This is a genomic window from Mycobacterium sp. (assembly GCF_039583785.1).
In the GTDB taxonomy this organism is placed as follows: domain Bacteria; phylum Actinomycetota; class Actinomycetes; order Mycobacteriales; family Mycobacteriaceae; genus Mycobacterium.
Genome location: NZ_JAVKSG010000023.1, coordinates 1 through 48,894 on the forward strand (window position 1 = coordinate 1; position 48,894 = coordinate 48,894).

At 65.5% G+C, this 48,894-nt stretch carries 48 protein-coding genes, 1 other RNA gene and 4 pseudogenes; 33 read left to right on the forward strand and 20 right to left on the reverse strand.

Annotated features, from left to right (window positions below):
* Positions 1-1,322: IS21 family transposase (locus ABDV69_RS09715; RefSeq protein ID WP_343573617.1), on the reverse strand; the 1,322-nt coding region annotated here is incomplete at its 3' end.
* A gap of 89 nt (positions 1,323-1,411) precedes the next feature.
* On the opposite strand from ABDV69_RS09715, the gene ABDV69_RS09720 reads away from it, so the two are divergent.
* Positions 1,412-1,825: a HigA family addiction module antitoxin gene (locus ABDV69_RS09720; protein WP_343573619.1), complete on the forward strand. Its 414-nt coding sequence runs from the start codon at positions 1,412-1,414 to the stop codon at positions 1,823-1,825.
* Between the two features lie 256 nt (positions 1,826-2,081).
* Here ABDV69_RS09720 and ABDV69_RS09725 read toward each other — a convergent pair whose 3' ends face one another.
* The 14 genes and pseudogenes from ABDV69_RS09725 to prfB all read right to left on the reverse strand — a co-directional run bounded on the left by ABDV69_RS09725 (position 2,082) and on the right by prfB (position 12,890).
* Positions 2,082-3,206, reverse strand: coding sequence for a hypothetical protein (locus tag ABDV69_RS09725; RefSeq protein WP_343573622.1), 1,125 nt, complete (start codon positions 3,204-3,206; stop codon positions 2,082-2,084).
* Between the two features lie 164 nt (positions 3,207-3,370).
* Positions 3,371-3,862: a hypothetical protein gene (locus tag ABDV69_RS09730; protein ID WP_343573624.1), complete on the reverse strand. Its 492-nt coding sequence runs from the start codon at positions 3,860-3,862 to the stop codon at positions 3,371-3,373.
* Positions 3,863-4,391: 529 nt separating this feature from the next.
* A complete protein-coding gene (locus ABDV69_RS09735; protein ID WP_343573627.1) occupies positions 4,392-4,781 on the reverse strand; it encodes a hypothetical protein in 390 nt (129 codons plus the stop codon).
* Between the two features lie 5 nt (positions 4,782-4,786).
* Positions 4,787-5,155, reverse strand: a transfer-messenger RNA (tmRNA) gene (gene ssrA, locus ABDV69_RS09740).
* A gap of 88 nt (positions 5,156-5,243) precedes the next feature.
* A pseudogene (locus ABDV69_RS09745) lies at positions 5,244-5,479 on the reverse strand (hypothetical protein); the annotation flags it as partial.
* A 187-nt stretch (positions 5,480-5,666) separates the two neighbouring features.
* Positions 5,667-7,106, reverse strand: coding sequence for a hypothetical protein (locus ABDV69_RS09750; protein WP_343573629.1), 1,440 nt, complete (start codon positions 7,104-7,106; stop codon positions 5,667-5,669).
* 45 nt (positions 7,107-7,151) lie between these two features.
* Positions 7,152-7,656 (reverse strand): annotated as a pseudogene (locus tag ABDV69_RS09755) (recombinase family protein).
* Between the two features lie 62 nt (positions 7,657-7,718).
* Positions 7,719-7,949 (reverse strand): annotated as a pseudogene (locus ABDV69_RS09760) (hypothetical protein); the annotation flags it as partial.
* 204 nt (positions 7,950-8,153) lie between these two features.
* The gene (gene smpB, locus ABDV69_RS09765; protein WP_343573632.1) at positions 8,154-8,648 is read right to left on the reverse strand and encodes an SsrA-binding protein SmpB; all 495 of its coding nucleotides are present in this window, start codon (positions 8,646-8,648) and stop codon (positions 8,154-8,156) included.
* A gap of 2 nt (positions 8,649-8,650) precedes the next feature.
* On the reverse strand, positions 8,651-9,544 hold the full coding sequence (gene ftsX / locus ABDV69_RS09770) for a permease-like cell division protein FtsX (RefSeq protein ID WP_343573635.1): 894 nt from the start codon (positions 9,542-9,544) through the stop codon (positions 8,651-8,653).
* Positions 9,545-10,234: a cell division ATP-binding protein FtsE gene (gene ftsE / locus ABDV69_RS09775; RefSeq protein ID WP_343573726.1), complete on the reverse strand. Its 690-nt coding sequence runs from the start codon at positions 10,232-10,234 to the stop codon at positions 9,545-9,547.
* A 70-nt stretch (positions 10,235-10,304) separates the two neighbouring features.
* Complete coding sequence (locus ABDV69_RS09780) at positions 10,305-10,811, reverse strand: hypothetical protein (RefSeq protein WP_343573637.1); 507 nt, start codon at positions 10,809-10,811, stop codon at positions 10,305-10,307.
* On the reverse strand, positions 10,808-11,788 hold the full coding sequence (locus tag ABDV69_RS09785) for a mechanosensitive ion channel family protein (protein ID WP_343573640.1): 981 nt from the start codon (positions 11,786-11,788) through the stop codon (positions 10,808-10,810). Before ABDV69_RS09785 ends, ABDV69_RS09780 begins: the two co-directional genes overlap by 4 nt.
* Complete coding sequence (prfB, locus tag ABDV69_RS09790) at positions 11,778-12,890, reverse strand: peptide chain release factor 2 (RefSeq protein ID WP_343573643.1); 1,113 nt, start codon at positions 12,888-12,890, stop codon at positions 11,778-11,780. Before prfB ends, ABDV69_RS09785 begins: the two co-directional genes overlap by 11 nt.
* An 85-nt stretch (positions 12,891-12,975) precedes the next feature.
* Here prfB and ABDV69_RS09795 point away from each other — a divergent pair, with 85 nt between their 5' ends.
* Complete coding sequence (locus ABDV69_RS09795) at positions 12,976-14,337, forward strand: FAD-dependent oxidoreductase (protein WP_343573645.1); 1,362 nt, start codon at positions 12,976-12,978, stop codon at positions 14,335-14,337.
* Positions 14,338-14,343: 6 nt separating this feature from the next.
* Here the strand turns inward: ABDV69_RS09795 and ABDV69_RS09800 are convergent, their stop codons facing one another.
* Together ABDV69_RS09800 and ABDV69_RS09805 are read right to left on the reverse strand one after the other, a co-directional pair.
* Positions 14,344-14,655, reverse strand: coding sequence for a hypothetical protein (locus ABDV69_RS09800; protein WP_343573729.1), 312 nt, complete (start codon positions 14,653-14,655; stop codon positions 14,344-14,346).
* Positions 14,656-14,716: 61 nt separating this feature from the next.
* A complete protein-coding gene (locus ABDV69_RS09805) occupies positions 14,717-16,372 on the reverse strand; it encodes an NAD-dependent malic enzyme (protein ID WP_343573646.1) in 1,656 nt (551 codons plus the stop codon).
* A gap of 191 nt (positions 16,373-16,563) precedes the next feature.
* Here ABDV69_RS09805 and hisN point away from each other — a divergent pair, with 191 nt between their 5' ends.
* The 3 genes from hisN (at position 16,564) to ABDV69_RS09820 (ending at position 20,104) form a co-directional block, all read left to right on the forward strand.
* Positions 16,564-17,346 carry a histidinol-phosphatase gene (gene hisN / locus ABDV69_RS09810; protein WP_343573648.1) on the forward strand — a complete coding sequence of 261 codons (783 nt, stop codon included), beginning with the start codon at positions 16,564-16,566 and terminating at the stop codon, positions 17,344-17,346.
* A 90-nt stretch (positions 17,347-17,436) separates the two neighbouring features.
* Positions 17,437-18,855, forward strand: coding sequence for an acyl-CoA dehydrogenase family protein (locus ABDV69_RS09815; RefSeq protein ID WP_343573650.1), 1,419 nt, complete (start codon positions 17,437-17,439; stop codon positions 18,853-18,855).
* A 40-nt stretch (positions 18,856-18,895) separates the two neighbouring features.
* A complete protein-coding gene (locus ABDV69_RS09820; RefSeq protein WP_343573652.1) occupies positions 18,896-20,104 on the forward strand; it encodes an acyl-CoA dehydrogenase family protein in 1,209 nt (402 codons plus the stop codon).
* Between the two features lie 209 nt (positions 20,105-20,313).
* Here the strand turns inward: ABDV69_RS09820 and ABDV69_RS09825 are convergent.
* Positions 20,314-20,577: pseudogene (locus ABDV69_RS09825) on the reverse strand (cytochrome P450); the annotation flags it as partial.
* 447 nt (positions 20,578-21,024) lie between these two features.
* Between ABDV69_RS09825 and ABDV69_RS09830 the strand changes: the two are divergent.
* Positions 21,025-21,996, forward strand: coding sequence for an NADPH:quinone oxidoreductase family protein (locus ABDV69_RS09830; protein ID WP_343573654.1), 972 nt, complete (start codon positions 21,025-21,027; stop codon positions 21,994-21,996).
* A 210-nt stretch (positions 21,997-22,206) separates the two neighbouring features.
* Here the strand turns inward: ABDV69_RS09830 and ABDV69_RS09835 are convergent, their stop codons facing one another.
* Entirely contained in the window at positions 22,207-22,392 is a 186-nt protein-coding gene (locus tag ABDV69_RS09835) for a hypothetical protein (protein WP_343573656.1), read from the reverse strand.
* 1 nt (position 22,393) lies between these two features.
* On the opposite strand from ABDV69_RS09835, the gene ABDV69_RS09840 reads away from it, so the two are divergent.
* The 27 genes from ABDV69_RS09840 (at position 22,394) to ABDV69_RS09970 (ending at position 48,529) form a co-directional block, all read left to right on the forward strand.
* Complete coding sequence (locus ABDV69_RS09840) at positions 22,394-23,485, forward strand: homogentisate 1,2-dioxygenase (protein ID WP_343573658.1); 1,092 nt, start codon at positions 22,394-22,396, stop codon at positions 23,483-23,485.
* Positions 23,485-24,681, forward strand: a complete 1,197-nt coding sequence (locus tag ABDV69_RS09845; protein WP_343573660.1) for an alpha/beta hydrolase — start codon at positions 23,485-23,487, stop codon at positions 24,679-24,681. Before ABDV69_RS09840 ends, ABDV69_RS09845 begins: the two co-directional genes overlap by 1 nt.
* Positions 24,678-25,883, forward strand: coding sequence for a CoA transferase (locus ABDV69_RS09850; protein ID WP_343573662.1), 1,206 nt, complete (start codon positions 24,678-24,680; stop codon positions 25,881-25,883). The genes ABDV69_RS09845 and ABDV69_RS09850 overlap by 4 nt, the downstream gene beginning before the upstream one ends.
* Positions 25,883-26,779: a hydroxymethylglutaryl-CoA lyase gene (locus ABDV69_RS09855; protein ID WP_343573664.1), complete on the forward strand. Its 897-nt coding sequence runs from the start codon at positions 25,883-25,885 to the stop codon at positions 26,777-26,779. The genes ABDV69_RS09850 and ABDV69_RS09855 overlap by 1 nt, the downstream gene beginning before the upstream one ends.
* A complete protein-coding gene (locus tag ABDV69_RS09860) occupies positions 26,769-27,389 on the forward strand; it encodes a TetR/AcrR family transcriptional regulator (protein ID WP_343573667.1) in 621 nt (206 codons plus the stop codon). Before ABDV69_RS09855 ends, ABDV69_RS09860 begins: the two co-directional genes overlap by 11 nt.
* A 13-nt stretch (positions 27,390-27,402) precedes the next feature.
* On the forward strand, positions 27,403-28,650 hold the full coding sequence (locus tag ABDV69_RS09865; protein WP_343573670.1) for an acyl-CoA dehydrogenase family protein: 1,248 nt from the start codon (positions 27,403-27,405) through the stop codon (positions 28,648-28,650).
* Positions 28,647-29,630, forward strand: a complete 984-nt coding sequence (locus ABDV69_RS09870; protein ID WP_343573672.1) for a phosphotransferase family protein — start codon at positions 28,647-28,649, stop codon at positions 29,628-29,630. The genes ABDV69_RS09865 and ABDV69_RS09870 overlap by 4 nt, the downstream gene beginning before the upstream one ends.
* Positions 29,631-29,645: 15 nt before the next feature.
* A complete protein-coding gene (locus ABDV69_RS09875; RefSeq protein WP_343573675.1) occupies positions 29,646-30,578 on the forward strand; it encodes a catalase family peroxidase in 933 nt (310 codons plus the stop codon).
* Positions 30,578-30,916 (forward strand): DUF6285 domain-containing protein, encoded by a 339-nt coding sequence (locus ABDV69_RS09880; protein ID WP_343573676.1) that lies wholly within the window; start codon positions 30,578-30,580, stop codon positions 30,914-30,916. Before ABDV69_RS09875 ends, ABDV69_RS09880 begins: the two co-directional genes overlap by 1 nt.
* Before the next feature lie 11 nt (positions 30,917-30,927).
* On the forward strand, positions 30,928-31,311 hold the full coding sequence (locus tag ABDV69_RS09885; RefSeq protein ID WP_343573679.1) for a DUF4440 domain-containing protein: 384 nt from the start codon (positions 30,928-30,930) through the stop codon (positions 31,309-31,311).
* A gap of 13 nt (positions 31,312-31,324) precedes the next feature.
* Complete coding sequence (locus ABDV69_RS09890; RefSeq protein WP_343573681.1) at positions 31,325-31,858, forward strand: YceI family protein; 534 nt, start codon at positions 31,325-31,327, stop codon at positions 31,856-31,858.
* A gap of 27 nt (positions 31,859-31,885) precedes the next feature.
* A complete protein-coding gene (locus tag ABDV69_RS09895) occupies positions 31,886-32,284 on the forward strand; it encodes a hypothetical protein (RefSeq protein WP_343573685.1) in 399 nt (132 codons plus the stop codon).
* 284 nt (positions 32,285-32,568) lie between these two features.
* A complete protein-coding gene (locus ABDV69_RS09900) occupies positions 32,569-32,946 on the forward strand; it encodes an NADH-quinone oxidoreductase subunit A (RefSeq protein ID WP_343573688.1) in 378 nt (125 codons plus the stop codon).
* 26 nt (positions 32,947-32,972) lie between these two features.
* Positions 32,973-33,527: an NADH-quinone oxidoreductase subunit B family protein gene (locus ABDV69_RS09905; protein WP_343573690.1), complete on the forward strand. Its 555-nt coding sequence runs from the start codon at positions 32,973-32,975 to the stop codon at positions 33,525-33,527.
* Positions 33,524-34,264, forward strand: a complete 741-nt coding sequence (locus ABDV69_RS09910) for an NADH-quinone oxidoreductase subunit C (protein WP_343573693.1) — start codon at positions 33,524-33,526, stop codon at positions 34,262-34,264. Before ABDV69_RS09905 ends, ABDV69_RS09910 begins: the two co-directional genes overlap by 4 nt.
* Entirely contained in the window at positions 34,264-35,577 is a 1,314-nt protein-coding gene (gene nuoD, locus ABDV69_RS09915) for an NADH dehydrogenase (quinone) subunit D (RefSeq protein WP_343573695.1), read from the forward strand. The genes ABDV69_RS09910 and nuoD overlap by 1 nt, the downstream gene beginning before the upstream one ends.
* Entirely contained in the window at positions 35,574-36,467 is an 894-nt protein-coding gene (gene nuoE / locus ABDV69_RS09920) for an NADH-quinone oxidoreductase subunit NuoE (RefSeq protein WP_343573697.1), read from the forward strand. The genes nuoD and nuoE overlap by 4 nt, the downstream gene beginning before the upstream one ends.
* Positions 36,467-37,792: an NADH-quinone oxidoreductase subunit NuoF gene (gene nuoF, locus ABDV69_RS09925; RefSeq protein WP_343573700.1), complete on the forward strand. Its 1,326-nt coding sequence runs from the start codon at positions 36,467-36,469 to the stop codon at positions 37,790-37,792. Before nuoE ends, nuoF begins: the two co-directional genes overlap by 1 nt.
* Positions 37,789-40,197: an NADH-quinone oxidoreductase subunit G gene (locus ABDV69_RS09930; RefSeq protein WP_343573702.1), complete on the forward strand. Its 2,409-nt coding sequence runs from the start codon at positions 37,789-37,791 to the stop codon at positions 40,195-40,197. The genes nuoF and ABDV69_RS09930 overlap by 4 nt, the downstream gene beginning before the upstream one ends.
* Complete coding sequence (gene nuoH / locus ABDV69_RS09935) at positions 40,194-41,441, forward strand: NADH-quinone oxidoreductase subunit NuoH (RefSeq protein WP_343573705.1); 1,248 nt, start codon at positions 40,194-40,196, stop codon at positions 41,439-41,441. Before ABDV69_RS09930 ends, nuoH begins: the two co-directional genes overlap by 4 nt.
* Positions 41,434-42,036, forward strand: coding sequence for an NADH-quinone oxidoreductase subunit NuoI (nuoI, locus tag ABDV69_RS09940; RefSeq protein WP_343573708.1), 603 nt, complete (start codon positions 41,434-41,436; stop codon positions 42,034-42,036). The genes nuoH and nuoI overlap by 8 nt, the downstream gene beginning before the upstream one ends.
* Positions 42,033-42,842: an NADH-quinone oxidoreductase subunit J gene (locus ABDV69_RS09945; RefSeq protein ID WP_343573711.1), complete on the forward strand. Its 810-nt coding sequence runs from the start codon at positions 42,033-42,035 to the stop codon at positions 42,840-42,842. The genes nuoI and ABDV69_RS09945 overlap by 4 nt, the downstream gene beginning before the upstream one ends.
* Positions 42,839-43,138, forward strand: a complete 300-nt coding sequence (gene nuoK, locus ABDV69_RS09950) for an NADH-quinone oxidoreductase subunit NuoK (RefSeq protein ID WP_343573714.1) — start codon at positions 42,839-42,841, stop codon at positions 43,136-43,138. The genes ABDV69_RS09945 and nuoK overlap by 4 nt, the downstream gene beginning before the upstream one ends.
* Before the next feature lie 4 nt (positions 43,139-43,142).
* Positions 43,143-45,026, forward strand: a complete 1,884-nt coding sequence (gene nuoL, locus ABDV69_RS09955) for an NADH-quinone oxidoreductase subunit L (protein WP_343573715.1) — start codon at positions 43,143-43,145, stop codon at positions 45,024-45,026.
* 61 nt (positions 45,027-45,087) lie between these two features.
* Positions 45,088-46,719, forward strand: a complete 1,632-nt coding sequence (locus ABDV69_RS09960; RefSeq protein ID WP_343573716.1) for an NADH-quinone oxidoreductase subunit M — start codon at positions 45,088-45,090, stop codon at positions 46,717-46,719.
* Entirely contained in the window at positions 46,716-48,329 is a 1,614-nt protein-coding gene (gene nuoN / locus ABDV69_RS09965; protein WP_343573719.1) for an NADH-quinone oxidoreductase subunit NuoN, read from the forward strand. Before ABDV69_RS09960 ends, nuoN begins: the two co-directional genes overlap by 4 nt.
* Positions 48,326-48,529, forward strand: a complete 204-nt coding sequence (locus ABDV69_RS09970; protein ID WP_343573722.1) for an enoyl-CoA hydratase-related protein — start codon at positions 48,326-48,328, stop codon at positions 48,527-48,529. Before nuoN ends, ABDV69_RS09970 begins: the two co-directional genes overlap by 4 nt.
* Here ABDV69_RS09970 and ABDV69_RS09975 read toward each other — a convergent pair.
* Positions 48,526-48,777: a hypothetical protein gene (locus ABDV69_RS09975; RefSeq protein ID WP_343573724.1), complete on the reverse strand. Its 252-nt coding sequence runs from the start codon at positions 48,775-48,777 to the stop codon at positions 48,526-48,528. The genes ABDV69_RS09970 and ABDV69_RS09975 overlap by 4 nt on opposite strands.
* Between the last annotated feature and the right edge of the window lie 117 nt (positions 48,778-48,894).

Here is a 48,894-nt window from a genome sequence, read left to right on the forward strand (position 1 = left end):
GACAGGTCGATGACAGTGGATTGAGTTGCAGTGGTTGATGTTTGCGAGCTGGGTGAAGTCCCGCCATGAAGCTGGAATAGTTGTGCGGCAGCGGCTTTGGCTGCTTGTCCGGGTGGGATGCGTTCTTTGCGGCGATGCGGCCTGCCCGTGCTGGCGGCGGCCATCGCAGCGGTGTCCAACGCGATGACGTGTCCGCTGTCGCGGACGGTGACACCGAGCCCATCAGCGGCCAACCGCTGCCGAGCCACCACGATCCCACCGGTGGTGGCGATGTCGAGGAACGCATCACCGAGCGGGTGTGAGACGACCACCGAGGCGGCGGCCAACTCCGGTGGCACCGAGTAGCGGTTGCCGCGGTAGGAGACCAGGGCTTGACGAGAGGCGGTTCGCGCTTCGGTGACGATGACCGGGTACGGCGCAGCGGGCAGCGTCGCCAACGGCTCGCTGTTGGCGACGGTGGCCACTGAGGACCGCCCGTCGGCGGTGGCGCGGAGCCTCGTATCTCCCCGTACCCGGGCGAAACGATCCACGTCGGCTTGGGCCTGCTCGACGGTCATCTCATCGGCCAAAGTCCGCCACCAGCGTTGCGCGGCAGTGTGATTGATCTTTTCCACCACACCCTTGCGGTTACCGCGACGCGGCGGGCAGATCGCCACCGAGACGCCGTAGTGTTTGGCCACCCCGGCGAAGGATGCGGTGACCCGACCCGAACCTGGATCGCAGACCGTGGCCATCCGGTCGAACCGCCACACCCGGCTCACCCCACCCAGGCCGCGGGTCACCCGGTCCAGGGCGGCGACCAGATGCGGCTGATCCTCCGACGGTGACAGCGCGGCCCGCCACTTCCCAGAACAGGCCAGCGATCCGACCAGCAGGTGCGCGGTCTTGCCCCACCCCCAAGATTGCGGCGGATTCGGCAATTCCAGCCAGTCCCATTGGGTTTCATCACCCGGAAGGTGCTCGATGATCGCGTTGGGCCGCTCGGTGACCAACCGACACGCCTGGCACGCCGGCCGCAAATCCCGGTCGCGGATGTGGCGCGTCAGGCTCTGATACGACAGCCCGAACCCCAGGCCCTCCAACTCATCGAACAGGGTGCGGGCCCACAGATGCGGGTCCTCGAGCAGCCGTGCCGAGACGTAGTCGACGAACGGGTCGAACGGGTCCGGCGACGGCCGCGCCCGCACCCCCGGCTTCTGATCGCCGGCCAAATACTTGCGAACCGTCTTACGGTCATGGCCGGTGTGGCGGGCGATCGCTGAGATCGACCAACCGCGTTTGCGCAAAGCATGTACTTCCATGTCGTTCTCCCATGTGAGCATGAGAAAGCGGGCCTCCTTCGACTGGATCTGTTGGCGTCAGACACCAGCAGCATCGAGGGAGGCCCGCCCTTCTCGGCGGAGCCACACGGGTGGGGAATTTCGATGAGCGTCAGTGGGGAATTTCAACGAGCGCGAGCATCGTGGGTTTTAGTTCTGGAAATTCAAAGGGACGCGGGTCTAGCCAGTCATTAGAGAGCGCCTGCTTCGTGTCACCTGCATCGAGTAGCTTCGGCACGTACCCGGGCGAGATCCTCCTCACCGAGTTTCTTGAGCCGATGAATATCTCTCAGTACCGGATCGCCAAGGCGATTAATGTGCCGGCGCGACGCATCAACGAGATTGTCCACGGCAAGAGAGGAATCAGTGCTGACACGGCACTGCGGCTATCGCGCGCGCTGGGGCTGAGCGACATGTTCTGTATCAACATGCAGGCTCACGACGACGCCGAAATCGCTTTGGACCAGATTGGAACAGAACTCGCCGCCATCGGGCGCATCACATAAAGCGAGAAGCCTTTGCTCGGGGGTATTAGGCGAGATCACCACGGAATCCGACGGGCGGCTGTGCGGCTTGGCCACGGGGTTCTCGCATCAGACCGTTGGTACAGTCGCGGCTTGCTAGACCAACACGATAGCGGTTGCTGACATTCGTCCTCGGCAATGAATACTTACAAGTGCGCGGCCTGCCCATAGTTTTGTCGCCGTGACGATACTGCGAGCGCCTATGACGGCAAACCGTGGGAGGCTGACCTGCTTCGGGTCAAGGGACGAGGCTGGCCAGCACGGTCGGGATGACCGTCGCCGCGTCCGCGGCCAGGTTACCCGGCAGCAGATCCGGCATGCTCGTCGACATATCTGCGCTCAGGTTAGTCAACAGCGTATTCAGGTCGTTGCCGATGCTCGGACCTAGATTCGTGGACAGGTCGTTAATCAGTGCGGCTGGGTCGCCAGCGATGCTCGACGACGCCGCCGACTGGTCGCTCACGAAGCCGTTTGCGAGCGGGCTGGTGTCGAACGCGTTTCCCAGGTCTGGACCCAAACTGAACAGCGGAGTGCTCAACTCAAACTGCGGCGACCCACCGATGGGAATGTCGGCTGTAAAGCTGAAAAGGTCTGTGTTACCACTGTTACCTGGGGCGAGAAGCGAAAACGTGTTGCAAATCAGGCACGTGGTGCCGGTTGGGTCAAATGTGTTGGCGTACGACTCGGTGTTTGTGAAACCGCCCAGAGGCGTTTCTACGCCAACGAGGCTGGCGGCACCGGGCCAGGCCCCAGAGGTTGTGCCCACACTCTCGGCGACGAATGAAAAGAGCGGGTTGTCAGGGGCCCACGCCTCAACACCGAGGCCCCCCGCGTTCCCGGTCGTCAGCCCGAAGGCGTAGTCCCACGGCAAAACGCCCGTCGTGTTGGCGAAGGCGTCGAACCCACCCGGAATGTTGAGGCCGAGGATAACCGGCGGCAGTGAGGGCAGGTCAGAAAAGAATGACGAGTAAGACGACGCCACATCGCTCGCCGCGTTGCTGATCGTGTCATTGTAGGCGGTGAGCTGTACAGGTATCTCTTCAGTTGGCGAGGCAGTGTCGCCGATCTGGCCGTATGCGAAAGCCGAATTGATCATCGCCGTCAGTGTCAATAGACCCACGCCGGCACTGGCAATGAGCCCGAATCGCAGCGAACGAAGCTTACGACCTGGCATTTGAGACCCCCCAACTTTGCGCAGAGCCTGATCCGGTTGTGTGGATTGCGGGAGCAATTCGGCTTTCGACGCACGTGAAAAATACACCAGTCCACGCCCGGTGCCAGGAAAATCAGAAATTTTCATCAAAACTTCACAGCGGGTTGTCCCGCGCGGGGGCTTCACGTCGATCAGTCGGACGCTGCCCACGCCGCGACACTGCACCCCGTGAACCGCATTGGCTGGAGCGGCCAGGACCAATCCCGTTAGGCGTCAGGCATTAACTGCATAACCCCTCGGTTGTTCGGTCATCGCGGGCTATCGAGCCCTCCACGGGGACGTAGTCGTCCGGGTCGTCACAGTCTGCAAATTCATCAGGCGATATGCCCGGCCGCGACAGGTCCGTCGATCTTCCGCAGGATCTCCGGCCACATTTCCTCCGGCACCGTGGAGCGGATCGCAGTGATAATCCGGTTCATCTGCACCATCAAATCGGCGATGCGGGTGCCGCTAGCACGCGATTCAATCAGCGCTTGTAGCCGACCCGCCGCAATCATGCCAGTGTTCACGTCGACCTTCGTGCCGGAATCGACAAGGCTCTCGTAACCTTTGACCATGACGGTCTCGAAGAAGGCCATTGGCGTGATCGCTGTGGCAACGCCATTGGCGAAGTCGACACCATTCTCCTTGGCTCGCCGCTCAAGAATCTCGCGGTAGACCGCCCTAGCGACGTTCTGCACGGGGAAATGCCGATTGGTGTGGTTGCGGATCGAATCGATCGTGACGCGCTCTCGCTTGTCGAGTTTAGCGTTGTCGTCTTCTATAACCCGAAGGATCATGGCGTAACCGAGGCCAGCGGCCAGCATGTCGTTGACTCTGTTGCGCAGGCAATCATTTCGGCACACGCGTCAGAGTGGCTCAAGGTGTAGCTGACGGAGGGTCAGAGGCAACTCGATCACCGACTCCCCCGCACCATTGACAATGAGGGGTGCAGCTTGGGGCAGGGTCACGACTCCAACTCCTCCAGCCTCATCGCCATGAACACTTTCCCATAACGATCGTCGACGCGGTACTTAACATGCATAGCCTTCTGGGTACTTCGCGGTACGTCCACGGCCTGTAGCCGCGCCCAAGCGAGCGGAGCGCCGCTGGGTTTTCGCAGCTTCTCTGCCGCCATAGTCATTGGTGATTGATCATCCTGATTTCTTTTTGGGTGGCGTGCCCGGGGCACAGCACAGATGGTGTGTCGGGGGGCATGAGGATTGTGAAGATTTGAAGATCTGCAAAGAAGAAGAAATACTGTTCACGCATGTAGAAGGGTGTTTTCGCAGCTCAAACCCTCAAACCCTCAAATCCTCATCTCTACGAATTATTCGCCTCGAAGGATCAGTCTCCTCACTTGATGTCCTTTCTTCGCTTGGACAGCGGCCCGTACAGACCGTGCTTGGGGTGATCGATGAGTCCCCGCCGGTGCAGCCTCCGCAAGATCTGGGACGCCAGCTTGGTGCTTTTCGCCAGCCGCGCCGTGACGACGGCTTGTGCGTCAGTCTCGTTTCGGTTGTCGACGAAGTCCACCACGCGGCGCATCGCATCTGACTCCCCTCCGGTGCCAAGGATCTCCTGCACCGATATGTCCGACTCCCCACGCAAGACAAACCGCGGCATCTCCCCGCACCGCCCGCTGTCGGTGGTGACGGACGTGCCGTGAATCTCATAGGCCAGTGACAGGTCCTCTGGTTCACACGAAAAAAGAAACTGGCCAAGGCTTGCGGCCCTGACCAGCATCTTTTCGGTGGAGCTGCCGGGAATCGAACCCGGGTCCTACGGCATTCCCTCAAGACTTCTCCGTGCGCAGTTCGCTATGCCTCTACTCGGATCTCCCGGTCACGCGAACAAGCCGAGATGACGATCCCAGTCGCTGTTTGATGTCCCCACGGGTCCCGCGACCGAACCCGTAGGTTTGTCCCTCTAGCTGATGCCAGGGTCCGGGCCGAGGGCGCTCCCGGTCTGACAGACACGCAGTCGCTTAGGCAGCGAGTGCGTAGTCGCGCTGTGTTGAAACGGCGCTTATATGGTTGCAACGACGCTTACGGTGGTCTCTTGCCTGCACCGGCACGCTTCCCTTGATTCGATGCGCGAAGTCGAAACCGTTCAGCCCCTCGCACCCCTGCCGAATTTCGGCAGAGCACCGATTGTACGCGCTTTTCAACGGCAGGTCAGCGACCATTCATCCCGACAGGCCGCTGCTCAGATCATGAAATTGAGTCGCTTGACGACGCGCGTACCGACAGCTGCGTCGCCGTCGAGTTCGACGCCGGCCGTGTCGTCTGTGCGCCCCCAGCCAAGCGGGCCAGCAACAGACCGTCGAGGCGAATCGTCGAGGTCGGATCGAGCCCACCGAAATCGTCTACCACCTGCGCACGACCGTCGACGGCCACGCGGATGGTCCGTGCCAGCGGCCCGGTCAGTTCAATGGCGACGCGCAACCGTTCCTAAACACTGAGCGAAACTGAGTTTTGCTCGGTGGGCGGCCCCGAACGGTGTTGGGTCGCCTGACTTCCCGCGTTCTTCGCCCCGGGCGGACAAGCAGATCGTGTCTGCGGTCCTGGCCTGGGGTGGCGGGTTGTCTCACGCTCCCGGACGCCTGATTGGGCCTGCGTGGTCCGATGCTCAGCCACATCGCTCTGGTGTGGTTGGGGCGGTGCCACGCGTCGCCGGATCCGGTGTCCGAGGGCGCGCCTTCCGATGGCCACGCTCGCGGCGTGGTGTCGGGTGGTCTGGCGATGGTGGGAGGCCAGTGGTTTGTGCCAGTGCTGCGCGCCCCCACTTGGAGGTGTTGGCGGGGTCGACGGCGATCACACTGATCCCGTGCTCGGTCGCCATGCTGATGAGTCGTGCGCGGAGTTTGCTCGTGGGCATGCCGGCGATGAGTTGCCGGAACCTGCGGCGGCGGCCGTGCTTTTCGCGGGTCTTGCTGTCGGTGAAGTCGAGGTCCTCGACCGCGATTGCCTTGACCCCGTTGTTGGTGGCCCAGTGCAGCAGACACGTCAGGGCGTGGCGGATTTGGGCGTCGCGGCGATCGGCGCCACCGGACAGGTCGTAGCCGAACGTGCGCGGGGCGCCGATCGGGTTGCCGTGCGGGTCAAGTCGCCAGGCGGCCAGGTGATCGGCGTTCATGTCCACCCCGATGAGTTGCCCGGCGCGCAGCGCTTCCAACGGCACCGCCGGAACCGGGGTGCGCTGCCAGGCGGCGTCGAGATACCAGCGCTGCGTGTCGGGCGAGAAGTGGATGCGGTAGGCGACCGCGCGGTTCGCGTTCACCCGGTCGGCCCATTCGGCGCCCCGATACGCGAACTCCACCGGGCCGGCCAGGATGTAGCGGCCGTGGCCGGCGTTGGCCAGGTGTACCAGTGGCCCGGGCAGGCGCAGCGACAGTTCACCGTCGCCGGTGACGCGGATGGTTTCGTTGCCCCAGCGTTTACCCGACTCGCCGTCCGCGGACAGGAACCAGCGGGCCGCCTCCCACTGATCCCGCCACTGCTGCTCGGTGAGCCCGGCCTGCATCAGGTGGTGGCGTTTGTGCAGCAGCTGTTTGCCGCCCCGCACCACGCCCACGTGACCGGCGGCCCGGTCAGCCTCCACCGCGGCGAGCCGTGCCTCGAGCACCACCAGACGCCTCTTCTTGTGGAACCACTCCTGTCGGGTCCGGTACCCGCCCGGCATACCGCCGGTGCCCTTTGAGCCCAATTCCTGGCTGAGCCGGTGCTCAATCATGGCGATACCATCGCGCAGGGATTGGGCGTGTGCGTACTGCGCGCGTCGGGCCAGCCCCCACTGGTCGTGTGTGGCCTTGGTGATACTGCCCGCCCACCGCGCCGTCGACTCAACCGTCAGACCGCGTTTCCGTGCGGCCCAGCCATCCTTGTCGTGGCCCAAACCAGCCCGCACCCGCGCCGCCAGATCCGCGCCGGCCAACCCGCCCAGATGAGCAGCCACCTGACACAGCACCGCCTCGTCGGTATCGGTGAGCCCTTTCAGCCGGGTGCGGATGCACACACCCGTCACCGGGTCGGCGACGAACGGGGCAGCGATCTCACGCAGGATGGTCATGACGGCGGCCTTTGTCGAGACCTTGACCGCAACGCCCGCCGCAGCTCATTCATGACCGGCATCATCCACCCGACCTCTGACAACAGCCTTGGGGCCGATGTCGCGCTGCGCGCAGCCCACCGCCTTCAACGCCCTGTTCCGAGCACTGCGGCGACCATAGAGCCGAGCACAGAACGAGGTCAGCACCTCCACCATGTCGCGCACCAGATCGTCGTCGACCTCGCCGCCATCGAGTACCACCAACCGGCGGCCGTGCGCGGAGAGCGCGGACTCGACCAGTTCGGTGTTCATCCGCCCCAACCGGTCACGATGCTCGACGACAACCGTCGTCACGCGCGGATCCGCCAACAGCCGCCGCACCTTCGCCCGGGACCCGTTCATCGAAGGACCCGAACGCGGCGGGCACCGACTCGGCCACTGCGTCCAGGGACACCAACCCCGTCCGCTCGTTCACCCGCACCACAGGAACCGGCAACCTCCCCTCCCGAAACCACCGGTACGCCGTCTGCGGATGAACACCCTGAGCACGCGCCCACTCAGTCAGATTCACACCACCAGCACACCCACTAGAACGTTCGTACGCTCACTATCACTCAGTATTCCGCCAACTGCTCGGCACCCCTCGGGCGCTTTTCCGAGTTTGCCGACCACGAATCCCATCGTCGCGGCGATCTCATCGAGCGACATAGCCGTCAACACGACCCGTCGCTCCGAGGTGATCGAGCGAAACCGTTGCAGCAGAACAGCTCCGGGCTGAATGCTCAGGTGACGCACCCAGGCTTCGTTGGCCGCGCCCACGTCGTTGCGCACATGATCCAGCGTCGACAGGTCGATATCCGCGTCCACCCTCGATCAGAAACGGACTCAATACCGCCAGGCCCAATCCCGTTGGTATCGACCACGCGGGCGCGCCAGCGGATCGGCGTTGCCGGCGTCCTGGTTCGATGCCGCAGCGCAATGCCCGAGCGCTGCCACGTAGCGCCGCTACGCCGCGAGTAGCCCCGCTAGATGCAGGCGCAAGCAAAACGCTGGCGTAGGCCGCCCCGATCAGCTCATGCCCTTGGATCGCCTGCCCAATTCGCGAATCACCTCGCGCTGGGCGTCACGCTTGGCGATGTCCTGCCGCTTGTCGTGTGCCTGCTTACCACGCGCTAACGCCAGCTCCACCTTGACTTTTCCTTCGAAAAAATACAGCGACAACGGAACGAGCGCGAGGTTGCCATCCTTGATTTTGCCGATGAGCATATCGATTTGGCGCCTGTGGAGAAGCAGCTTCCGGTTGCGTCGCGGCGCGTGGTTGGTCCAGCTGCCATGGTGATATTCCGGAATGTGCAGGTTACGCAACCACACTTCGCCGTCATCGACGGTGGCGAAGGCGTCGGCCAATGAGGCCTTGCCGTCGCGCAAACTTTTGACTTCGGTGCCGAGTAAAACTACCCCGGCCTCGAAGACGTCCAGGATCGAGTAGTTGTGTCGCGCCTTGCGGTTGGTCGCCACGATCTGCCGGGCCGGCGCAGATTTGTTCGGCGACTTCTTGGCCACCGCTACCGCCGCACGTACAGGCGTAACGTCACATACGACGTGACTCCGGCGATCGCGACGCCGACCAACACCAGCAGCGGCGAGATGTAGAGGATGTCGGCATAGTCGACCTTCGCGATCAGATGCGCTTGGTAGAACTGGCTCAACGCGCTGTCGAGGAACAGTGCACGCACCACGATCAGCCCGACGATCGCGATGATGACACCGACGGTCGCGGCGACCATGGCTTCGACCAGGAACGGCAACTGGGTGTACCAGCGGGTGGCGCCGACCAGCCGCATGATGCTCACCTCGGTGCTGCGCGTACGCGCGGCGACCTGAACCATGTTGGCAATCAGCAGGATTGCCCCGATTGCCTGAACCAAGGCGATGGCGAAGGCCGCGTTGGACAAGCCGTCCAGCACGGCGAAGAGCCGGTCGATCAGCTCCTTCTGGTTGAGCAGGTGATCCACCCCCGGCTGGCCTTGCATCGCAGCGTCGAATTCGGCGTGCTGCGCTGGGTTCTCGAGCTTGACGATGAACGACGCCGGGAATGCGTCCTTGCTCGCCAGACCCTTGAATTGCGGGATCTTGCGAATGGCGTCGTTGTAAGCGTCCTGGCGGTTGAGAAACCGCACCGACTTGACGTCGTTGCGCTTTTCGATCTTCTCGCGCAGCGCCTTGCACGGCGGGCTCTCGCAGTTGGCGTCGTCGGCCGAAATCTCTCTGGTGAGAAAGACTTGGGTCTCGACCCGGTCGAGGTAAATGCTGCGGGAGTGGTCGGCCAATCGGACCACCAGCAGGCCGCCACCGAACAAGCCGACCGAGATTGCGGTGGTCAGAATCATGGCGACCGTCATGGTGACATTGCGACGAAAGCCGTTCAGGACCTCGTTGAAAAGAAAGCTGAAGCGCACTTACCGGTCCATCCCGTAGACGCCGCGCTGTTCGTCGCGCACCAGCCTGCCGAGCGAAAGTTCCACGACGCGCTGTCGCATCGAGTCGACGACGTGGTGGTCGTGGGTGGCCATCAGCACGGTGGTGCCGGTGCGATTGATCCGCTCAAGCAAATCCATGATGTCGTTGCTGGTCTCTGGGTCGAGGTTGCCGGTGGGCTCGTCGGCAATCAGGATGAGCGGCCGGTTGACGAACGCGCGGGCAATGGCCACCCGCTGTTGTTCCCCGCCGGACAGTTCGTGCGGCAGCCGGCTGGCCTTGCCGGACAACCCCACCATCTCCAGCACGTCGGGTGTCACCCGGTTGATCGCATCGGGTCGCTTGCCGATCACTTCCAGCGCGAAGGCCACGTTCTCGAACACCGTCTTCTGTTGCAGGAGCCGGAAATCCTGGAAGACGCAACCGATGACCTGTCGCAGCTTCGGGATTTGCCGTCCGGGCAGCGTGTTGACGTGAAATTTCGACACCCGGACATCGCCTTTGGTGGGCGCCTCGGCACCCAGCAGCAGCCGCATGAACGTCGACTTGCCCGATCCGGACGGGCCGATGAGGAAAACGAATTCACCCTTGTCGATCTTGACGCTGACGTTGTCCAGAGCAGGGCGCGCCGACGACTTGTACTGCTTGGTGACACGGTCGAGGGTGATCATCACGGGTCGTCAGTCTAACCGCGAGTGTCATCTGTACCGACGACGCGGCGCGCTGGCGAACCGGGCCGCGTCATCCGGGCAGCCCCGGCAGCCCGGGGAAACCGGGCGCAGGTGCCGGTGCCGGTACCGGAGTAGGAGTAGGACCGGGCGGTGCGGGACTTGGCGTCGAGGTACCAGGACCGAATGGGGGCGGCAGCACCGGCAGCTGGAACAGCGGCGGCGGGAACAGCGGCGGCGGAGTTGTCGTCGTGGGGGGCGTGGTCGGCGGCGTCGTCGGGACCGTGGTGGTCGGCGTGTACTTCGGCGTGTAAGTCGGCGTGTCGTAGGTGGGCTCCTGGACGCGAGTGCGCGGCACCCAGGTGTAGTTAGGGTCGGGAACGTAGCCCGGCGGCACGACCTGCGGCGCCACCGGCGGCGGTGGGTGCGGCCGATAGGTGTTGTAAGTCCACCACGTGGCGAAAAGCGCGACGATCAAGACCAGGGTCGACGTGCGGACACGGCCGCCGAACATGTAGTTCGGCCAGTGCTTGTCCGCGTCGCGGCTGCGGCTTTCGAAGACGTGGAGTGTCAGCTTCATCGCGTAACCGGGTCTTGGGATTTTTCGGACTCCTGCTGTTCGGCCGTACCCGCTTCGACGCCCAAGCCGTCGACAACGCCGACTTTCGCCTCGGCCGCGATCACGATGCCCGCGCGGGCCAGCGCCCGCAGGACCAGGACACGCAACTGACCGCCGGCTTCGAACTGCTTGCCGGGCAGTGTGCGGGCCACCATTCTCAGCGTCACGGTGTCGACTTCGATGCTTTCCACACCCATCAAGGTCGGCGCGTCGAGCAACAAGTCGCCAAGGAGGGGGTTTTCCCGGGCGCGCTCACACTCCTGGCGCAGCACCTCGCTGACCCGGTTGAGGTCGACGGTCGTCGCGACGGGAATGTCCACCACTGCGCGCGCCCAGTCCTTGGACTGGTTTATCGTTTTGACGATCTGGCCGTTCGGAATGGTCAACACCTCGCCATTCGGGGAACGGAGCCGGGTCACCCGCAGCGTCACGTTCTCGACCGTGCCGCTGGCGTCTGTCGCCGACACAACGGTCAGCGTGACCAGATCGCCGAAGCCGTACTGCCTCTCGACGATGATGAAGAACCCCGCGAGGATGTCCCTGACCACCTGCTGAGCGCCGAAGCCAAGTGCGGCGCCGAGCACGGCGGCCGGTGCAATCAGGCCTTTGGCGGAAAAGCTGAGCGCGTCGGCGATCTGGAAGAGGACCCAGATCGCGATCAGATCAATCGCCACCCATTGAATGACAGATGCCACTGCCTGCCGATGCTTGGTCGCCTCCGACCGCACCAGCGCGTCGCTTTCGACGAAACGCTCGTCGAGTTGCCGGCTTATCCGATCGGCGACCCAGGTGACAAAGCGGACCGCCAAGATGGCAACGATCACCAGCATGACGATCCGCAGACCGCGAGTAATGATCCACAAGCTGATCGCGCTGTACCCGAAGTCGTGCCAGCGCTGCGCCGCGGTCATCGTCAAAAGCGTGGTATTAGTTGTCATCTTTTCTGTTACGCCACCTGATTCCCGCTTCCAGGAACCCATCGATGTCGCCGTCCAGAACGGCCGCCGGGTTACCCACCTCGAACTCGGTACGCAGGTCTTTGACCATCTGATACGGGTGCAGCACGTAGGACCGCATCTGGTTGCCCCAGGAGCTGCCGCCGTCACCCTTCAATGCGTCGAGCTCGGCACGTTCTTCTAAACGCTTGCGCTCCAACAACTTTGCCTGAAGCACGCGCATCGCTGCCACCTTGTTCTGCAGCTGCGACTTCTCGTTCTGACAAGTCACGACGATACCCGTCGGGATGTGCGTCAGCCGAACCGCGGAGTCGGTGGTGTTCACCGACTGACCTCCCGGGCCGCTGGAGCGGTACACGTCGACCCGCAGGTCGCCCTCGGGGATTTCGATGTGATCGGTCGTCTCCACCACCGGCAGCACCTCGACCTCGGCGAAGGACGTCTGCCGTCTGTTCTGGTTGTCGAACGGGCTGATCCGCACCAGCCGGTGGGTGCCCTGCTCGACCGACAGCGTGCCGTAGCCGTAGGGAGCGTGCACGGCGAAGGTCGCGCTCTTGATTCCCGCCTCTTCGGCGTAGGACGTGTCGAACACTTCGACGGGGTACTTGTGTTGCTCGGCCCACCGGATGTACATCCGCATCAGCATCTCGGCCCAGTCGGCGGCGTCCACCCCGCCCGCACCGGAGCGGATGCTGACCAGTGCCTCCCGCTCGTCGTATTCGCCGGAGAGCAGCGTGCGCACTTCCATCGCCTCGATGTCGGCCTGCAGTGCCTTCAGTTCGGCGTCGGCCTCGGCTCGAGTCTCGGCGCCTGTGGCGCCGGCTTCGGCGGCCAGTTCGTAGAGCACCGGCAGGTCGTCGAGGCGTTGACGCAACCCCTCGACCCGCCGCAACTCGCCCTGGGTGTGGGAGAGCTCGCTGGTGACACGCTGCGCGCGGGTCTGGTCGTCCCACAGGTTGGGGTCGGCGGCCTCGTGTTCAAGCCTCTCGATGCGGCTGCGCAGACCGTCGACGTCGAGCACCCGCTCCACTGTGGTCAGCGTGGAGTCGAGATCCGCGATATCGGCCTGACGGTCGGGGTGCACGCCTGATCACGTTACCGGCCGGGCACCAGCACGACCGGCGCGACTGGCCACCGGCGACCAGGGCCGGCGTTTAGCATCGTGGCCTATGCGCCCTTACCACGTTGCGATCGTCGGGTCGGGTCCCTCGGGATTCTTCGCCGCGGCATCGCTGCTCAAAGCCGCCGACTCCGACGACAACCTCGACGTCGCCGTCGACATGCTGGAGATGCTCCCGACGCCGTGGGGTTTGGTTCGCTCCGGGGTCGCACCCGATCACCCGAAGATCAAGTCGATCAGTAAGCAGTTCGAGAAGACCGCCGAAGACGAGCGGTTCCGCTTCTTCGGCAATATCGGGGTCGGCGAACACATCACGGCGGCCGAGCTGGCCGAGCAGTACGACGCGGTGGTCTACGCGATCGGCGCCCAGGCCGACCGGCCGTTGAACATCCCCGGCGAACAGCTGCCCGGCAGCGTCGCCGCGGTCGACTTCGTGGGCTGGTACAACGCCCACCCGCACTTCGAGGCAGCGAGTCCTGACCTATCGGGTCGTCGCGCAGTTGTCATTGGCAACGGCAATGTCGCCCTCGACGTCGCCCGAATCCTGGTGACCGAGCCGGACGAGCTCGCCAAAACCGACATCGCCGACCACGCACTCGAGTCGTTGCGGCCGCGCGGCGTGGAAGAAGTGATCGTCATCGGTCGGCGCGGCCCACTGCAGACCGCGTTCACCACGCTGGAGCTCCGTGAGCTGGCCGACCTGGAGAACGTCGACGTGATCGTCGACCCGGCGGACTTCGAGAACATCACCGAGGACGACGCCGCGGCCGTCGGCAAGGTCTGCAGGCAGAACATCAAGGTGCTCAAGGGCTACGTCGGTAAAGAGCCGCGGCCCGGACACCGCCGGATCGTGTTCCGGTTCCAGACGTCACCGATCGAGATTCACGGCGAGCAGCGAGTCGAGAAGATCGTGCTGGGGCGCAACGAACTGGTCACCGACGACAGCGGACGGGTGACCGCCAAGGACACCGGCGAGCGTGAAGAGCTGCCCGTCCAGTTGGTGGTCCGCTCGGTGGGCTACCGCGGCGTTCCCACCAAGGGTCTGCCGTTCGACGAGAAATCCGGAACCATTCCGAACAGCGCCGGCCGAATCGAAGGCCGGCGTAACGAGTATGTCGTCGGCTGGATCAAGCGCGGGCCGTCCGGGGTGATCGGGACCAACAAAAAGGACTCCCAAGACACTGTCGAGACGTTGATCGCCGATCTCACCGCCGCAGCCGACCTGGCCGAATTCGGCACCGACCACGCTGACGAGATCGCCGAGTGGCTGATCGAACGGCAGCCCAAGCTGGTCACCGACGCCCACTGGAAGCTGATCGACGAACACGAACGCTCAGCCGGTGAGCCACACGGACGGCCGCGGGTCAAGCTGCCGAACCTGACCAAGTTGCTGCACATCAGCCACGGCTGACCCGCGTCACTCGGCCGGCGGCTCGGTGGGCTCGGGCGGCTCCGGCGGCGCGAACGACCACTTTTCGGGATTGCGTTGCGAATACACCACCGGCTTCAACTCCCCCACCCTCGGCCACCGGTCGACATCGGCCGCCATCCGCTGGTAGACGGTGTAGTCACTGACGGTCGGACCGGCGATCACGCCGGTAATCGTGACGTACTGCTCGCCCACCGCGTCCGGCCGTGGGCTGACGCCGGTGATCAGCAGCGTGCCACTCAACGCGTCATTGCCGGGGCGCTGACGGAACAACCGTGGGGCCAGCAGACCTCCGCCGATAGCGAGGAGGAGCAGAACCGAGAGGATTTCCCACACGACGCCATGGTAGGTGCCTCGACAATCAGGCTGACGCCGTCCGATAGTCGGGGTGCCACTGCACCTGCGTGATGCGTTCGGCCAGTTCGTCGCTGTCTCGTTGCGGTGCGACGCCCTCGGCTACCGCCTGCACCGCGACAGCCTGCGCAATCCGGATGGCCACGTCGGGTACATCCGACCACGACGGCAGCAGCGGCTGGTTCGGATCCTTCAGGGCCGGCGATGCTTCGCCGAGGGTCGCCGCAGCGACCCGCATCATCTCATCGGTGACCCGCGTTGCCTGCGCTGCAGTCACAGCAAGCCCCATCGCTGGGAAGATATAGACGTTATTACATTGCGCCACAACATGTTCCATGCCATTGCGGAGTATCGGCTTGAAGGGGGAACCGGTGGCGATCAAGGCCTTCCCGTCGGTCCAATGATCCAACTCCGCCGGGTGCGCCTCCGCGCGACTGGTCGGGTTGGAGAGCGGGAAGATGATCGGCCGCTCGGTTTTGGCAGCCATCTCACGCACGATCGACTCGGTGAAAGCGCCGTTGGCAGTGGACAGTCCGAGTAGGACGCCGACATCGACGTGGTGAACCACGTCGGCGAGTTGCGCCGGACCCGAAAGGCCCCACCCAGCTGTCCGCTCGGCGGGTTGCGCGACATCCCGCTGCGCATCCGACAGGTCGGTACGGTCGTCGGTGAGCAGTCCCACCACGTCGATCACCCAAATCCGTTCGTGCGCTGCTTGTTCGGATAGTCCTTCGTTGACCATCTCGCGGCGGATCATGTCGAGAACCCCGATGCCGGCCGACCCGGCACCCAGCATGACGACTTGCTGCTGCGACAACGGACGGCCGGCAACTTTCGCGGCGCCGTGCAGTGCGCCGACGGTCACCGCGGCGGTGCCTTGGATGTCGTCGTTGAAGGTGAGCAGCGTGTCGCGGTAGCGGCCCAGGATCGGTAACGCGTGTGCGGTGGCGAAGTCTTCCCACTGCAGCAGGACATCTGGCAGCGCCTTGCGCACCGCGGTGACGAAGCGGTCGACGAACGCGTCGTACTCGTCGTCGTCGATGCGGCGGTGGCGCCAGCCGAGGTAGCGCGGGTCTTGCAGGAGGTCGACGTTGTCGGTGCCCACGTCGAGGACAATCGGCAGCGTGCGGGCCGGATCGATACCGCCGATCAGCGTGTACAGCGAGAGCTTGCCGATCGGAATGCCCATGCCGCCGATGCCTTGGTCGCCGAGGCCGAGGATGCGCTGGCCGTCGGTCACCACGATCACGTCGACCTCGCGCTGCGGCCGGTTGTGTAGCACCTCGTCCAACTGGTCGCGGTCAGGGTAGGAAACGAACAAACCTCTTGGCCGCCGGTAAATTTCGCTGAAACGCTGGCAGGCATCTCCGACGGTGGGCGTGTAGACAATCGGCAGCGACTCGGGGATGTGGTCGCGCAGCACCCGGTAGAACAACGTCTCGTTGCGATCCTGTAGGGCGCGCAGATAGATGTGCTTGTCGAGATCGTCGCGGCGCGTCGAGAATTCGTGCCAGCAGTGCGCCGCTTGCTCGTCCTGTGTCTTCACCGCGGTCGGCAATAGGCCCAGCAGGCCCAGCTCACGCCGCTCGGTTTCGGAGAAGGCCGTGCCCTTGGTCGTCAACGCGTCGAAAAGGGCGGCTTGCCCTCGCTTTTCACCAGGCATAGTCGACGTCCCTTCAGGTGCAATCGGCCGCTTTGACCGCGACGTACCGGAGAACAATGCCCATCTTTGCAGCGGCCGCGATTAAGTTCTGCGTCCCCCGGTTGACCGGATTCGAAACCAGGCCCGCGTGCGCAAGAATGCTTCAGTCGGCGACTACGCAGATGTCGCTCTTTGACGCGAAAGGCGGGTAGATGAGCGACGACGACCTGGCGGTGGCTTTGGCCCTTGCGGAGCAGGCCGACGAGGTGACGCTGGCCCGCTTCGGGGCGGTTGACCTACGGGTCGACACCAAACCCGACCTGACGCCGGTGAGCGACGCGGACCATACCGTTGAGACGAATCTGCGCGCGACGCTGGCCCGAGTCCGCCCGGCGGACAGCGTCCTCGGCGAGGAGTTCGGCGGCACCACCACGTTGGCCGGTCGACAGTGGATCATCGACCCGATCGACGGCACCAAGAACTTCGTGCGCGGCGTGCCGGTCTGGGCGAGCCTGATCGCACTGCTCGACGACGGCGTGCCGCAGGTAGGGGTGGTCAGTGCCCCTGCACTACAGCGGCGTTGGTGGGCGTCTGCCGGCGCGGGCGCATTCGTCGCTGTCGGCGACGCACCGGCTCGGCAAATCTCGGTTTCCTCGGTCGCGCAACTAGATTCGGCCAGTCTGTCGTTTTCCAGTCTGTCCGGATGGGCCCAACTCGGCGCGCGGGAGCGCTTCCTCGATCTCACCGACGAGGTATGGCGGGTGCGCGCGTTCGGCGATTTCCTGTCCTACTGCTTGGTAGCCGAGGGTGCGGTCGACATCGCGGCCGAACCGGAAGTGTCGGTATGGGATCTGGCCCCGCTGGACATCTTGGTCCGCGAGGCGGGCGGGCGATTCACCAGCCTTGACGGGGCCGCCGGCCCGCATGGCGGCAACGCGGTGGCGACGAACGGTCTTTTGCACGATCACGTGCTGGCCAGGCTCTCCGCGCGGTAGGCATTACGTGTGAACTAGGTAACACGCACTTTATCTTACTTGGGAGTAAGATAAAGTGCTAGCACTGCCCCAACGACCGAGGCTGCATTCATGACAAACACTGTCACCTCCACCAACGGCTCGCGGAACGGCTCCACGCAGCGCCCCAAGCGCAGCGGCAGCAAGTCCGCCATCGGCGAGCAAACCCACAAGCGCACTGGCATCGACGTGGCGATCGGGCTGCTCATGCCGCTGGTCGGCCAGGAATTCCTGGACAAGTACGGCCTGCGCGACCCGCTGAACCGGACGCTGCGCTACGGCACCAAGCAGATCTTCTCTGCCGCCGGAGCAGCCAACCGCCAGTTCAAGAAGGTCGAAAACCTGCGCGGCGGACCGACCCGACTGAGCGCCAACGGTGCAAAGGGCAGCAACTACTACGACCTGACGCCCGACGACGACCAGAAGATGATCGTCGAGACCGTCGAGGAGTTCGCCGCGGAGATGCTGCGTCCGGCAGCGCACGACGCCGACGCCGCCACCAGCTATCCCCCGGACCTGGTCAAGAAAGCCGCGGAATTGGGGATCACCGCGATCAACATCCCGGAGGACTTCGACGGCATCGCCGCGGAGCGCTCCAGCGTCACCAACGTGTTGGTGGCCGAGGCGCTGGGCTACGGCGACATGGGCCTGGCCCTGCCGATCCTGGCGCCGGCCGGCGTCGCCGCCGCACTCACCCACTGGGGCAGCGCCGGTCAGCAGGCGACCTACCTCAAGGAGTTCGCCGGCGAGAACGTCCCGCAGGCCTGCGTGGCGATCGCCGAGCCGCATCCGCTGTTCGACCCGACTGCGCTGAAGACCACCGCGGTCCGCACTCCGGGCGGCTACCGACTCAATGGCGTCAAGTCACTGGTCCCCGCGGCCGCCGATGCCGAATTGTTCATCGTCGCGGCCCAACTCAACGGCAAGCCGGCGCTGTTCATCGTCGAGTCGTCCAGCGAGGGCCTGACCGTCAAGGCCGACCCGAGCATGGGCATCCGCGCGGCCGCGCTCGGCCGCGTCGCGCTCGACAACGTCGCGGTGCCGCTGAGCGCGCGCCTCGGCGAGGAGGATGCTACTGCGGCCGACTATTCCGAGGCCATTGCGCTGTCGCGGCTGGGCTGGGCAGCGCTGGCGGTCGGCACGTCGCATGCTGTGCTCGAATACGTCATCCCCTACGTCAAAGAACGCGAGGCCTTCGGCGAGCCGATCGCCCACCGGCAATCGGTGGCCTTCATGTGCGCCAACATCGCCATCGAGCTCGACGGCCTGCGACTGATCACCTGGCGCGGAGCGGCCCGGGCCGAGCAGGGCCTGCCGTTTATCCGCGAAGCCGCGCTGGCCAAGAAGATCGGCACCGACAAGGGCATGCAGATCGGCCTGGACGGTGTGCAGTTACTCGGTGGCCACGGTTTCACCAAGGAGCACCCCGTCGAGCGTTGGTACCGCGACCTTCGAGCCATCGGCGTCGCCGAGGGCGTCGTAGTTATTTAGTCGTCATCTAAGACTCGCACCGGCAAACGAAAGACCAATCATGGCAATCAATTTGGAACTGCCCGGCAAGATGCGCGCGGTGATCGAGAAGGCCCATCAGGGTGCCGCGGAGATGATGCGGCCGATCGCCCGCAAGTACGACCTCAAGGAGCACGCCTACCCGGTCGAGCTCGACACCCTGGCGGAGCTGTACGCCGGCGCATCTGAGGCCGGCACGCTGGACATGTCCGGCGTCAACGGTCTTCGGGCCAGCGAGAGCGACGGCGAAAACCGCAACGCCGCCAACATGGCCGCCGCTCTGCAAGCCCTGGAGGCCAGCTGGGGCGACGCTGCCATGTTGCTGTCGATTCCGTTCCAGGGTCTGGGCAACGCGGCCGTGTCCGCCGTTGCCACCGACGAGCAGCTGAAGCGGCTGGGCCGGGTCTGGGCCGCCATGGCCATCACCGAACCGGGATTCGGCTCTGATTCCGCAGCGGTGACCACCACCGCCAAGCTGGACGGCGACGAGTACGTGATCAACGGCGAGAAGATCTACGTCACCGCGGGCTCGCGGGCCACCCACATCGTGGTGTGGGCGACGCTGGACAAGTCCAAGGGCCGCGCGGCGATCAAGTCGTTCATCGTGCCGCGCGAGCACCCCGGCGTCACCGTCGAGCGGCTGGAGAACAAGCTCGGGATCAAAGGCTCCGACACCGCTGCGATCCGCTTCGAGAACGCCCGTATCCCCATGGACAACCTGCTGGGCAACCCCGAAATCGAGCCGGGCAAAGGCTTTTCCGGGGTGATGGAGACCTTCGACAACACCCGGCCGGTGGTCGCCGCCATGGCTGTCGGGATTGCCCGCGCCACGCTAGAAGAGCTGCGCAAGATCCTGACCGGCGCGGGTGTGGAGATTTCCTACGACAAGCCGGCTCAGGTGCAAAGCGCCGCCGCGGCCGAGTTCCTCCGGATGGAGGCCGAGTGGGAGTCCAGCTACCAGCTGACCCTGCGTGCCGCGTGGCAGGCCGATAACAACATCCCGAACTCCAAAGAGGCCTCGATGTCCAAGGCCAAGGCCGGCCGGGTGGGCAGCGACATCACCCTCAAGGCCGTCGAATTAGCCGGCACCATCGGCTATTCCGAAGAAACGCTGTTGGAGAAGTGGGCGCGAGACTCGAAGATCATGGACATCTTCGAGGGCACCCAGCAGATCCAGCAGTTGGTGGTCGCACGCCGGCTGCTGGGCTTGTCGTCGTCCGAGCTGAAATAACCGCTCAGCCGGCTACCAGCTTGAGCGGTAACCGTGCGTGTCGCCGAATGATGTTGTTGATCGCCCACGTTGGCGGCGAGGTCAGCTCGATCCGGTCCACGCGCTCGACCAGCGCGCGCAGCATCACCGCGGTTTCCAGACGGGCTACCCCTGTCACGGTTGGCGTAGCGGCGTACATCGAACACCTCGGGTTGGTCCCATTCCCACTCGTCGCGATTTACCGAGGCGTAGATCACCAGGACGCGTGCGCCGGCCGGGATCCTCACGCCGCTGATTGTGCAGTCCTGAAACGCTTTTCGCGAGAATGCCCGCAGGGGTGTTTCGTAGCGGATGATCCCGTTGACGGCGTTGGGAATCAGGGCGTGATCGCCCTTCATGATCTCCCATTGCCCCGGAAACATCGCGAACAGGTGCAGGGCGCGGTAAATCGCGCTGATCGTGGTGTCCAGTGACAGAGCCACGTAGTCGACCATCAGCGGCGGGCACTCGCGATGCGGGAGCTTTCCGTTGTCGGCCGCAATCAGCACATCGTCGCCCAAGCTGCCTTCGATTACGCTACGACGACGCCTTGGCGCTGTTCCCGCGGCTCGGCACTGCGCCGCAACCCATCCCGCAGTCACCGATTCAGCGGGTCCGCCACGTCGCCAGCCGATCCGTCATCCGCGGCATCGCCCGGCTGACCAGCACGTCGTAGCGCAGAGCATCATGTGCCACACCAGCCTCTTCAGTCGCCGAGTGGGTGGGCCTGCTCTTTTCGGATTTGCACCGCGGGCGATATCGCCCCACGGTGATAGCGCATGCGACCACGATGTCGAACACGAGTGGCCGCCCTCTCGCGTTACCTGTGTGCCTGGCCTGGTTGAGGGTTCTTCACGCCACCGGGCTAACGTCAAGCGCTAGCGACTCACAATGGAGGTGGCATGCGCGCAGCACAATTGACCCGGCTCGACGGTCCCGAGGCAGTCGAGATCGGCGACATCGACGAACCGACCGGCGACGGTGTCATCGTCGACGTGCACGCGGCCGGCGCGGCCTTCCCCGACGCGTTGCTGACCCGCGGCCTCTACCAGTACCGCCCGGACCCGCCATTCGTGCTAGGCGCCGAAATCGCCGGTGTAGTGCGGTCGGCCCCGTCCGATGCGCACGTGCAGGCGGGCGACCGCGTCGTCGGCCTGACCATGCTGACCGGAGGAATGGCCGAAGTCGCGGTGCTGCAGCCCGACCGGGTGTTCAAGCTGCCGGACAACGTGAGCTTCACCGCGGGCGCGGGCCTGTTGTTCAACGACCTGACCATGTACTTCGCGCTGACCGTCCGGGGTCGGTTGCACGAAGGCGAGTCGGTGCTGGTGCACGGCGCCGCCGGCGGAATCGGCACCTCGACACTCCGGTTGGCGAAGGTGCTCGGCGCGTCGCGTGTCATCGCGGTGGTCAGCACCGACGAGAAGGCCGACATCGCGCGGGCGGCCGGTGCCACCGACGTCGTGCTGGCCGACGGTTTCAAGGACACCACCAAGGAATTGATCGGCGGTCGCGGAGTCGACATGGTGGTCGACCCGGTCGGTGGCGACCGGTTCACCGACTCGCTGCGCTCGCTCGCGCCAGGAGGCCGGTTACTGGTCATCGGCTTCACCGGCGGCGACATCCCGACCGTCAAGGTAAACCGGTTGCTGCTGAACAACATTGACGTCGTCGGAGTCGGCTGGGGCGCCTGGGCGGGAACACATCCTGGCGCGCTGGCCGAGCAGTGGGCCGACCTCGAAAAGCTGCTGGCCGCCGGCACGTTGCCGCCTCCCGATCCGGTGGTCTATCCGCTGGAAGAAGCGTCGGCCGCGATCGCCTCGCTGGAGAATCGCACCGCTAAAGGCAAAGTCGTTCTGCGCATTCGGGATTAGCGCAGATGGCCGCCGCGGCTCAGCGACACGTAAACGTCGGCGACGACACGCCGGGCATTGCGGTCGCGGAGGTTTGAGTCTCGACGGAGATATGCCTCGACGTCGCCAGGGCGAACAGCTGCTGCAGAGACCTCTCCAGGTGCATGGGCTCGCACGGCGGGAACTGAGTGTGCTGACGCAGCGCGGCCGGTACGACCGACCAGTCGTAGGTCAGCCGTCGATGGCGGCGTGCGTCGTCGGGTCCGCAACCACGCCGAAAACCGTGTCGGCCGACGCGGGTTGGTGGCGTTGATTGCCGGCAAATAAATCTCGGATGCCCTTGTGAGCACCAAGAACAAAAAGTAAAGTCACTTTCAGTTTCAGCTGTTCTCGCCGTCGCCGCCACCCTGGAGTCACTGTGGAATCCTTCATTCACCTGCGCAAAGGCAAGACGCCGCGTCGTCTGCACGCCGACCTCGACGGGCTGAAGGACGACGAACTGGGCCGTGGCGGCTTCACCGGCCGCACCGCGAACCTCTACCGCCGCCACGACCCCACCGCCTATCGGTCCGAGGGGCCGCTGCGCCCCATCGACGTGCTGTCCAGCGAACTCAAGCCCAGCGATGCGACCGATGCCGACGGTGGGCCGCTGTCGATGTTCACCAACGCTGACTGCCGGATCTCACTGTCGCGCCGCGACCAGCCGATGCCATTCTTCGCCCGGCACGTCGACGGTGACCTGCTGTGCTTCGTGCATCAAGGGGAAGGTCTGCTGCAGACCGAGTTCGGGCCGCTGCGCTACCGCGCCGGCGACTGGGTGTATCTGCCCAAGGCGTGCACCTGGCGTCAGGTGCCCGATGCCGCGACGACGTTACTGATGATCGAGGCGACCGATGAGTTCCGCGTTCCCCCACCGGGTTCGCTGGGCCGTCACTTCCCGTTCGACCCCTCACAAGCCGTCATCCCCGAGCCGGAGCCGATCGATGACGACGGCCGCGACGAGTACCGTGTCCGGCTGGTCCACGACGGTGGCCCGACAACGCTTGTCTACCGGCATAATCCGCTCGACGTCGAAGGGTGGCGCGGCGACAACTTCGCCTTCACCTTCAACATCGCCGACTACAACGTGGTGACCTCCGACAGTGTCCACCTCCCCCCGACCGTGCACCTGTTCATGCAGGCCACCGGGGTCTACGTGATGAACTTCCTACCCAAGCCCGCCGAAGGTGTGCCGGGCACCGAGCGCACACCGTGGTACCACCGCAATGTCGACTACGACGAGATCGCATTCTTCCACGGCGGCTCGCTGTACGGCATCCCGATGCCACCCGGCCTGATTTCCCATGCGCCGCAAGGCGTTCACCACGGCGCGCCGGAGAAGGCGCGCGAACGGGCCCGCCGCACATTCGACGAGCACTCCCGCGTCGACTGGCAGGTCATCGCGGTCGACACCCGTCGGCGACTCACTCCGTCAGCCGAAGTGCTGGCCAACGATCTAGGACAGCATTGATGACGACGGCAGTGCAGCACGACTACCAACGGATCCCCTATCTGGTTGCGTTCCGGAACGATTCCGGGGTCCGCGACGTCTACGGCGGCCTCTCCGAAATCGTGGTGCTGGAAAGCTATCTGCTCAAGCCCAAGGACAAGCCGTCAGACACCGTGCTGATGTTCATGCACCCAATTGGCGGCGGCGCCTACCTGCCGATGACGGGCGCGCTGGCCCGCGCCGGCCACCACGTCATCTACTGCAACAGCCGATTCCGCGGTACCGACTCGGGGCTGCTGATGGAGAAGGTGGTCGAAGATCTCGGCGCCGCCATCAAGGACGCCAAGGAGCGTCTCGGCTATGGCAAGGTGGTGCTCGCCGGCTGGAGCGGTGGCGGTTCGCTGTCGGTGTTCTACCAACAGCAGGCCCAGCATGCGACCGTCACAGCCAGCCCGTCCGGCGACGGGCCCGACCTCACCAAACTCGACCTACCGGCCGCCGACGGCATCATGCTGTTGGCCGCGCACATCAGCCGGCACGGCACGCTCACCGAATGGCTGGACGGGTCGATCCTCGACGAATCGGATCCGACCAAGCGCGACCCGGAACTGGATCTGTACGATCCGAACAACCCCAACCAGCCGCCGTACAGCGAAGAGTTCCTGGCCCGCTACCGGCAGGCCCAGATCGACCGCAACCGCCGAATCACCGCCTGGGTCAAAGACAAACTCGCCGAGTTGAAATCAAGCGGGCGCCCCGACAGCGACGTAGCCGAGTTCGGTTTCGTCGTGCATGGCACGATGGCCGACCCGCGCTGGCTCGATCCCGCCGTCGACCCCAACGAACGAGTTCCGGGAACGTGTTATCTGGGCGATCCTCGAGTGGTGAACATGAGCCCGGTCGGTCTGGCACGCTTTTCCACGCTGCGCAGCTGGTTGTCGCAGTGGAGTTACGACGACGCGCACGCAGACGGGATCGCCTGCGGGCGTGACATCGCGGTGCCGGCGCTGGTGATCGGCAACCTGGCCGACGATGCCTGCACTCCCGAGCACACCCGACGCCTGTTCGAGGCGATCGGTTATCCGGACAAGGAGATGCACGAGATCCACGGCGCCACCCACTATTACGCCGGCCCCGATCAGCGCGCCCAGCTGCGTGAGGCCGTCACCGTTGTCACCGATTGGCTTGAGCGCCATGGCTTCACGGGGGCGCAGTGACGCCGACGGGTGCGTTGGACGGCATCCGGGTGCTGGAGTTGGGCACCCTGATCGCCGGCCCCTTCGCCGGACGGCTGCTCGGCGACATGGGCGCCGACGTCATCAAGGTCGAACCGCCCGGCGCACCGGACCCGTTGCGCACCTGGGGCCAAGCCGAAGTCGACGGACATCACGTGTTCTGGACAGTGCACGCCCGCAACAAGCGAGCCATCACACTCGACCTGCGCCAACCGCGCGGTCGCGAGCTGTTCCTCGATCTCGTCGGCAAATCCGACATCATTGTGGAGAACTTCCGGCCGGGCACCCTGGAGAAGTGGGATCTTGGCTACGACGTTCTCAGCCAACGGAATTCGGGGATAATCCTGGTTCGGGTGTCGGGTTACGGGCAGACCGGGCCCGACGCGCACAAAGCCGGATACGCCTCTGTCGCCGAGGCGTCCAGCGGGTTGCGGCACCTCAACGGGTTCCCGGGCGGACCGCCGCCGCGGCTGGCGCTCTCCCTCGGCGACAGCCTGGCCGGGATGTTCGGCGCCCAGGGGGCGCTGGCCGCGCTGTATCGCCGTGGCGTCACCGGGCTCGGTCAGGTCGTCGATGTAGCTCTCAACGAATCATGCTTGGCAGTACAGGAATCCACGATTCCGGATTACGACGTCGGCGGGGTGGTGCGCGGCCCGTCCGGCACCCGCCTGGACGGGATTGCACCGTCGAACATCTACCAAAGCGCCGACGGGTCGTGGGTGGTGATCGCCGCCAATCAGGACACCGTGTTCGCCCGGCTATGCAGCGCAATGGGGCGGGCCGAGTTGGCTACCGACGAGCGGTTCGCCAATCACATTGCCCGCGGCCGCAATCAGGACGAGCTCGACGACATCATCGGCGCCTGGGCCGCCGAGCGTGAACCCGGCGACATCATCGAAACCCTCAGCGCCGCAGGCGTCATCTCGGGCCCGATCAACACCGTCGCCGACGTGGTGAACGACCCACAGCTGCGAGCGCGCGGCATGCTTGTCGAGCACCACGACGAGCGGCTCGGCCGGCCGGTGCTGGGGCCGGGGATCACGCCGCTGTTGTCGGAATCACCGGGCAGCGTGCGCAATGCCGGCTCGCCGCGGCCGGGCCGGCACAACGACGATGTCTACGGTGGGCTGCTCGGCAAAAGCGCCGGCGAGATCGAGCAACTGCGTACCGAGGGGGTGATCTGATGGTGCACGTCGACATCCGGGAGGTGTCGCTGCGCGACGGTCTGCAGATCGAGAATCCGATCCCGTTGTCCGCCAAGCTCGAACTGCTGGCCGCCGTGGCCGCCACCGGGGTCCGCGAAGTCGAGGCCACCGCGTTCGTGTCCCCATCTAAGGTGCCGTCGATGGCCGATGCCGCCGAGCTGGCCGCCGAACTGCGTCACTACCCCGACATCGACTTCTCCGCGCTGGTCGCCAGCCCGAACGGCGCCAAGCGGGCCGTCGCCGCCGGTTTACGCTCGATCGAGTACGTGGTCGCGGCCAGCGATGCCTTCAGCCAGGCCAACGTGGGGCGCAGCAGCGCGCAAGCAGAAGAACAGATCAGCGAGATCGTCGCCATCGCCCACGACAGCGGCGTCAGTGTCGAAGTTATCGTCGCCGTTGCATGGGACTGCCCCTTCGACGGCCCCACCAGGCCGCAGCGGGTGCTCGACATCGCCGCCGCCGCACGGGACCGCGGCGCCGACCGGTTCAGCATCGCCGACACCATCGGCACCACCACGCCGGGACGGGTGCGGTCGCTGATCACGCAACTACGTCCGGTGATCGGCGAGCTCCCACTGGGCGGGCACTTCCACAACACCCGCGGCGCCGGGCTGGCCTGCGCCTACGCCGCGGTCGAGTCGGGTGTCACCCGCCTGGACGCCTCCGCCGGCGGGCTGGGCGGTTGCCCGTTCGCACCGGGCGCCACCGGCAACATCGCCACCGAGGACCTGGTGTATCTGCTGCGCGATAGCGGCGTCGAGGTCGACATCGACTTGCCGGCCGCGATCGCCGCGGCCGGGGTCGCGAAATCGGTTGTCGGCCATGACTTACCCAGCGCCCTGCTGCGGGCCGGTGACCGGAAACATGCCGGCTGAGGTCCTGACCGCGAAAGGTCGCCAGACCCGGGCGGCCATCGAGCAGGCCGCCCGCAAGTTGTTCGCCGAGCGCGGCTTTCACGGCACCACGCTGGCCGACATCACCTCTGCCGCGGACAAATCCGGGGCAGTGTTTTACCGGTACTTCGATGACAAAGAAGATCTGCTCGCGGCGCTGGCCGAGTCATTTCTCCGCGAGGTGCTGACGCCGTCCGGGCTGAGCCTGCACTTGCCGGACTCCCCCCACGACGACGCGTTCTTCACGTCCGTGGTCACCGGCTACTGGAACATGTTCAAGCAGAACATCGGCATCATGATCGCGGTCGCGCAACTGGCCACCACCCAGCAACGATTCGCCACCGTGCAGAACGAGTTCCGGCGGTTCGGCATGGACATCGTCGCGGCCTCGGTGCGACGCGCGCAGCAACAGGGCTATGCCTGCGAGCTCAACCCCGAACACATCGCCGCGGCCATCGCCCTGCTGTTCGAGAACTTCACCACCGTGTTCGTAGGACCGCTCGCCCCCAAAAAACTTGGCATGGCGATCGGCGATGAGGACGCGATCGCCACCCTCGCTACGGTATGGAAGAAAACCCTGTACGGCACCTAAAGGAGAAATCACTGTGGATTTCACGTTGCCCGAACACCTTCCTGGGCTGCTCGCCGACATGGACGCATTCATCGAGCGCGAGATCGCCCCGCTGCAGGCCGAGAACATGCAGTACTTCGACCAACGTCGGGAACATGCCCGCACCGACTGGGACAACGACGGCATCCCCACCCGGGAGTGGGAGGATCTGCTGTCCGAGATGCGCCGTCGCGCCGACAACGCGGGCTGGCTGCGCTACAGCCTGCCCGAGGCGCTCGGAGGTCAGGACGGGTCCAACATCGACATGGCCGTCATTCGGGAACATCTGGCGCACAGAGGCCTTGGCCTGCACAACGACCTGCAGAACGAGTCCTCGATCGTCGGGAACTTCCCGCAAGTGATCATGATGGAACGCTTCGGCACCGACGAACAGCGCGCCGCGTGGAGCGAGGCACTGATCACCGGTGAACGCTCGATGGCCTTCGGGCTCACCGAGCCGCTGCACGGCTCCGACGCGACCTGGCTGGAAACCCACGCTGTACAGGACGGCTCAGCAGAGGAGGCGTGGATCATCAACGGCTCCAAGCGGTTCAATACCGGCGTGCACCGCGCCACGCACGACCTGATCTTCGCCCGGACCTCCGGCGAACCTGGTCAGGCGCAGGGCATCACCGCGTTCCTGGTGCCCACCGACACTCCTGGCTTCGCAGTTCCGTACTACTGGTGGACGTTCAATATGCCCACCGATCACGGCGAGGTCGAGTTGACCGACGTGCGGGTGCCCACGGACGCGGTGCTGGGCGAGGTCGATCGTGGTCTGGAAGTGGCGCAGACCTTCCTGCACGAGAACCGTATTCGGCAAGCCGCCAGCAGTCTGGGCGCAGCCCAGTACTGTATCGACCGGGCTGCCGAATATGCCGGCACAAGAAAGGTTTTCGGCAAGCCGCTATCGGCCAACCAGGCCGTGCAGTGGCCACTCGCCGAACTGCAGACCGAAGCCCAGATGGTGCGCCTGCTGGTGCAATACGCGGCCTGGCACCTCGACCGCGACCACCACATGGAAGTGTCGGACAAAGTGTCGATGGCCAACTATCGGGCCAACCGGCTGGTATGCGACGCCGCCGACCGCGCGATGCAGATCTTCGGCGGACTGGGCTACAGCCGCCACGAGCCGTTCGAGCACATCTACCGCCACCACCGCCGTTACCGGATCACCGAGGGCGCCGAAGAGATCCAGATCCGCCGGGTGGCCCAGCGGCTGTTCAAGTTCGGTCACCAGTGAGCCTGCCCGACAGCTTGCCCGCGGTGCTGAGCCCGCTACTGGGCGAGGACGTGGCGATCGACAAGCTGCGGGCGTTGACCGGTGGCGCCAGCCGCACCACGTGGGCCTTCGATGCCGTCACGCCCCACGTACGGCGGTCGCTGATCCTGCGTATCGGCCCGCCGGACGACATGCACGCCGGTATGGAGCTCGAAGCTCACGCGCAGGCCGCGGCCGCGGCCGCCGGCGCGCCGGTCCCGCACATTTTGGTCGCCGACGATTCGCCTGCCGCACTGGGTATTCCGTTTTTGATCTGCGACGAGATCAAAGGCGAGACCATCGTTCGTCGCATCCAGCGTCAGCTCGACGCGACGGGCCGGTCGCGGTTGCTGGGCCAGTGCGCGCAGGCGCTGACCGCCATCCATCGAGCGGACGCCACTGACCCGAGGCTTTCCACCGGGGATCAGCTCGCCGAATGGCGTGGACGCCTCGACGCCATGGCCGACACCACCGCCACCTTCGAGTGGGCTTTTCGCTGGCTGGCCGGCAACCGGCCGCCGCCGTCGCCGCCACGGCTGGTGCACGGCGACTTTCGGATGGGAAACCTCATCGTCGACGGATCCGGCTTGGCGGCCGTGCTGGATTGGGAGCTGGTGCACGTCGGTGAGGTCTACGAAGACCTGGCCTGGTTCTGCATCCGGGCCTGGCGATTCGGGGCGCCGTCCAGTCTCGCCGCCGGTGGCCTGGGCAGCATCGAGGATTTTCTGCACTGTTACGAAAAAGCCGGCGGGGCCACGGTCGACCGGGTGGTGTTTCACTGGTGGTTGGTGCTGGCCACGCTGCGCTGGGGCGTCATCTGCCGCTACCAAGCCGAGCGGCACTTGAGCGGCCAGACCCGCTCGGTGGAGCTGGCGGCCATCGGTCGCCGGGTCTGCGAGACCGAGTGGGATCTGCTCACATTGCTCGGCTTGTCCAACCGTGCCGCGCCGGACACTTGTTAACTCTAGGATTTCGCTGTGGCCACTCCCGACGAGGCAATCGACGCAATCCGCGAAACAGGTGGGGCACAACCCGGCCAACGGGCGTTGCACGCCAAGGGCAAGCTGTACCGCGGCACCTTCACCGCCACCCCGGAGGCCGCCCAACTCTCCCGCGCCGCACACTTCGACGGTTCGGCTGTGCCCGCGCTGATCCGGTTTTCCAGCGGCTCAGGTAATCCGGCGCAACCAGACAATGCTCCGGGGGTGCGGGGGATGGCGGTCAAGTTCACGCTGCCGGACGGGTCGACGACCGACGTCTCCGCGCAGACAGCGACGCTGTTTCCGGCCAGCACGCCCGACGGGTTCGTCGCGCTGCTGCGGGCGATGCGTCCCGGACCCACCGCGCCGCTGCGGCTCATCGGATACATCGCCACCCACCCGCGCTTTGTCAAGGCTCTGCCGGTGGTCCGCGAAACGAACAGAGTGCCGGCCAGCTATGCCACCGTCGCCTACCACGGCTTGCACGCGTTCCGCTGGGTCGCCGCCGACGGCAGCGCGCGATTCGTGCGCTACCACCTACAGCCGGCAGCGGGCGAGGAGTTCCTGCCGCTAGACGTCGCGAAAGGCAAGGACGCCGACTTCTTGATCCACGAACTCGACGAACGCCTTGCGTCCCAACCGGTGCGGTTCGACTACCAGGTCCAGATCGGCGAGCCCGGCGACTCGACCGTCGACCCATCCAAGCCCTGGCACAGCGACCAGACCGTCACCGTCGGCGCCCTTGCCATCACCGGCGTCGATACCGAACGCGAACATGGCGGTGACATCGTGGTCTTCGACCCGATGCGGGTCACCGAGGGCATCGAACCCTCGGATGATCCGGTGCTGCGGTTCCGTACGCTCGCCTACTCCGCGTCGGTGCAGCTGCGCACCGGCGTCGGGCGCGGTCCGGAAGCGCCGGCGACCTGATGACGTCCGCGTACGGTCGCCCCACCGCGGCCGAGCTGATAGCCGCGGTGGCCGAATTTCTCGAGACCGATGTGCGGGAGTCGACCTCGGGTCAGGTCAACTTCCATTCCCGGGTCGCGGCCAACGCACTGCGCATGGTGGAACGGGAATTGCTCGCCGATCCCGGGGACAGCGTGAGCGACGCGCTGGCTCGCGTCGGTTATCGCGCCGAAGCCGGGCTGGCGGCCGCCATCCGGGCCGGCGACGTGGACGGCGCCGACGAGCCCGTGCAGGTCGCGTTGCGGGCCCTGGTCGGTCGCCGGCTGGCGACCGCCCACCCAGGCTATGAGCACGAGTAGAAAGAGACACGATGCCCGCTGCCGACGCCGTCGTCGAATTGGCCGATGACCTGTTTGCGGCCATCGAGCGCGGCGACGAGCCCCGCCTCGAGAAACTCTTCGCGGACGACATCGTGGTGTGGCGGGCCGGAGCGGAGCGCGACGACGACAAAGTCCGCGCGATGAAAGTGTTGCGGTGGTTCATCCGCGTCACCGCCGAACGCAGCTACGAGGTTCTGGACCGCCAACTGTTCCCCGAAGGCTTCGTCCAGCAGCACATCCTGCATGCCGCCGGCACGGGAGGCGGATCGATCGCGCTGCGGGTCTGCATCGTGACCAAGGTGGATGCCGACAACCTGATCTGCCGTATCGACGAGTACTTCGACCCGGCCGATCTCGCCCCGATTATGAGCTAAGGAGCAGCAAGCTATGAACGTCGACACACTGCTGAACGATCCTGACACCGCCGGGGTGTGGATCCTGGATCGTGACCGTTCCACCGTCGGCTTCGGTATCAAGAACTTCTGGGGTCTGCTCAACGTCAAGGGGCGGTTCACCGACGTCAACGCCGACGGCCAAATCACCGGCAGGGGAGCCATCTTCGGCCGTCTCGACATCCAGGTGGCGTCACTGCGCACCGGCATCGGCAAGCGCGACAAGCATCTGCGGTCGGCCGATTTCTTCGACGCCGACCGCTATCCGGAGATCAGCGTAGAGATCACCGGCATCGAGCCCGGCGCCGGCGATGCCGCCAACCTCCGGGCCATCTTCAGCATCAAAGGCGTCACCGCGCCCGTTCCGCTGCCAGTGCAGGTCAGCGGGCTCGACGGCGGCGGTGTGCGAGTGACGGCGAAAACCGAGATCGACCGTGATCAGTTCGACATCGGCTGGAACCGACTCGGCATGGTCGGCAAAACGGCAACGGTCTCGGCCGACGTGTACTTTGTGCGGACGCCGCAGTAAATCTCGCCGGGCGCTACGATCTGGACCGTGTCTGCCACCAGCCCCTTGCGGGTCCTCGTGTACAGCGACAACGCCAACACCCGACAGGCCGTCATCACGGCGTTGGGCAAACGGGTGCATCCAGACCTGCCCGAGCTGACCTACGTCGAGGTTGCAACCGGACCGGTCGTGGTCCAGCAGGTGGACGCGGGCGGCATCGATCTGGCCATCCTGGACGGCGAGGCGACGCCGGAAGGCGGCATGGGCCTAGCCAAACAGCTCAAGGACGAAATCGACCAGGGCCCCCCGATCGTGGTGCTGACCGGGCGCCAGGACGACGCCTGGCTGGCCAGCTGGTCACGCGCGGAGGGCGCGGTTCCCCACCCGATCGATCCGATCCGGCTCAGCCGGACCGTCCTGGAGTTGCTCCGTACCCCGGTTCAGTAGCTGTCCAACCGGCCTTCGAACTTGTGCCCGGCCTTCTCGCCGGGCAGCGCCGAATCACGTCGGCAGATCTGGATCGTGAACAAGCCGATTGCTCTCGTGCACTTTGCCATTCGCGATTCCTGCGGTAGCGGCCCCGAATCGGCCGTCGGATGGGGTTTACCGCCCGTCAATCTGTGGTTGAGGTCACATCTAACCTGCTGAGCGCGGGACCGCACGCGGTCGCTAGGCTGTGCTTGCGCTCACAGTCCAGCCCATAGACCAGAGTGAGGAAGCGTCGTCGCGGGATGAATCTTTACCTACCCATTCTCGTACTCGGAGGGATCGCCGCAGCCTTCGCGCTCGGCTCGGTCGGGGTCGCCCAGATCACCGGCCCGAAGCGCTTCAACCGCGCCAAGCTGGAAGCGTACGAATGCGGGATCGAGCCCAGCGACCAGCCGGCCAACGCGCCGCACGCAGGCAGCGGCCAGCGGTTCCCGGTGAAGTACTACCTGACGGCCATGCTGTTCATCGTCTTCGACATCGAGATCGTGTTCCTATACCCCTGGGCGGTCAGTTACGACCAATTGGGGCTGTTCGCGCTGATCGAGATGGTGGTGTTCATGCTCACCGTCTTCGTGGCCTACGCATACGTGTGGCGCCGCGGCGGTTTGACGTGGGATTGAGGGCTGAGATGGGATTGAGGTAAGGCGTGGGCATAGAGGAAAAACTCCCCAGCGGCTTCTTGCTGACCACCGTGGAACAACTGGCGGGCTACTTTCGCAAGAGCTCGCTGTGGCCGGCCACATTTGGACTGGCCTGCTGCGCGATCGAGATGATGGCCACTGCCGGCCCGCGATTCGACATCGCACGCTTTGGCATGGAGCGGTTTTCGGCAACGCCACGTCAGGCCGACCTGATGATCGTGGCAGGCCGCGTCAGCCAGAAGATGGCACCGGTGCTGCGTCAGATCTACGACCAGATGGCCGAGCCCAAATGGGTTCTGGCCATGGGCGTCTGCGCGTCCTCCGGCGGCATGTTCAACAACTACGCGATCGTCCAGGGTGTCGACCACGTTGTGCCAGTTGACATCTACCTGCCCGGGTGCCCACCGCGGCCGGAGATGCTGCTGTACGCAATCCTCAAGCTGCACGACAAGATTCAAGAGATGCCGCTCGGCGTCAACCGCGAACAGGCCATCGCCGAAGCCGAGCAGGCCGCGCTCGCCGTCCGGCCGACGATCGAGCATCTCGGGCTGCTGCGATGAACTCACCGAAACCCGACCCCACCCGGGCGGCCAGTGCGGTCGGCGGCAACCCGGTCGGCACCGACGCTGGCGACGCCGAGCAGATCGGCGTGCGCCGCGGCATGTTCGGTGTCCGCGGCAGCGGTGACACCTCGGGCTACGGGCGACTGGTTCGCCAGGTCACGATCGACGCGAGCAGCCCGCGCCCCTACGGCAGCTACTTCGACGAGGTCGTCGACCGGCTGGCCGAGGCGTTAAAGACTGCCGACAACCTCGAATTCGCCGACGCCGTCGAGAAAGTCGTGGTCTACCTCGACGAGCTGACGCTGCACGTGCGCCGCGAGCTGCTACCCCAGGTCGCCCGCCGGCTGCGCGACGACCCGGCGCTGCGGTTCGAACTGTGCCTGGGCGTCAGCGGCGTGCACTACCCGGACGATACCGGCCGCGAGTTGCACGCGGTGTACCCGCTGAACTCGATCACCCACAACCGTCGGGTTCGCCTGGAAGTGGCCGCGCCAGATGATGATCCACACATCCCATCGTTGTTCGGGATCTACCCGACCAACGACTGGCACGAGCGCGAGACTTACGACTTCTTCGGGATCCTCTTCGACGGACACCCGTCGTTGACCCGCATCGAGATGCCCGACGACTGGCAGGGACACCCGCAGCGCAAGGACTACCCACTCGGCGGCGTCCCGGTCGAATACAAGGGCGCCAAGATCCCACCGCCCGACCAGCGGAGGTCCTACAACTGATGAGCGACACCACCGCCGACGGCGCGGACACTTTGATCGCCGTCACCGGCCAGGACTGGAACCAGATCGTCGAGGCCGCCCGCAAGGGTGAGCCCGGCGAGCGGATCGTCGTCAACATGGGGCCGCAGCACCCGTCCACCCACGGCGTGCTGCGCCTGATCCTGGAGATCGAGGGCGAGACCGTCACCGACGCCCGCTGCGGAATCGGCTACCTGCACACCGGAATCGAGAAGAACCTCGAATACCGGTACTGGACGCAGGGCGTGACATTCGTGACCCGAATGGATTACCTTGCACCGTTTTTCAACGAAACGGCCTTTTGCCTGGGTGTGGAGAAGCTGCTCGGCATCACCGAAGAAATCCCGGAGCGGGTCAACGTCATCCGGGTGATGATGATGGAACTCAACCGGATCTCCTCGCACCTGGTCGCTCTGGCCACCGGCGGCATGGAGTTGGGCGCGATGACGCCGATGTTCACCGGCTTCAAGGGTCGCGAGATCATCCTCACCCTGTTCGAATACATCACCGGCCTGCGGATGAACAGCGCCTACATCCGGCCCGGAGGAGTGTCGCAGGACCTCCCGTCCGACGCCAAGACCGAAATCGCAAAAGCCCTCAAGGAATTGAAGGCCGCCATTCGTGAGATGGGCGACCTGCTCAACGAGAGCGCCATCTGGAAGGCCCGCACCAAAGACGTCGGCTACCTCGACCTCACCGGCTGCATGGCTCTCGGCGTGACCGGGCCATGCCTGCGGTCCACCGGGTTGCCGCACGACTTGCGCAAGGCCGAGCCCTACTGCGGCTACCAGAACTACGAGTTCGATGTGATGACCGACGACGGCTGTGACTCCTACGGCCGCTACATCATTCGCGTCAACGAGATGTCGGAGTCGGTGAAGATCGTCGAGCAGTGCCTGGACAAGCTCCAGCCGGGCCCGACCATGGTGGAGAACCGCAAGATCGCCTGGCCTGCCGACTTGACCGTCGGCCCGGACGGACTGGGCAACTCGCCAGAGCACATCGAGAAGATCATGAGCGGCTCGATGGAAGCGCTGATCCACCACTTCAAGCTGGTCACCGAAGGCATCCGCGTTCCGGCCGGGCAGGTCTACGTCGCCGTCGAATCGCCGCGCGGCGAGTTGGGTGTGCACATGGTCAGCGACGGCGGCACCCGCCCCTACCGGGTGCACTACCGCGACCCGTCGTTTACCAATCTTCAAGCCGTCGCCGCGATGTGCGAGGGCGGCATGGTCGCCGACGTCATCACCGCGGTGGCCAGTATCGACCCGGTGATGGGCGGGGTGGACCGATGACCGCAGCACCCCATTCCAGCACTAGCAATAGCGAGTCCGGCAACGGCAACGGCGAGCGGGTGTTCCTCCGACTCGGCCCGCCCCCGGAGGAGCCCGGCCAGTTCGTCACCGAGGGCGCACCGCACTCGTACCCGGCCGACGTCCAGGCCGGGTTGGAGGTCGACGCCAAGGAGATCATCGGCCGCTACCCGAACCCGCGGTCGGCGCTGCTGCCGTTGCTGCACCTGGTGCAGGCGCAGGACGGTTACGTGACACCGGCCGGTGTGGAGTTCTGCGGTGCACAGCTCAGCCTGACCGGGGCCGAAGTCGCAGCTGTCGCAAGCTTTTACACCATGTACCGTCGCGGACCGACCGGCGAATACCTGGTCGGGGTGTGTACCAACACGCTCTGCGCGGTAATGGGCGGCGACGCGATTTTCGACTCGCTCAAAGACCACTTGGGCGTCGGCAACGGCGAGACCACCGACGACGGGTCGGTCACCCTGGAGCACATCGAGTGCAACGCCGCGTGCGACTTCGCACCGGTGGTGATGGTCAACTGGGAGTTCTACGACAACCAGACCGTCGCATCGGCACGCGAACTCGTCGACGGTCTGCGTTCCGGAAAACCGCCGGCCCCCACCCGCGGTCAGCTGTGCACATTCAAGGAGACCGAGCGGATTCTGGCCGGTTTCCCCGACCCACGGCCGGACGAAGGTCAGGGCGGTGCCGGTGCGGCGACGCTGGCCGGACTGCGCGTGGCCAAGGAACGCAACATGACCGCGCCGACGACGACGCAGAGCGAAGCGATGCCGAGGAGTGGCGCTGAATCTCGGCCGACGACGACGCAGAGCGAAGCGATGCCGAGGAGTGGCGCTGAATCTCGGCCGCCTGCCGGGGAGGGCAAGTAATGGGGTCACCGACGCCGTTGGCTCCGGTGCTGAGCCGCTTCTGGGACGACCCGCAGTCGTGGACGCTGGAGACCTATCGCCGCAACGACGGTTATCAGGCCCTCGACAAGGCCCTGAAAATGGGCCCCGGCGCGGTGATCTCGGCCGTCAAGGACTCGGGTCTGCGCGGTCGCGGCGGCGCCGGTTTCTCGACCGGCACCAAGTGGTCGTTCATCCCGCAGGGCGACGGCGCCGCGGCCGCCAAGCCGCACTACTTGGTGGTCAACGCCGACGAGTCGGAACCCGGCACGTGCAAAGACATTCCGCTGATGCTGGCCACTCCGCACGTCCTGGTCGAGGGCGTGATCATCGCCTCCTACGCGATCCGGGCCAGCCACGCCTTCATCTACGTGCGCGGTGAAGTCCTGCCGGTGCTGCGACGCCTGCAGAACGCCGTCGCCGAAGCCTACGCCAACGGCTACCTGGGCGAGGATATCGGCGGCTCGGGCTACCACCTGGAACTGGTGGTGCACGCCGGAGCAGGTGCATACATCTGCGGCGAGGAGACCGCGCTGCTGGACTCGCTGGAAGGCCGCCGCGGACAACCGCGTCTGCGTCCGCCGTTCCCGGCAGTCGCCGGCCTCTATGGCTGCCCGACGGTGATCAACAATGTCGAGACCATCGCCAGCGTCCCGTCGATCGTGCTCAACGGTGTCGACTGGTTCCGCTCCATGGGCAGCGAGAAATCGCCTGGCTACACGCTGTATTCGCTGTCGGGGCATGTCACCTTGCCCGGCCAGTACGAGGCGCCACTGGGCATCACGCTGCGCGAACTGCTCGACTACGCCGGCGGCGTGCGGGCTGGACACCAGCTGAAGTTCTGGACGCCCGGCGGATCGTCGACACCACTGCTCACCGACGAACATCTCGACGTGCCACTGGATTACGAAGGAGTCGGCTCGGCCGGGTCGATGCTGGGCACCAAGGCGTTGGAGATCTTCGACGAGACCACTTGCGTGGTGCGTGCGGTCGGCCGCTGGATCGACTTCTACAAACACGAGTCCTGCGGCAAGTGCACACCGTGCCGCGAGGGCACCTTCTGGCTGAGTCAGATCTACCACCGCCTGGAAACGGGTCACGGTACCGCCGAAGACCTGGACAAGCTGACCGACATCGCTGACGCAATCCTCGGAAAGTCGTTCTGCGCCTTGGGAGATGGCGCGGCTAGCCCGGTCGCGTCGTCGCTCAATTTCTTCCGCGACGAATATCTCGCGCACATCGAGGGCGGCGGCTGTCCGTTCGACCACAAGCTGTCCATGCTCGATGCAGACGGAGTGAAAGCGTGACACAAACGGCCGACACCGGAGCGAAGGTCACCGAGCCCGAGCTCGTGACACTCACCATCGACGGCACCGAGGTCAGTGTTCCCAAGGGCACCCTGGTAATTCGGGCCGCCGAGCTGATCGGTGTGCAGATCCCCCGGTTCTGCGATCACCCGCTTCTCGACCCGGTCGGCGCGTGCCGCCAGTGCCTGGTCGAGATCGAGGGTCAGCGGAAACCGATGGCGTCCTGCACGATTCCCGTTACCGACGACATGGTGGTGCGCACGCAGTACAGCTCCGAGGCGGCCGACAAGGCGCAGCACGGGGTGATGGAGCTGCTACTGATCAACCACCCGCTGGACTGCCCGATGTGCGACAAGGGCGGTGAATGCCCGCTGCAGAACCAGGCAATGTCCAACGGGCGCCCGGACTCTCGGTTCGAAGACGTCAAGCGAACGTTCGCCAAGCCGATCAACATCTCCTCGCAGGTGCTGCTGGACCGGGAGCGCTGCATCCTATGTGCGCGCTGCACGCGGTTCTCCGAGCAGATCGCCGGCGACCCGTTCATCGAGATGCTGGAGCGCGGCGCGCTGCAGCAGGTCGGCATCTACACAGGCGAGCCGTTCGAGTCGTACTTCTCTGGCAACACCGTGCAGATCTGTCCGGTCGGCGCACTGACCGGCACCGCCTACCGCTTCCGCGCCCGCCCGTTCGACCTGGTCTCCAGCCCCAGCGTGTGCGAGCACTGCGCGTCGGGTTGCGCGCAGCGCACCGACCACCGCCGGGGCAAGGTGCTGCGCCGGCTGGCCGGCGACGAGCCCGAGGTCAACGAAGAGTGGAACTGCGACAAGGGTCGCTGGGCGTTCACCTACGCCACCCAGGGTGACCGGATCACCACGCCCCTGGTCCGCGGCGCCGACGGCGCCCTGGAGCCCGCCTCGTGGCCGCACGCGGTCGCCGCGGCACTCGAAGGGCTCAGCACCGCAGCCGGTGGCACCGGCGTGCTGCCGGGTGGCAGGCTTACCGTCGAAGACGCCTACGCCTACTCCAAGTTCGCGCGAATCGTTTTGGGCACCAATGACATCGACTTCCGCGCCCGTCCGCACTCCGAGGAGGAGACGCAGTTCCTGGCGGCGCGAGTTGCGGGGCGCAATATCACGACCAGCTACTCCGACCTGGAGTCGGCGCCGGCGGTGCTGCTGGTCGGCTTCGAACCCGAAGAAGAGTCGCCGATCGTGTACCTGCGGCTGCGTAAGGCCGCCCGCAAGCACGGGCTGCCGGTGCACTCGGTTGCGCCGTTCGCCAGCAACGGTTTACAGAAGATGCACGGCACGCTGATCGAGACTGCGCCCGGCGGCGAGGCCGCCGCGTTGGACGGATTGGCCGGCGGCGAAGGCGCGGAGTTGCGCACTCTCCTTTCCACGCCCGGCGCGATCATCCTGGTCGGCGAACGGCTCGCGAGCGCGCCCGGTGGCTTGTCTGCCGCGGCCCGGCTCGCCGACAAAACCGGGGCGCGACTGGCGTGGGTCCCGCGACGCGCCGGTGAACGCGGGGCGATCGAGGCCGGCGCGCTACCGGGTCTGCTGCCCGGCGGCCGGCCGCTGAGCGACGAGACCGCACGGTCGCAAGTCGCCGCGAGTTGGAATGTCGCCGAATTGCCTTCGGCCGCAGGCCGTGACGCCGATGCCATCCTGGCCGCCGCCAAAGACGGCAGCCTCGGCGCACTGTTGGTCGGCGGCATCGACCCAGGCGACTTCGCCGACCCTGACGCGGTGCTGGCCGCCCTGGACGCCGCCGGCTTCGTGGTGAGCCTGGAACTGCGGCACAGTGCCGTCACCGAGCGCGCCGACGTGGTCTTCCCGATCGCGCCGGCCGCGGAGAAGGCCGGGACCTACATGAACTGGGAGGGCCGCCAGCGCAGCTTCTCAGGTGCGCTGCCGCCGGCCGCCACGCCGGACTGCCGCGTGCTCGACATGCTGGCCGACGAGTTGGGCATCGACCTTGGATTCCCCACTGTTGCCGCCGGTCTGGCCGAGTTGAACCGGTTGGGCAGCTGGGACGGCGTCCCCGCGGCGTCGCCGACCGTCGCCGCGGCCGCCGCCCCCAAAACCGGCGCTGGAGAAGCGATCTTGGCGGGCTGGCGGATGCTGCTCGACGACGGGCAACTGCAGAACGGTGAGCCACATCTGGCCGGCACCGCCCGCGCACCCGTGCTGCGGTTGTCCGCAGCGACGGCCGGTGGGCTGGGCGCCGCTGACGGAGACCACGTCAGCATCAGCACCGCGCGCGCCTCGATCACCCTGCCGTTGACGATCACCGAGATGCCCGACCACGTGGCGTGGCTGCCGCTGAACTCGCCGGGCTCGGCGGTGCACCGGCAACTGGGCGTCACGCCCGGTGCCGTGGTGAAGATTGGGGTGAGTAAGTGACCGGCTTCGGACACGACACCTGGTGGCTGATCCTGGCTAAAGCGCTTCTGGTCTTCGTGTTCCTGGTGTTGACGGTGCTGGTCGCGATCCTCGCCGAGCGCAAGATCCTGGGCCGGATGCAGATGCGTTGGGGCCCCAACCGGGTCGGCCCGCGCGGCTACCTGCAAAGCCTGGCCGACGGCATCAAGCTGGCGCTCAAGGAGCCGCTCATCCCGTTCGGCGTCGAGAAGCCGATCTTCCTTCTCGCGCCGGCCATTTCGACGATCCCGGCGATCACCGCGTTTGCGTTCATCCCGTTCGGGCCGCAGGTCTCGGTGTTCGGCCACTGGACCCCGCTGCAGGTGACCGACCTGCCGGTGGCGGTGCTGTTCATCCTGGCGTTGTCGTCGATCGGGGTGTACGGGATCGTGCTGGCCGGATGGTCCTCGGGCTCGACCTACCCGCTGCTGGGTGGGGTGCGATCGACCGCGCAGGTGATCTCCTACGAGGTCGCGATGGGCCTGTCGTTCGCCACGGTATTCCTCTACGCCGGAACGATGTCCACGTCGCAGATCGTGACGGCGCAGAACCGGGTCTGGTATGTCTTCCTGCTGCTGCCGTCGTTCTGCACCTACCTGGTGTCCATGGTCGGCGAGACCAACCGGGCGCCGTTCGACCTGCCCGAGGCCGAAGGCGAACTGGTCGCCGGATTCCACACCGAGTACTCGTCGCTGAGCTTCGCGATGTTCTTCCTCGCCGAGTACATCAACATGACCACGGTGTCGGCGCTGGCCGCGACGCTGTTCATGGGCGGCTGGCACGCGCCGTGGCCGCTGAACATGTGGGCCGGTGCCAACAGCGGCTGGTGGCCGGTGCTGTGGTTCACCGCCAAGGTGTGGATGTTCCTGTTCCTCTATATCTGGTTGCGCGGCGTCCTGCCACGGCTGCGCTACGACCAGTTCATGGCGCTCGGGTGGAAGATCCTCATCCCGGTGTCGCTGGTCTGGGCGCTGATCGCCGCCGGCATCCGCACGCTGCGCGACCAGGGTTACGCGCACTGGACGACGCTGCTGGTCGGCGCCAGCCTGGTCGTCACGGTCGTGTTGCTGTATCTGCTGCAACGACCGTTCAGCAACAGACAGCTCCGCAAGAAGCGACGCCGCAACGAGTCGGCCGAAGCCGTGCACTTCGAACCGGCGTTCCCTACGCCGGCGATGCCCGGTAAGCCGCTGGCACCGGCGACCAAGGAGGCAGCCAATGGCTAAGTCTGATCGGCCGATCACTCCTCGGGCCGATTCCGGCCCGCATCGTCGTCGACCCAGGTTCCTCAGTTCCCTGGCCGGATTCGGCGTCACGTTCGGTGCGATGTTCAAGCGTCCGATCACCGAGAGCTATCCGGAGAACCCCGGCCCGGTGAAGCCGCGGTATCACGGCCGCCATCAGCTCAACCGCTATGCCGACGGCTTGGAGAAGTGCATCGGCTGCGAGTTGTGCGCGTGGTCGTGTCCCGCCGACGCGATCTATGTCGAGGGCGCCGACAACACCGACGAGGCCCGGTTCTCACCGGGTGAACGCTATGGCCGCGTCTATCAGATCAACTACCTGCGCTGCATTGGATGCGGGCTGTGCGTCGAGGCCTGCCCGACCCGCGCGCTGACCATGACCAACCATTACGAGATGGCCGACGACAACCGGGCCGACCTGATCTACGAGAAGCAGAACCTGCTGGCGCCGTTGCTCGAGGGCATGACCCCGGCGCCGCATCCCAGAGCCGAAGGTGCCACCGACGCCGATTACTACCGTGGCCACGTCACCGCCAATGGTCTGCGCAAGCTACCGATTTCGGACGTCTCCAAGTGATCACGGATCTAGCCGCTGACACCATCGCCCGCACGTCTACCGGCGAAGCGGTGACGTTCTGGATCCTTGGCGCCTTGGCGCTGATCGGGGCGCTGGGGGTGGTGATGGCCGCCAACGCGGTCTACAGCGCGATGTCGCTGGCGCTGACGATGATCGTGTTGGCGGTGTTCTACATGATCCAGGACGCCTTGTTCCTCGGCGTGGTCCAGATCGTGGTCTACACCGGCGCGGTGATGATGCTGTTCCTGTTCGTGCTGATGCTGATCGGCGTCGACTCCGCGGAATCGCTGGTGGAAACCCTTCGTGGACAACGAGTTGCCGCCGTGGTGGCCGGGCTGGGCTTGGGCGTCGTGCTGATCGCCGGAATCGGCACCGTCACTACCAGCCGTTTCGGGAGAAACGGTCTCTCGACAGATATTGCTCCCGAAGGCAATGTCCAGGGGCTGGCGGCGCTGATCTTCTCCCAATACCTCTGGGCATTCGAGTTGACCAGCGCGCTGCTGATCACCGCGGCGATCGGGGCGATGATCCTGGCTCACCGCGAACGCTTCGAGCCACGCAAGACCCAGCGCCAGATGTCCATCGAGCGGTTTCAACCCGGTGGTCACCCCACCCCGCTACCCGGCCCGGGCGTCTTCGCGCGGCACAACGCCGTCGACACTCCCGCGCGACTGCCCGACGGCTCCCCCTCCCGGTTGTCGGTGCCCGCAGTCCTGGAACTGCGGCCGGTCAAGGAGAAGGACATGCCAGTTGTCCACGGTTCCAACGGTTCCGGCTCCATCAATGCAGGGGGGGGTGCGTCGTGAATCCGCAGAACTACCTATATCTGTCCGCGCTGCTGTTCACCATCGGTGCCGTCGGTGTGCTGTTGCGGCGCAACGCGATCGTCATGTTTATGTGCGTCGAATTGATGCTGAACGCGGTGAACCTCTCGTTCGTCACCTTCGCCCGGCTGCACGGTCACCTCGACGGCCAGATGGTGGCGTTCTTCACGATGGTCGTCGCCGCCTGCGAAGTGGTGGTCGGACTGGCCATCATCATGACGATTTTCCGTGCCCGCAAATCGGCTTCGGTCGACGACGCCAACCTGCTCAAAGGCTGAGGGGATGACACATCTGACCTGGCTGCTCGTCGCGTTGCCCGCGGCCGGCGCCGCAATATTGCTGCTCGGCGGCAGGCGGACCGACAAGTGGGGACACCTGCTCGGCTGCGCGACCGCGCTGGGCGCGTTCGGCATCGGCCTGACGCTGCTGGCCGAGCAGCTCGGCCGGCGCGGCGACGCCCGGACGATCAGCCAACACCTGTTCAGCTGGATCCCGGTCGGCAGTCTGCACGTCGACGTGGGCCTGCAGATCGACCAGCTGTCGATCTGCTTCGTGCTGCTGATCACCGGAGTCGGATCGCTGATCCACATCTATTCGGTCGGCTACATGGCCGAAGATCCTGATCGCCGGCGCTTTTTCGCCTACCTCAACCTGTTCCTCGCGGCGATGCTGCTGCTGGTGGTGGCCGACAACTACCTCGTCCTCTACGCCGGCTGGGAGGGCGTAGGCCTGGCCTCCTACCTGCTGATCGGGTTCTGGTACCACAAGCCGACCGCGGCCACCGCGGCCAAGAAGGCCTTCGTGATGAACCGGGTCGGCGACGCCGGCCTGGCGCTGGCGATCTTCGCGATCTTCGCCAACTTCGGCACGCTGTCCTACGCGCAAGTGTTCGGCCAGGCCGCGGGTGCCAGCCGCAGCGCGCTCACCGCGATCGGGTTGTTGCTGCTGGCGGGTGCCTGCGCCAAATCCGCGCAGGTTCCACTGCAGGCCTGGCTCGGTGACGCGATGGAGGGCCCGACGCCGGTGTCCGCACTGATCCACGCTGCGACCATGGTGACCGCCGGTGTCTATCTGATCGTGCGATCCAACCCGCTGTACAGCCTGTCTCCGGACGCGCGGCTCGGCGTCATCATCGTCGGCACGGTCACGCTGCTGTTCGGGGCGATCATCGGCTGCGCCAAGGACGACATCAAGCGCGCGCTGGCGGCGTCCACGATGAGTCAGATCGGCTACATGGTGCTGGCCGCAGGCCTGGGACCGGCCGGCTACGCGTTCGCGATCCTGCATCTGCTCACCCACGGCTTCTTCAAAGCCGGCCTGTTCCTCGGCTCCGGCTCGGTCATCCATGCCATGAATGACGAGCAGGACATGCGCCACTACGGCGGGCTGCGTGGCGTGCTGCCGATCACCTTCGCGACGTTCGGGTTTGGCTACCTGGCCATCATCGGTGTGCCGCCGTTCTCGGGCTACTTCTCCAAAGACGCGATCATCGAAGCGGCGCTGGGAGCCGGCGGAGCCGCGGGCTGGACACTGGGTGGAGCTGCCCTGCTGGGCGCCGGGATCACCGCGTTCTACATGACCCGGGTGATGCTGATGACGTTCTTCGGCAAAAAGCGTTGGGCCGCCGACGCACATCCGCACGAGCCGCCCCCGACGATGATCTGGCCGATGATCCTGCTCGCGTTCGGGTCGGTGTTCGCCGGTGGTCTGCTGGCCGTAGGCGGCACCCTGCAGCACTGGCTGGAACCGGTGACCACCTTCGAGGAAAGCCCGCAGGTCGCGCCGACGTGGGTGACCAGCGCGGTGGCCGTCGGTGTCGTCGCCGTCGGGTTCCTGGTGGCGCTCTGGCGTTACCTCGGCCGTTCCGTGCCCGAGACGGCACCCGCCGACATGTCGGTGCTGACCGTTGCCGCCCGCAGGGATCTCTACGGCGACGCCTTCAACGAGGAAGTGTTCATGCGACCGGGTGCACAACTCACCCACGCGCTGGTGGAATTCGACGACCAGGGTGTCGACGGCTCGGTCAACGGACTGGCCAATCTGGTGGGACGGACGTCGGATTGGCTGCGGGGCTTGCAGACCGGATTCGCCCGCAACTACGCATTGTCGATGTTGGCCGGAGCTGCGCTCGTCGGCGCCGCGATCCTGGCGGTGCAACTGTGGTGATCCGCGCTTTCGACCTGAAACCGCACCGCATGAGCGGCGCCACTGAACAGGAGCGGCGCTCGTGAATAACGCCCCTTGGCTCTCCATCCTGTGGCTGCTGCCGTTGGTCGGTGCCGTCGTGATCATTCTGGTGCCGCCGGGCGGACGTCAGTTCGCCAAGTGGCTCGGCGTGGCCGTATCGGTTGCGGTGCTGGCGGTGTCGATCGCGCTCGCGGTCGCCTTCCGGGTCGGCGGCCCGACGTACCAGTTCACCGAATCCCACACGTGGATACCGGCATTCGGTGCCGGCTACACCATCGGGGTCGACGGCATCGCGCTGGTGCTGGTGTTGTTGACCACGATCCTGGTGCCGTTCCTGCTGGTGGCCGGTTGGAACGACAGTGGCGATTCTGACGACCCGCTGCGCTCGGCTCTGCCGCGCTGGCGATCGTCAGGTAGCGAGCGATCCCGCGGCACGCAGGCCTATGTGGCGCTGACGCTGACCATCGAGTCGATGGTGCTCATCTCGATGATCTCGCTGGACGTACTGCTGTTCTACGTGTTCTTCGAGGCGATGCTCATCCCGATGTACTTCCTCATCGGTGGATTCGGCGGCGGCGCCCACCGGTCGCGCGCCGCGGTGAAGTTCTTGTTGTACAACCTGTTCGGCGGTCTGATCATGCTGGCCGCGGTGATCGGCTTGTACGTGGTGACCGCCGAAAATGGTTCGGGCACTTTCGATTTCCGTCATATCGTCGCTGCCGTCACGTCGGGCACCTTGGGCGCCTCGTCGGGCGTGATGAAGGCGCTGTTCCTGGGATTCATGTTCGCGTTCGCCATCAAGGCGCCGTTGTGGCCATTCCACCGCTGGCTGCCGGACGCCGCGGTGGAGTCGACGCCTGCGACCGCGGTGCTGATCACCGCGGTGATGGACAAGGTCGGCACGTTCGGCATGTTGCGGTACTGCCTGCAGTTGTTCCCTGACGCGTCAACGTATTTTCGGCCCGCGATCGTCTCCCTTGCGGTGATCGGTGTCATTTACGGCGCCATCGTGGCGATCGGCCAGACCGATATCATGCGACTGATCGCCTACACGTCGATCTCACACTTCGGCTTCATCATCCTGGGCATCTTCGTGATGACGACCCAGGGTCAGAGCGGGTCGACGCTGTACATGCTCAACCACGGTATCTCCACCGCCGCGTTGTTCCTGATCGCCGGATTCCTGATCTCGCGCCGCGGCACTCGCTCGATCGCCGCTTACGGCGGAATCCAGAAGGTGGCCCCGGTGCTGGCCGGCAGCTTTCTGGTCGCGGGCCTGGCCACGGTGTCGCTTCCCGGACTGGCGCCGTTCGTCAGCGAGTTCCTGGTGCTGCTGGGCGCATACAACCGCTACTGGCTGGCGGCGGCGGTCGGCGTGATCGCGTTGGTGCTCTCCTCGATCTACATCCTGTGGCTTTACCAGCGGGTGATGACCGGCCCCGTGACGAAGGGCAACGAACGGATCCGCGACCTGATGCCGCGCGAAATCCTGGTCGTCGCACCGCTGATCGCACTGCTGCTGATCCTGGGGATCTACCCCAAGCCGGTGCTCGACATCATCAACCCTGCGGTGGGGAACACCATGGCGACCATCGGCGCCCATGACCCCGCACCGATCGTGCGACCGGGCACGGCGCATGTGCCCGGAATGGCGGAAGGACCGCACCGATGACGTCTCTGCTCGCTGCCTCGGTGCCGACGCCCAGCGTCGAATACGGATTACTCTCACCGGTTTTCATCGTCTTCGGTGTCGCGGTGGTCGGTGTTCTGGTCGAGGCATTCCTGCCCCGGCGCGCCCGCTACGGCGCCCAGGTGCTGCTGGCGCTCGGTGGCCTGATCGCTGCGATCGCCGCGGTCATCGTCGTTGCCCGCCAACTCGATCCCCCGGGCCGCTACGCGGTGTTGCACGCGCTGGCGATCGACGGCCCGACCCTGCTGTTGCAGGGCGCAATCTTGCTGGTCGCGATGCTCGCCGTGTTCTTCTTCGCCGAGCGCCAAAAGGGCGACAACGCGGCCGCCGGACCGGGCGCTGCGACGGCCACCGCTCACGTGCCCGCCGGGTTGGATTTCTTTACGCCCCAGGCGTCTGCGGTCCCGGACAGTGCGGCCGAGCACGAGGCGCAGCGGGCCGGCGCCAGCCAGACCGAGATCTTCCCGCTGACGATGCTGGCAGTCGGCGGCATGCTGGTGTTCCCGGCCGCGAACGACCTCCTGACCATGTTCGTGGCGCTCGAGGTGTTGTCGCTGCCGCTCTACCTGCTCTGCGGGCTGGCCCGGCACCGTCGCCTGATGTCCCAGGAAGCAGCGGTCAAATACTTTCTGCTGGGCGCATTTTCGTCGGCGTTCTTCCTGTACGGCGTGGCGCTGCTGTACGGCGCCACCGACACCCTTTCGCTGCCCGGTATCGCGAAGGCGTTGGCAGCGCACCACGGCCATTCGATGGCGTTGATCGGCGTCGCACTGCTGTCGGTCGGTCTGCTGTTCAAGGTGGGCGCGGTTCCGTTCCACTCGTGGATTCCCGACGTCTATCAGGGCGCACCGACCCCGATCACTGGGTTCATGGCCGCCGCAACCAAAGTCGCGGCCTTCGGCGCGCTGTTGCGCGTGGTCTACGTTGCGCTGCCGCCCTTGCACGACCAGTGGCGGCCCGTGCTGTGGGCCATCGCGATTCTGACCATCGCGGTCGGCACGGTCACCGCGGTGACGCAAACCGACGTGAAGCGGATGCTGGCATACTCCTCGATCGCGCACGTGGGCTTCCTGCTCACCGGCGTGATCGCCGACAATCCGGCGGGTCTGGCGGCCACGATGTTCTATCTCGTCGCCTACAGCTTCAGCACGGTGGGCGCGTTCGCGGTGGTCAGCCTGATTCGCAACCCGCACGGCGAAGAGGACGCAACCACCGCCCACTGGGCCGGACTCGGCCAGCGTTATCCCGTTGTCGGCCTGCTCTTTTCGATGTTCCTGCTGGCATTCGCCGGTATCCCGTTGACCAGCGGCTTCATCAGCAAGTTCGCAGTGTTCTCGGCGGCGGCCGAGGGCGGGGCGGTGCCGTTGGTCATCGTCGGTGTCGTCGGTAGCGCGGTCGCCGCGTACTTCTACGTACGGGTGATCGTGCTGATGTTCTTCACCGAGTCGCCCGCCGAACCGGTGCACGTGGTGATGCCCAGTTTCTGGAGCAAGGCAGCGATCGCGGTCTGCGCGGCAATCACCATCGGTTTGGGCATCTTCCCGCAGCCACTGCTCGATCTCGCCCGGCAGGCCGCGCAGTTCCTCTCATGACGTCGACGCTGGTTCTCAGCAAGGACACCGGCGCGATCCGGGTGCTCACCATGAACCGGCCCGCCGCACGAAATGCGTTGAGCCCGAACCTGATCGGGACGCTCTACGCCGCGCTGCGGGCGACCGACGACGACCCATCGGTGCGGGCAGTGGTGCTCACCGGCGCTGCCGGAAGGCGAATGCGCGCAGCGCGATACTAGACCGCAGCGGAGGTGAAGTCGTCGAGCGCGACCGCCGCCAGGTCCGGGCGCAGGACGCTCAACTCTCCGAGTTCCTCGTCGGCACGCCGCTGCACGAGCAGCGGAATGAAGCCCCTGACCCGGCTACTTTGCAACTGTTCATACACGTGGCGCACGACGGCGGTCACATGGTCCATCGGAAGCGCCGAGTATTTCTCGGCGAGGCGGCGTTCCACGTCGGAAATCAGCGCCCGCTCTTCTCGAGACATCCGCATATTGTTGCCGCCAACTGACCACCGGTCAAGATTGCGACTTGACTCACGAAAACTGCCCGCGAAACACCCTCGGTGCCTCACGTAAAAGTGCCCGCGAAACGGTGACCGTCG

Bases quoted from the DNA above. Each gene is read 5' to 3' on its own strand.
- ABDV69_RS09730 (WP_343573624.1), bottom strand. From the start codon at position 3,862: ATGCTGGCCGCTGGCCTCGGTTACGCCATGATCCTTCGGGTTATAGAA.
- ABDV69_RS09735 (WP_343573627.1), bottom strand. From the start codon at position 4,781: ATGCTGGTCAGGGCCGCAAGCCTTGGCCAGTTTCTTTTTTCGTGTGAA.
- ABDV69_RS09750 (WP_343573629.1), bottom strand. From the start codon at position 7,106: ATGACCATCCTGCGTGAGATCGCTGCCCCGTTCGTCGCCGACCCGGTG.
- ftsE (WP_343573726.1), bottom strand. From the start codon at position 10,234: ATGATCACCCTCGACCGTGTCACCAAGCAGTACAAGTCGTCGGCGCGC.
- ABDV69_RS09780 (WP_343573637.1), bottom strand. From the start codon at position 10,811: ATGAAGCTGACACTCCACGTCTTCGAAAGCCGCAGCCGCGACGCGGAC.
- ABDV69_RS09785 (WP_343573640.1), bottom strand. From the start codon at position 11,788: ATGACAACTAATACCACGCTTTTGACGATGACCGCGGCGCAGCGCTGG.
- ABDV69_RS09795 (WP_343573645.1), top strand. From the start codon at position 12,976: ATGCGCCCTTACCACGTTGCGATCGTCGGGTCGGGTCCCTCGGGATTC.
- ABDV69_RS09805 (WP_343573646.1), bottom strand. From the start codon at position 16,372: ATGCCTGGTGAAAAGCGAGGGCAAGCCGCCCTTTTCGACGCGTTGACG.
- hisN (WP_343573648.1), top strand. From the start codon at position 16,564: ATGAGCGACGACGACCTGGCGGTGGCTTTGGCCCTTGCGGAGCAGGCC.
- ABDV69_RS09815 (WP_343573650.1), top strand. From the start codon at position 17,437: ATGACAAACACTGTCACCTCCACCAACGGCTCGCGGAACGGCTCCACG.
- ABDV69_RS09820 (WP_343573652.1), top strand. From the start codon at position 18,896: ATGGCAATCAATTTGGAACTGCCCGGCAAGATGCGCGCGGTGATCGAG.
- ABDV69_RS09830 (WP_343573654.1), top strand. From the start codon at position 21,025: ATGCGCGCAGCACAATTGACCCGGCTCGACGGTCCCGAGGCAGTCGAG.
- ABDV69_RS09845 (WP_343573660.1), top strand. From the start codon at position 23,485: ATGACGACGGCAGTGCAGCACGACTACCAACGGATCCCCTATCTGGTT.
- ABDV69_RS09855 (WP_343573664.1), top strand. From the start codon at position 25,883: ATGGTGCACGTCGACATCCGGGAGGTGTCGCTGCGCGACGGTCTGCAG.
- ABDV69_RS09860 (WP_343573667.1), top strand. From the start codon at position 26,769: ATGCCGGCTGAGGTCCTGACCGCGAAAGGTCGCCAGACCCGGGCGGCC.
- ABDV69_RS09880 (WP_343573676.1), top strand. From the start codon at position 30,578: ATGACGTCCGCGTACGGTCGCCCCACCGCGGCCGAGCTGATAGCCGCG.
- ABDV69_RS09885 (WP_343573679.1), top strand. From the start codon at position 30,928: ATGCCCGCTGCCGACGCCGTCGTCGAATTGGCCGATGACCTGTTTGCG.
- ABDV69_RS09890 (WP_343573681.1), top strand. From the start codon at position 31,325: ATGAACGTCGACACACTGCTGAACGATCCTGACACCGCCGGGGTGTGG.
- ABDV69_RS09900 (WP_343573688.1), top strand. From the start codon at position 32,569: ATGAATCTTTACCTACCCATTCTCGTACTCGGAGGGATCGCCGCAGCC.
- ABDV69_RS09910 (WP_343573693.1), top strand. From the start codon at position 33,524: ATGAACTCACCGAAACCCGACCCCACCCGGGCGGCCAGTGCGGTCGGC.
- nuoD (WP_343573695.1), top strand. From the start codon at position 34,264: ATGAGCGACACCACCGCCGACGGCGCGGACACTTTGATCGCCGTCACC.
- nuoE (WP_343573697.1), top strand. From the start codon at position 35,574: ATGACCGCAGCACCCCATTCCAGCACTAGCAATAGCGAGTCCGGCAAC.
- nuoF (WP_343573700.1), top strand. From the start codon at position 36,467: ATGGGGTCACCGACGCCGTTGGCTCCGGTGCTGAGCCGCTTCTGGGAC.
- nuoI (WP_343573708.1), top strand. From the start codon at position 41,434: ATGGCTAAGTCTGATCGGCCGATCACTCCTCGGGCCGATTCCGGCCCG.
- nuoL (WP_343573715.1), top strand. From the start codon at position 43,143: ATGACACATCTGACCTGGCTGCTCGTCGCGTTGCCCGCGGCCGGCGCC.
- nuoN (WP_343573719.1), top strand. From the start codon at position 46,716: ATGACGTCTCTGCTCGCTGCCTCGGTGCCGACGCCCAGCGTCGAATAC.
- ABDV69_RS09970 (WP_343573722.1), top strand. From the start codon at position 48,326: ATGACGTCGACGCTGGTTCTCAGCAAGGACACCGGCGCGATCCGGGTG.
- ABDV69_RS09975 (WP_343573724.1), bottom strand. From the start codon at position 48,777: ATGTCTCGAGAAGAGCGGGCGCTGATTTCCGACGTGGAACGCCGCCTC.